Annotated in this window: 58 protein-coding genes, 1 rRNA gene and 2 pseudogenes (1 of these 61 running past the window's edge); 29 read left to right on the top strand and 32 right to left on the bottom strand. The window is 62.8% G+C overall.

The genetic code is table 11. From position 1 onward, the window contains the following. Nucleotides 1-223 carry the final stretch of a phosphoadenosine phosphosulfate reductase domain-containing protein gene (locus ACT9T4_RS08155; protein WP_499116401.1) on the top strand. It extends 398 nt beyond the left edge of the window, so only the last 223 of its 621 coding nucleotides appear in the window; its start codon lies beyond the left edge, outside the window; the stop codon is at nt 221-223. Nucleotides 224-278: 55 nt separating this feature from the next. Here ACT9T4_RS08155 and cysB read toward each other — a convergent pair whose 3' ends face one another. The 3 genes from cysB to ACT9T4_RS08140 all read right to left on the bottom strand — a co-directional run bounded on the left by cysB (nt 279) and on the right by ACT9T4_RS08140 (nt 2,368). Next, a complete protein-coding gene (cysB, locus tag ACT9T4_RS08150) occupies nt 279-1,253 on the bottom strand; it encodes an HTH-type transcriptional regulator CysB (protein WP_042553768.1) in 975 nt (324 codons plus the stop codon). 105 nt (nt 1,254-1,358) lie between these two features. Beyond that, a complete protein-coding gene (locus tag ACT9T4_RS08145; protein ID WP_042553769.1) occupies nt 1,359-1,856 on the bottom strand; it encodes a universal stress protein in 498 nt (165 codons plus the stop codon). A gap of 125 nt (nt 1,857-1,981) precedes the next feature. Next, the gene (locus ACT9T4_RS08140) at nt 1,982-2,368 is read right to left on the bottom strand and encodes a thioredoxin family protein (protein ID WP_499116398.1); all 387 of its coding nucleotides are present in this window, start codon (nt 2,366-2,368) and stop codon (nt 1,982-1,984) included. Here ACT9T4_RS08140 and ACT9T4_RS08135 point away from each other — a divergent pair. Next, complete coding sequence (locus tag ACT9T4_RS08135; RefSeq protein ID WP_179538042.1) at nt 2,367-2,783, top strand: PilZ domain-containing protein; 417 nt, start codon at nt 2,367-2,369, stop codon at nt 2,781-2,783. The two genes, ACT9T4_RS08140 and ACT9T4_RS08135, sit on opposite strands and share 2 nt — an antisense overlap. A 133-nt stretch (nt 2,784-2,916) precedes the next feature. Beyond that, complete coding sequence (locus tag ACT9T4_RS08130) at nt 2,917-3,993, top strand: 3-deoxy-7-phosphoheptulonate synthase (RefSeq protein ID WP_179538041.1); 1,077 nt, start codon at nt 2,917-2,919, stop codon at nt 3,991-3,993. Between the two features lie 61 nt (nt 3,994-4,054). Here the strand turns inward: ACT9T4_RS08130 and ACT9T4_RS08125 are convergent, their stop codons facing one another. Beyond that, a complete protein-coding gene (locus ACT9T4_RS08125; protein WP_042553773.1) occupies nt 4,055-4,336 on the bottom strand; it encodes a GNAT family N-acetyltransferase in 282 nt (93 codons plus the stop codon). A gap of 361 nt (nt 4,337-4,697) precedes the next feature. Between ACT9T4_RS08125 and oprI the strand changes: the two genes are divergently transcribed. Next, entirely contained in the window at nt 4,698-4,949 is a 252-nt protein-coding gene (gene oprI / locus ACT9T4_RS08120) for an outer membrane lipoprotei OprI (RefSeq protein ID WP_042553774.1), read from the top strand. 122 nt (nt 4,950-5,071) lie between these two features. Here the strand turns inward: oprI and ACT9T4_RS08115 are convergent, their stop codons facing one another. The 3 genes from ACT9T4_RS08115 to ACT9T4_RS08105 are packed head-to-tail and all read right to left on the bottom strand — an operon-like array spanning nt 5,072 to nt 7,046. Then, the gene (locus ACT9T4_RS08115; RefSeq protein ID WP_179538040.1) at nt 5,072-6,028 is read right to left on the bottom strand and encodes a L,D-transpeptidase family protein; all 957 of its coding nucleotides are present in this window, start codon (nt 6,026-6,028) and stop codon (nt 5,072-5,074) included. A gap of 60 nt (nt 6,029-6,088) precedes the next feature. After that, complete coding sequence (locus tag ACT9T4_RS08110) at nt 6,089-6,370, bottom strand: hypothetical protein (RefSeq protein WP_042553776.1); 282 nt, start codon at nt 6,368-6,370, stop codon at nt 6,089-6,091. Nucleotides 6,371-6,428: 58 nt separating this feature from the next. Next, entirely contained in the window at nt 6,429-7,046 is a 618-nt protein-coding gene (locus ACT9T4_RS08105) for an arylesterase (RefSeq protein WP_042553777.1), read from the bottom strand. Nucleotides 7,047-7,056: 10 nt separating this feature from the next. Between ACT9T4_RS08105 and ACT9T4_RS08100 the strand changes: the two genes are divergently transcribed. Genes ACT9T4_RS08100 through greB form a run of 3 tightly spaced genes read left to right on the top strand, consistent with a single transcriptional unit; the run spans nt 7,057 to nt 10,775 of the window. Then, entirely contained in the window at nt 7,057-7,740 is a 684-nt protein-coding gene (locus tag ACT9T4_RS08100; protein ID WP_042553778.1) for an ABC transporter ATP-binding protein, read from the top strand. After that, the gene (locus ACT9T4_RS08095; RefSeq protein WP_499116394.1) at nt 7,740-10,244 is read left to right on the top strand and encodes an ABC transporter permease; all 2,505 of its coding nucleotides are present in this window, start codon (nt 7,740-7,742) and stop codon (nt 10,242-10,244) included. The genes ACT9T4_RS08100 and ACT9T4_RS08095 overlap by 1 nt, the downstream gene beginning before the upstream one ends. Before the next feature lie 33 nt (nt 10,245-10,277). Then, nucleotides 10,278-10,775, top strand: coding sequence for a transcription elongation factor GreB (greB, locus tag ACT9T4_RS08090; protein WP_179538037.1), 498 nt, complete (start codon nt 10,278-10,280; stop codon nt 10,773-10,775). On the opposite strand, the gene ACT9T4_RS08085 is transcribed toward greB, so the two are convergent. From ACT9T4_RS08085 to ACT9T4_RS08075, 3 genes are all read right to left on the bottom strand, one after another. Continuing rightward, nucleotides 10,776-11,075 (bottom strand): hypothetical protein, encoded by a 300-nt coding sequence (locus ACT9T4_RS08085; RefSeq protein WP_042553781.1) that lies wholly within the window; start codon nt 11,073-11,075, stop codon nt 10,776-10,778. It abuts the gene before it with no gap. Nucleotides 11,076-11,293: 218 nt separating this feature from the next. After that, on the bottom strand, nt 11,294-11,728 hold the full coding sequence (locus ACT9T4_RS08080) for a DoxX family protein (RefSeq protein ID WP_042553782.1): 435 nt from the start codon (nt 11,726-11,728) through the stop codon (nt 11,294-11,296). 100 nt (nt 11,729-11,828) lie between these two features. Next, on the bottom strand, nt 11,829-13,220 hold the full coding sequence (locus tag ACT9T4_RS08075; protein ID WP_218878591.1) for an MltF family protein: 1,392 nt from the start codon (nt 13,218-13,220) through the stop codon (nt 11,829-11,831). Between the two features lie 233 nt (nt 13,221-13,453). Between ACT9T4_RS08075 and ACT9T4_RS08070 the strand changes: the two genes are divergently transcribed. The 4 genes and pseudogenes from ACT9T4_RS08070 (at nt 13,454) to ACT9T4_RS08055 (ending at nt 16,294) form a co-directional block, all read left to right on the top strand. Next, the gene (locus ACT9T4_RS08070; RefSeq protein WP_042553784.1) at nt 13,454-14,287 is read left to right on the top strand and encodes a TatD family hydrolase; all 834 of its coding nucleotides are present in this window, start codon (nt 13,454-13,456) and stop codon (nt 14,285-14,287) included. A 152-nt stretch (nt 14,288-14,439) separates the two neighbouring features. Next, nucleotides 14,440-15,057 (top strand): annotated as a pseudogene (locus tag ACT9T4_RS08065) (HAMP domain-containing protein); the annotation flags it as partial. A 360-nt stretch (nt 15,058-15,417) separates the two neighbouring features. Further along, nucleotides 15,418-15,924, top strand: a pseudogene (locus ACT9T4_RS08060) (methyl-accepting chemotaxis protein); the annotation flags it as partial. 139 nt (nt 15,925-16,063) lie between these two features. Further along, on the top strand, nt 16,064-16,294 hold the full coding sequence (locus ACT9T4_RS08055; RefSeq protein ID WP_499116390.1) for a hypothetical protein: 231 nt from the start codon (nt 16,064-16,066) through the stop codon (nt 16,292-16,294). On the opposite strand, the gene ACT9T4_RS08050 is transcribed toward ACT9T4_RS08055, so the two are convergent. From ACT9T4_RS08050 to ACT9T4_RS08030, 5 genes are all read right to left on the bottom strand, one after another. Beyond that, complete coding sequence (locus ACT9T4_RS08050) at nt 16,270-17,067, bottom strand: acyl-CoA thioesterase (protein ID WP_499116388.1); 798 nt, start codon at nt 17,065-17,067, stop codon at nt 16,270-16,272. The two genes, ACT9T4_RS08055 and ACT9T4_RS08050, sit on opposite strands and share 25 nt — an antisense overlap. A 104-nt stretch (nt 17,068-17,171) precedes the next feature. Next, nucleotides 17,172-17,933: a CHAD domain-containing protein gene (locus tag ACT9T4_RS08045; RefSeq protein ID WP_042553788.1), complete on the bottom strand. Its 762-nt coding sequence runs from the start codon at nt 17,931-17,933 to the stop codon at nt 17,172-17,174. Between the two features lie 21 nt (nt 17,934-17,954). Then, nucleotides 17,955-19,949, bottom strand: a complete 1,995-nt coding sequence (locus ACT9T4_RS08040; RefSeq protein ID WP_499116386.1) for a transglutaminase TgpA family protein — start codon at nt 19,947-19,949, stop codon at nt 17,955-17,957. Next, complete coding sequence (locus ACT9T4_RS08035; protein ID WP_499116384.1) at nt 19,946-20,902, bottom strand: DUF58 domain-containing protein; 957 nt, start codon at nt 20,900-20,902, stop codon at nt 19,946-19,948. Before ACT9T4_RS08035 ends, ACT9T4_RS08040 begins: the two co-directional genes overlap by 4 nt. Continuing rightward, nucleotides 20,899-21,816 carry an AAA family ATPase gene (locus tag ACT9T4_RS08030; RefSeq protein ID WP_042553791.1) on the bottom strand — a complete coding sequence of 306 codons (918 nt, stop codon included), beginning with the start codon at nt 21,814-21,816 and terminating at the stop codon, nt 20,899-20,901. Before ACT9T4_RS08030 ends, ACT9T4_RS08035 begins: the two co-directional genes overlap by 4 nt. Nucleotides 21,817-22,105: 289 nt before the next feature. Between ACT9T4_RS08030 and ACT9T4_RS08025 the strand changes: the two genes are divergently transcribed. Then, on the top strand, nt 22,106-22,414 hold the full coding sequence (locus tag ACT9T4_RS08025; RefSeq protein WP_499116382.1) for a hypothetical protein: 309 nt from the start codon (nt 22,106-22,108) through the stop codon (nt 22,412-22,414). A gap of 3 nt (nt 22,415-22,417) precedes the next feature. On the opposite strand, the gene ACT9T4_RS08020 is transcribed toward ACT9T4_RS08025, so the two are convergent. Beyond that, on the bottom strand, nt 22,418-23,026 hold the full coding sequence (locus tag ACT9T4_RS08020; RefSeq protein WP_179538032.1) for a flavin reductase family protein: 609 nt from the start codon (nt 23,024-23,026) through the stop codon (nt 22,418-22,420). A gap of 48 nt (nt 23,027-23,074) precedes the next feature. Further along, nucleotides 23,075-23,347, bottom strand: a complete 273-nt coding sequence (locus tag ACT9T4_RS08015) for a hypothetical protein (protein ID WP_042553794.1) — start codon at nt 23,345-23,347, stop codon at nt 23,075-23,077. A 141-nt stretch (nt 23,348-23,488) separates the two neighbouring features. On the opposite strand from ACT9T4_RS08015, the gene ACT9T4_RS08010 reads away from it, so the two are divergent. Beyond that, nucleotides 23,489-24,538, top strand: coding sequence for a patatin-like phospholipase family protein (locus ACT9T4_RS08010; RefSeq protein ID WP_042553795.1), 1,050 nt, complete (start codon nt 23,489-23,491; stop codon nt 24,536-24,538). A 13-nt stretch (nt 24,539-24,551) separates the two neighbouring features. Here the strand turns inward: ACT9T4_RS08010 and ACT9T4_RS08005 are convergent, their stop codons facing one another. The 8 genes from ACT9T4_RS08005 to ACT9T4_RS07970 all read right to left on the bottom strand — a co-directional run bounded on the left by ACT9T4_RS08005 (nt 24,552) and on the right by ACT9T4_RS07970 (nt 30,840). Further along, nucleotides 24,552-25,625 (bottom strand): AI-2E family transporter, encoded by a 1,074-nt coding sequence (locus tag ACT9T4_RS08005; protein ID WP_499116380.1) that lies wholly within the window; start codon nt 25,623-25,625, stop codon nt 24,552-24,554. A 46-nt stretch (nt 25,626-25,671) separates the two neighbouring features. Continuing rightward, nucleotides 25,672-26,472, bottom strand: a complete 801-nt coding sequence (locus ACT9T4_RS08000; RefSeq protein ID WP_179538030.1) for a DUF4892 domain-containing protein — start codon at nt 26,470-26,472, stop codon at nt 25,672-25,674. 159 nt (nt 26,473-26,631) lie between these two features. Next, entirely contained in the window at nt 26,632-27,495 is an 864-nt protein-coding gene (locus ACT9T4_RS07995; RefSeq protein WP_042553798.1) for an alpha/beta hydrolase, read from the bottom strand. Next, nucleotides 27,492-28,295, bottom strand: coding sequence for an alpha/beta fold hydrolase (locus ACT9T4_RS07990; protein ID WP_499116378.1), 804 nt, complete (start codon nt 28,293-28,295; stop codon nt 27,492-27,494). The genes ACT9T4_RS07995 and ACT9T4_RS07990 overlap by 4 nt, the downstream gene beginning before the upstream one ends. Nucleotides 28,296-28,451: 156 nt before the next feature. Beyond that, on the bottom strand, nt 28,452-28,895 hold the full coding sequence (locus tag ACT9T4_RS07985) for a hotdog fold thioesterase (RefSeq protein ID WP_042553800.1): 444 nt from the start codon (nt 28,893-28,895) through the stop codon (nt 28,452-28,454). Nucleotides 28,896-28,992: 97 nt separating this feature from the next. Further along, nucleotides 28,993-29,457, bottom strand: a complete 465-nt coding sequence (gene sixA / locus ACT9T4_RS07980) for a phosphohistidine phosphatase SixA (RefSeq protein ID WP_499116376.1) — start codon at nt 29,455-29,457, stop codon at nt 28,993-28,995. A 10-nt stretch (nt 29,458-29,467) separates the two neighbouring features. Continuing rightward, complete coding sequence (locus ACT9T4_RS07975; RefSeq protein WP_042553802.1) at nt 29,468-29,806, bottom strand: DUF4389 domain-containing protein; 339 nt, start codon at nt 29,804-29,806, stop codon at nt 29,468-29,470. A gap of 11 nt (nt 29,807-29,817) precedes the next feature. Then, entirely contained in the window at nt 29,818-30,840 is a 1,023-nt protein-coding gene (locus ACT9T4_RS07970; RefSeq protein ID WP_499116374.1) for an NAD(P)H-dependent glycerol-3-phosphate dehydrogenase, read from the bottom strand. Between the two features lie 250 nt (nt 30,841-31,090). On the opposite strand from ACT9T4_RS07970, the gene ACT9T4_RS07965 reads away from it, so the two are divergent. The 5 genes from ACT9T4_RS07965 (at nt 31,091) to fabB (ending at nt 37,949) form a co-directional block, all read left to right on the top strand. Further along, nucleotides 31,091-33,136, top strand: a complete 2,046-nt coding sequence (locus tag ACT9T4_RS07965) for a TonB-dependent receptor plug domain-containing protein (protein ID WP_499116507.1) — start codon at nt 31,091-31,093, stop codon at nt 33,134-33,136. Continuing rightward, nucleotides 33,137-34,060 carry an ABC transporter substrate-binding protein gene (locus ACT9T4_RS07960; RefSeq protein WP_499116372.1) on the top strand — a complete coding sequence of 308 codons (924 nt, stop codon included), beginning with the start codon at nt 33,137-33,139 and terminating at the stop codon, nt 34,058-34,060. Beyond that, the gene (locus tag ACT9T4_RS07955) at nt 34,057-35,970 is read left to right on the top strand and encodes an ATP-binding protein (protein ID WP_042553805.1); all 1,914 of its coding nucleotides are present in this window, start codon (nt 34,057-34,059) and stop codon (nt 35,968-35,970) included. The genes ACT9T4_RS07960 and ACT9T4_RS07955 overlap by 4 nt, the downstream gene beginning before the upstream one ends. A gap of 230 nt (nt 35,971-36,200) precedes the next feature. Further along, a complete protein-coding gene (gene fabA / locus ACT9T4_RS07950) occupies nt 36,201-36,716 on the top strand; it encodes a 3-hydroxyacyl-[acyl-carrier-protein] dehydratase FabA (RefSeq protein ID WP_042553806.1) in 516 nt (171 codons plus the stop codon). Nucleotides 36,717-36,728: 12 nt separating this feature from the next. After that, nucleotides 36,729-37,949: a beta-ketoacyl-ACP synthase I gene (gene fabB / locus ACT9T4_RS07945; RefSeq protein WP_042553807.1), complete on the top strand. Its 1,221-nt coding sequence runs from the start codon at nt 36,729-36,731 to the stop codon at nt 37,947-37,949. 91 nt (nt 37,950-38,040) lie between these two features. Here fabB and ACT9T4_RS07940 read toward each other — a convergent pair whose 3' ends face one another. Then, nucleotides 38,041-38,505: a DUF3859 domain-containing protein gene (locus ACT9T4_RS07940; RefSeq protein ID WP_499116368.1), complete on the bottom strand. Its 465-nt coding sequence runs from the start codon at nt 38,503-38,505 to the stop codon at nt 38,041-38,043. A 61-nt stretch (nt 38,506-38,566) separates the two neighbouring features. After that, entirely contained in the window at nt 38,567-39,595 is a 1,029-nt protein-coding gene (locus ACT9T4_RS07935) for an amidohydrolase family protein (protein ID WP_499116366.1), read from the bottom strand. A 182-nt stretch (nt 39,596-39,777) separates the two neighbouring features. Here ACT9T4_RS07935 and ACT9T4_RS07930 point away from each other — a divergent pair, with 182 nt between their 5' ends. The 3 genes from ACT9T4_RS07930 (at nt 39,778) to ACT9T4_RS07920 (ending at nt 41,965) form a co-directional block, all read left to right on the top strand. Next, the gene (locus ACT9T4_RS07930) at nt 39,778-40,326 is read left to right on the top strand and encodes a sigma-70 family RNA polymerase sigma factor (RefSeq protein ID WP_179538023.1); all 549 of its coding nucleotides are present in this window, start codon (nt 39,778-39,780) and stop codon (nt 40,324-40,326) included. Continuing rightward, entirely contained in the window at nt 40,323-41,027 is a 705-nt protein-coding gene (locus ACT9T4_RS07925) for an anti-sigma factor (protein WP_042553811.1), read from the top strand. Before ACT9T4_RS07930 ends, ACT9T4_RS07925 begins: the two co-directional genes overlap by 4 nt. A 152-nt stretch (nt 41,028-41,179) precedes the next feature. Then, a complete protein-coding gene (locus ACT9T4_RS07920) occupies nt 41,180-41,965 on the top strand; it encodes a DUF4394 domain-containing protein (RefSeq protein ID WP_257026827.1) in 786 nt (261 codons plus the stop codon). A gap of 47 nt (nt 41,966-42,012) precedes the next feature. Here the strand turns inward: ACT9T4_RS07920 and ACT9T4_RS07915 are convergent, their stop codons facing one another. Next, nucleotides 42,013-42,792 (bottom strand): dienelactone hydrolase family protein, encoded by a 780-nt coding sequence (locus ACT9T4_RS07915; RefSeq protein WP_042553812.1) that lies wholly within the window; start codon nt 42,790-42,792, stop codon nt 42,013-42,015. 115 nt (nt 42,793-42,907) lie between these two features. Then, entirely contained in the window at nt 42,908-43,516 is a 609-nt protein-coding gene (locus ACT9T4_RS07910; RefSeq protein WP_042553813.1) for an FMN-dependent NADH-azoreductase, read from the bottom strand. A 148-nt stretch (nt 43,517-43,664) separates the two neighbouring features. Between ACT9T4_RS07910 and ACT9T4_RS07905 the strand changes: the two genes are divergently transcribed. The 3 genes from ACT9T4_RS07905 to ACT9T4_RS07895 are packed head-to-tail and all read left to right on the top strand — an operon-like array spanning nt 43,665 to nt 46,193. After that, nucleotides 43,665-44,618: a LysR substrate-binding domain-containing protein gene (locus ACT9T4_RS07905; RefSeq protein ID WP_042553814.1), complete on the top strand. Its 954-nt coding sequence runs from the start codon at nt 43,665-43,667 to the stop codon at nt 44,616-44,618. Nucleotides 44,619-44,643: 25 nt separating this feature from the next. Next, nucleotides 44,644-45,843: an MFS transporter gene (locus ACT9T4_RS07900; protein WP_179538021.1), complete on the top strand. Its 1,200-nt coding sequence runs from the start codon at nt 44,644-44,646 to the stop codon at nt 45,841-45,843. Next, entirely contained in the window at nt 45,840-46,193 is a 354-nt protein-coding gene (locus ACT9T4_RS07895) for an MmcQ/YjbR family DNA-binding protein (RefSeq protein ID WP_042553816.1), read from the top strand. The genes ACT9T4_RS07900 and ACT9T4_RS07895 overlap by 4 nt, the downstream gene beginning before the upstream one ends. On the opposite strand, the gene ACT9T4_RS07890 is transcribed toward ACT9T4_RS07895, so the two are convergent. Together ACT9T4_RS07890 and ACT9T4_RS07885 are read right to left on the bottom strand one after the other, a co-directional pair. Further along, complete coding sequence (locus tag ACT9T4_RS07890) at nt 46,188-46,922, bottom strand: DUF1294 domain-containing protein (protein WP_042553817.1); 735 nt, start codon at nt 46,920-46,922, stop codon at nt 46,188-46,190. The two genes, ACT9T4_RS07895 and ACT9T4_RS07890, sit on opposite strands and share 6 nt — an antisense overlap. 25 nt (nt 46,923-46,947) lie before the next feature. After that, the gene (locus tag ACT9T4_RS07885; RefSeq protein ID WP_499116362.1) at nt 46,948-47,778 is read right to left on the bottom strand and encodes an undecaprenyl-diphosphate phosphatase; all 831 of its coding nucleotides are present in this window, start codon (nt 47,776-47,778) and stop codon (nt 46,948-46,950) included. 244 nt (nt 47,779-48,022) lie between these two features. On the opposite strand from ACT9T4_RS07885, the gene pnuC reads away from it, so the two are divergent. The 5 genes from pnuC (at nt 48,023) to queD (ending at nt 52,762) form a co-directional block, all read left to right on the top strand. Continuing rightward, on the top strand, nt 48,023-48,589 hold the full coding sequence (gene pnuC / locus ACT9T4_RS07880) for a nicotinamide riboside transporter PnuC (protein WP_042553819.1): 567 nt from the start codon (nt 48,023-48,025) through the stop codon (nt 48,587-48,589). Next, nucleotides 48,586-49,116, top strand: coding sequence for an AAA family ATPase (locus ACT9T4_RS07875; protein ID WP_179538018.1), 531 nt, complete (start codon nt 48,586-48,588; stop codon nt 49,114-49,116). The genes pnuC and ACT9T4_RS07875 overlap by 4 nt, the downstream gene beginning before the upstream one ends. A 175-nt stretch (nt 49,117-49,291) precedes the next feature. After that, nucleotides 49,292-51,202, top strand: a complete 1,911-nt coding sequence (locus ACT9T4_RS07870; protein ID WP_499116359.1) for a di-heme-cytochrome C peroxidase — start codon at nt 49,292-49,294, stop codon at nt 51,200-51,202. After that, entirely contained in the window at nt 51,195-52,337 is a 1,143-nt protein-coding gene (locus ACT9T4_RS07865; RefSeq protein ID WP_499116357.1) for a catalase family protein, read from the top strand. The genes ACT9T4_RS07870 and ACT9T4_RS07865 overlap by 8 nt, the downstream gene beginning before the upstream one ends. A 68-nt stretch (nt 52,338-52,405) precedes the next feature. After that, nucleotides 52,406-52,762, top strand: coding sequence for a 6-carboxytetrahydropterin synthase QueD (gene queD / locus ACT9T4_RS07860; RefSeq protein ID WP_082045780.1), 357 nt, complete (start codon nt 52,406-52,408; stop codon nt 52,760-52,762). A 638-nt stretch (nt 52,763-53,400) separates the two neighbouring features. Here queD and rrf read toward each other — a convergent pair. After that, nucleotides 53,401-53,516, bottom strand: a 5S ribosomal RNA gene (gene rrf, locus ACT9T4_RS07855). Nucleotides 53,517-53,651: the final 135 nt, after the last annotated feature.

The raw sequence follows: 53,651 nt of genomic DNA, 5'->3' as shown, positions 1-53,651 counted from the left end.
CTGGTTCACGGCGCTGCGCGCCACCGACACGGCCGTGCGCGCACAGATGCAGCCGGTCAGCATCAACCCGGATGGCCTGATCAAGGTCGCGCCGCTGCTGCACTGGTCGTCCAAGGACCTGTATCAGTACCTTACCGCCCACGGTCTGCCGAACAACTTCGACTACTTCGACCCCACCAAGGGCGAAGACAACCGTGAGTGCGGCCTGCACCTGAGCCACTGATCTCGGCACGCAAGAAAATGGCGCCCACGGGCGCCATTTTCGTTTGCCACAGCGATCAGTGCAGCGGCAGTTCCACGCCCTTGAACAGCTCTTCGAGCTCGACCTTGTTGTGGCACTGCACGGCCTTGGCCAGAACGTCTCGGGTCAGGTGCGGGGCGAACTTCTCGATGAAGTCGCACATGAAGCCACGCAGGAAGGTGCCACGACGGAAGCCGATCTTGGTCACGCTGGACTCGAACAGTTCACTGGCATCGAGCACCACGAGGTCCGGGTCGAGGGTCGAATCGACGGCCATCTTGGCCACGATGCCGACACCGAGGCCAAGGCGTACATAAGTCTTGATCACGTCGGCGTCGGCCGCGGTGAACACCACCTTGGGGGTGAGGCCGCGATGACTGAATGCTTCGTCGAGCTTGGAACGACCGGTGAAACCGAAGGTGTAGGTAACGATCTCGTGCTCGGCCAGTGCCTCCAGGGTCAGCTTGGGCAACTTCGCCAATGGATGCCCCTGAGGCACGATCACGCAGCGATTCCAGCGATAACAAGGCATCATCACCAGATCGTTGAACAGTTCGAGACCTTCGGTGGCGATGGCGAAATCGACGGTGCCGTCGGCGGCCATCTCGGAAATCTGCGTCGGCGTGCCCTGATGCATGTGCAGGGCGACTTCCGGGTACTGCTTGATGAAACTGCTGATCACCGGCGGCAGCGCATAACGTGCCTGGGTGTGAGTGGTCGCGATGGACAGCGTGCCCTTCTTCTCGTTGGAGAACTCCTGGGCGATCTGCTTGATGCTCTCGACCTTGCGCAGGATCTCACCGGCCGTGGTGATGATCCGCTCACCCGCTGGGGTCACGCGCGTCAGGTGCTTGCCGCTGCGGGCGAAGACTTCCACGCCCAACTCGTCCTCGAGCAGACGAATCTGCTTGCTGATACCCGGCTGCGAGGTATAGAGGCTCTGCGCCGTGGCCGAGACGTTGAGGTCATGGTGCGCGACTTCCCAGATGTAGCGCAATTGCTGAAGCTTCATATAAATCCCTCAAAGCGGATAGGCAGCCTGATCGTCGGCTCGATATATAACCATATTAATGGTTGAGACAGTAAATATAGATTTTTTATTCGGTTCGCGCGGCGATCATTCGTAACGAGAGCGGTGTTGCAACATGGGCACCAGATACACCGGCACATCGGACAATTGCAGCAATCTCGACGCCGTCCTGCCCATCGGTACCTCCAGCGCTGCGCCATGGCTGTGACTGCCTACGACCAGCAGATCCACACCGAGTTTCTGCGCCTCCTCGAGAATGGAGATCGGTGGATCGCCCCGCAGCACTCGCACGGAGCCGATCAGGTCGAGGTCATCACGGTTGTCGCCCAGCTCATCGCGAAAGCCCTCGAGCACGCGCAGCTCGATGCTGTTCATCACCGTATCCAGCCCGGTGCTGCGCAATTCCTTGAGACGCGCCTCGTCCACATAGGTTTGCAGGACCGACTCGGCAAACAGCCCCATCGGCTCGACCACGTGCACCACGTAGAGGCGCGCCTTGAAGCTGCGGGCCATGGCCAGCGCGTGCTGCAAGACATAAGGTGCATAAAGGCCGAGATCGGTTGCATAGAGAATCGAGCGAATCATGGGGCCTCCCCGACTGCCGACACGGCGGCGCCTCGCTTGAGCTTAGCAGCAGCTTTCACAAGTGGGTGGCGGGCAGTCGTTTAGTATTAATGACTAGGGGCTATCGCTCGGATGGAGGCCGTAAATCAGGGCAGTTCCTGGGGCTCGCGGCCAAGCGCCTCGTCTATGGCATGGTGCAGCTCGACAGCGGCGAGCCGGCTGTGCAGCGGGCCTTGGAAGCCCCCATCACGAACCAGAAACATGGCTGGCAGATGGAACACGTCATAGCGTTGAACCAGACCGTTGTTGTCACCCGCATCGATCCACGCCAGTCGATCGACAGGCATGGAAAACAACGGCAGCCGCTCACGCGCATAACGGCAGGCGGCACACCCGGGACTGGTGAAGATCACCAGTGAAATCCCCGGCAGGCTCAGTAATCGCTGATCGGCATCAAAATCCGACAGTTCCAATTCAGTGGCTATACTGGTACGGGCACTATCCATTTGCTGGCAGCCAGAGTGGTCTTTCATGCGTCGCTTTCTTCGTCATAACAGTGATCTGCCGGTGGAATTGCGATTACGCAGGCAAGCCCCCAACCCGTGGCAACGCCTCGACAATATCGGCCTCGGTGGCGCGGCCTGCCACTCGACCCGTCCTCTATCGCAAGGAACCGCGGTGGAGCTGCACATCCCGCTGTTGGGTGAGCAGGCATCCTACCCCGGCCTCGTCGCCTGGTGCAGCAAACAGTCCGATGCCTATCTGGTCGGCGTCGCCTTCAGTGGCCACGACACCGGGCTGCGCGCCTACATGGTCGAACAGGTGTGTCGTATCGAACAATACCGCAGGCACCGCGAGCAGCAGGTCGGTCAGGCACTCCCGCTGGAGCTCATCGCCAAGGAATGGCGGGAGCAGCACGCTGCCAGTTTTAGCGCTCCTGCGTCCTAAATTTCATTGTCTAGCCGGGCGCTAACGCGCTAAGGTTCGGCTTCCCCGCTGTGCCCATAATGCTGTGCCCGCTGCACGGGGATCGCTGGCGGCCGGCTCCCGTGACCCGATGACGCAATTGATGAAAAGCACGATGGCTGATTTACCGATTAACGACCTTAACGTCGCCTCCAACGAAACCCTGATCACCCCCGAGCAGATCAAGCTCGAGATTCCGCTGACCGAGAGCGCTCAACGCACGGTTTCCGCCGGCCGCCAGGTAGTGCGCGACATCCTCGACGGCAAGGATCACCGCCTGTTCGTGGTCGTCGGCCCCTGCTCCATCCACGACATCAAGGCGGCTCATGAATACGCCGAGCGCCTGAAGGTTCTGGCCGAAGAGGTTTCCGACACCCTGTATCTGGTGATGCGCGTCTACTTCGAGAAGCCACGCACCACCGTCGGCTGGAAGGGCCTGATCAACGATCCGTACCTCGACGACTCGTTCAAGATCCAGGATGGCCTGCATATCGGTCGCAAACTGCTGCTCGACCTCGCGGAAATGGGCCTGCCCACCGCCACCGAAGCGCTGGACCCGATCTCGCCGCAGTACCTGCAGGATCTGATCAGCTGGTCCGCCATTGGCGCGCGCACCACCGAATCCCAGACACACCGCGAAATGGCTTCGGGCCTGTCGTCGGCCGTCGGCTTCAAGAACGGCACCGACGGCGGCCTGACCGTCGCCATCAACGCCCTGCAATCGGTTTCCAGCCCCCACCGCTTCCTGGGCATCAACCAGCAGGGCGGCGTCTCGATCGTCACCACCAAGGGCAACGCCTACGGTCACGTGGTGCTGCGCGGTGGCAACGGCAAGCCGAACTATGATTCGGTCAGCGTGGCCATCTGCGAACAGGAACTGAACAAGGCCGGCATCCAGCCGAACATCATGGTCGACTGCAGCCACGCCAACTCCAACAAGGACCCGGCCCTGCAGCCTCTGGTGATGGACAACGTCGCCAATCAGATCCTCGAAGGCAACCAGTCGATCGTCGGTCTGATGGTCGAAAGCCATCTGGGCTGGGGCAGCCAGTCGATCCCCAAAGACCTGCAGCAGCTCAAGTACGGTGTTTCGATTACCGACGCCTGCATCGATTGGGAAAGTACCGAGAAGACCCTGCGCAGCATGCACGTCAAACTCAAGGACGTACTGCCCAAGCGCAAGCGCGGCTAACCAGCCGCAGCAATGAAAACGCCGGGCAGATGCCCGGCGTTTTCGTTCGCAGTGCCTGCGTTCAGCGCTGTTCGGTGGAGCCTTCGAGGCGTGCCATGTAACGCTCCACGTAGGAGCAGGACGGAATCACCGTGTAGCCCATGCGCTCGGCATAGTCGAGGGCCGTTTTGGTGAGGGCTGCCGCGATGCCGCGCCCACGCAGCGAGTTGGGAACGAAAGTCCGATAGATATCCAGCGTCTGTTTACCCAGGTCCATGTACGAGAGGTAAGCGCGATCACCATCCACTGTGGTCTCGAACTGGTGACCGGCAAGGTCATGGTGAATGGACAGTGGCTCGCTCATTACTACTCCTCTCGATTGGGTCGGACATCGACATCCGGCCATTGTGGCCTGCGCACATCCGGTAACAATAGGATATAAAGCCATTCTAGATGATAAAGGGCAAGGCGAAATCCGTGCTGGCCGCACCTGGCAAATCGATCAGAGTGATTCGTCCATCGTTCACCTTGCACATTCGTTGAACAAGCGAGCAATGCCGCGAACTCCGTTAATTGCCGGCAAGCGCGGCAGGCGTAAAAAAAACCGGAACCCTTGCTCGTCGTCCGTTTACTTACTAAAAGTTACAGGTAGTATGTACGCCGGTCATTTTCCGGGTTCGGGATGTGGCTTCAACAAGCAAAAAACTTACCCCAAGGGGAACACGATGAACAACGTTCTGAAATTCTCTGCTCTGGCTCTGGCCGCAGTTCTGGCTACCGGTTGCAGCAGCGTTACCAAAGAAACCGAAGCCCGCCTGACTGCAACCGAAGACGCAGCAGCTCGCTCGCAAGCCCGTGCCGACGAAGCCTACCGCAAGGCTGACGAAGCGCTGGCCGCTGCTCAGAAGGCTCAGCAAACTGCTGACGAAGCCAACGAGCGCGCTCTGCGTATGCTGGAAAAAGCCAGCCGCAAGTAATAGCCCCAGGGCTAACGAAAAAACCGGCCCAATGGCCGGTTTTTTCGTTGCTGCAGCACTCGCCGTACTGGCGCCTCTGGAGCAGCCGCTGAACAACAACGGTCGCTCGATGGCTGACCACCTCAGAGAGCCGGTGACTGCGCCTGAATGACGCCATCACGCGGCGCGGCAATCTCGATCGGCAACCCATCCTGTGCAGCCACCACGTCACGCACCACAGCCCAATCCAGATTCTGCGCGTTCAGATCACTGCGCTTGATCAGCGCATTGACCACCGCCGCATGCTGGTCACCGAGCACAGCGCCCTCTTCCGCCTCCAGCGGCGCATGGGCTTCGAGATAGACCTTGCCGTTGCTCACGCCAAACTTGTAGGGCTCGTCGATGATGCGCACCGGCGTGCCAACCGGCACCTTGCCAGCCAGTTCTAGCACGTTGTTGTTGAGCATGCGGAAACAGCCATGGCTGACTCGCATGCCGATACCGAATTTCTTGTTCGAACCATGGATCAGGTAACCCGGCACCGAAAGCGACATTTTGTAGGGCCCCAGCGGATTGTCCGGACCTGGCGGCACGTAACTGGGCAATGGATCACCGTCAGCGGCGTGTTCATCGCGGATCGATTGCGGTGGGTACCAGCCGGGGTTCGGTGTTTTCGCAGTGATGCGCGCGTCGGTAACCGGCGAGCTCCAGCCCTCACGGCCGATTCCCAGCGGGTAGGTGTAGACGACGTTCTGGCCTTTCGGAAAATAGTAAAGACGGTACTCGGCGAGGTTGATGACGATGCCTTCACGCGGCCCCGGCGGCAGGATGAAACGCGTCGGCAGCACGATATCCGTGCCCTCGCCCGGCAACCAGGCATCGACACCGGGGTTGGCGGCGACCATTTCCAGATAACCCAGATCATTGGCGGTACCGATATCGGCGAAGGTGTCTTCGTAGCGCGCCTTGATCACCTGAATCTCGCCCACCACATCCTCGCCAGGCGGCGGCAGCGGCAATTCCATCGCGACAGCAGAACCTGCCAGACAGAAAGCACTCAACGACAGACAGCGAGCGAGAGCTGAAACGCGCGGCGACATGCAGGAAACCCTTGAGGTTGGAAATGATGGTGAGGCGTGAAGTGTATACCGCTGCCCGGCTCAGCGCCCCGGCCAGGCCGGGCGATCTCCGCGCCGTTGCGCCTCGAGCGTCGCCCGGCACGCCGGACACAGCCGCCGATCCTGCAACATCTCCCGCTGCAGATCGCGCCACAGCGGCTGCGCAGGCAGCAGGCCGCCACATAGCGTGCGGTCGGCATAGCCACCGAGCTCCAACTGCCGAGCGACCAGGTGCACCCGAACCTCACGGCAGGCGAACAGATCGAGCTGTTCGTCAGGCTCGATCAGTTGATAGGCGTACAGAGACCAGACGGGTCGCAGCATTGGGGGCTCCAGGGCGGGGGCGCCACATTAGCCGAAACTCCGCCAGTGGAAAAGCCCGTCAGAGCAACGGTTTCAGGGTGGGCCAAACATTCTCCAGCAGCATCGGCTGCGCCTCCACGGCGGGATGCACGCCATCGTCCTGCATCAGCGTGTCGACACCACCCACCCCCTCGAGAAGAAATGGCACCAGTGGCACATCCTTCTCTGCCGCCAGGTCGTCGTACACCTTGGCAAAAGCGCTGGTATAGCGCTCCCCGTAGTTGGGCGGAATGCGCATCCCCAGCAACAGTACCTTGGCGCCAGCCTCGCGGGACGCATCGATCATCGACGCAAGATTCTGTTGCAATTGGCTTGGAGGCAGCCCGCGCAAGCCATCATTGCCCCCCAGCTCCACCACAACCAGATCCGGCTTGTGCTCTGCAAGCAGCGCCGGCAGCCGCGCGGCACCGCCAGCACTGGTGTCGCCGCTGATCGAGGCATTCACCAGTCGATGCTCGAAACCCTCGCTCTGCAGGCGCTCATCGAGCAGATGAACCCAGCCCTGGCGGGTATCCATGCCAAAAGCCGCACTGATACTATCGCCGACGACCAGTACGGTCCCCGCCTGCGCCATCTGTACCGCAATCTGTCCCAACAGCAGCAGGCCGAGAACGGTCCCCTTCCATATCGCACGCATCGGATTCCTCATGAGCTCAAGCATTCTGTCTGCGCGGAACCTTAACAAAGTGGTTTCCAGCGCGGAAGGCGAGTTGACCATCCTGCACGACCTTTCACTGGAATTGGAAAAAGGTGGCAGTCTGGCCATCGTCGGTAGCTCGGGATCTGGCAAATCCACCCTGCTTGGCCTGCTGGCCGGGCTCGACCTGCCAAGCAGCGGGCGCATCCTGCTGGCCGATAACGATCTGGGCAGCCTGGGCGAGGATGAGCGCGCCCGTGTGCGTGCCGAGCACGTCGGCTTCGTGTTCCAGTCCTTTCAGTTGCTCGACAGCCTCAATGCGCTGGAGAACGTCATGCTGCCGCTGGAGCTCGAAGGTCGAAGCGATGCCCGCCAGCGCGCCACGCAACTGCTCGAGCGGGTCGGCCTGGGCGCACGTCTGACCCATACTCCGCGCCAGCTATCTGGTGGTGAACAGCAGCGGGTCGCCATCGCCCGCGCCTTTGCTGCCGATCCGGATGTGCTGTTCGCCGATGAGCCCACCGGCAACCTGGACAGCCACACCGGCGAGCGGATCAGCGACCTGCTGTTCGAGCTCAATCAGGAGCGTGGCGCCACCCTGGTACTGGTCACCCACGATGAACGCCTGGCGGCCCGCTGCCAGCGCCTGATCCGTCTGGAGGGTGGCCACCTCGTGGCACCGGTGAACGCCTGATGAAATCCCTGTCCTTCTTCAGCCTGCTGTCGCTCGCAGGCCGGCAACTGCTGCGCGATGCACGTGCCGGCGAGTTGCGCGTGCTGTTCTTCGCCTTGCTGATCGCCGTCGCGTCGAGTACCGCCATCGGCTATTTCGGCGCTCGCCTGAATGAAGGCATGAGCTTGCGTGCGACCGAGTTCCTCGGTGCCGACCTGATTCTGCGCGGCAGCGCGCCGGCATCTGCCGAGCAGATCGACGCAGGCACGTCACGGGGTCTGCAACACGCCCAGGTGGTCGAGTTCTCCAGCGTGATCGCCAGCGACGAAGGCATCCAGCTGGCCAGCGTCAAAGCTGCCGGCAATGGCTACCCGTTGCGCGGCGAACTGAAGAGCGCTGCCGAGCCCTACGCCGAGGAGGCTGTGAGCCAGGGTCCACGCCCGGGTGAGGTCTGGGCCGAGGCGCGCCTGCTGGCTGCCCTGAATCTGAAAACCGGGGACGACATCGAAGTCGGCGCCAAGACACTGCGCCTGACCCGCGTCCTGACCTACCTGCCGGATGAAGCCGGCGACTTCTACAGCCTGACGCCCCATGTGCTGATGCACCTGGACGACCTGCCCGCCACCCGCGTGGTGCAACCAGGCAGTCGAGTCCGCTACATCGAACAATGGAATGGCTCGAGCGACGCCCTGGCCAGCTACCGCCAGGCCCTCGAACCAGACCTGGCCGCCCACCAGCGCTTCGATGACGCCCGCGATGGCAGCCGCAGCGTCGGCAGTGCCCTCGATCGCGCCGAACGCTATCTGAATCTGGCCAGCCTGGCCGCCGTTCTGCTGGCCGGGGTCGCCGTGGCGTTGTCCGCTGCGCGCTTCGCCAGCCGTCGCTTCGACGCCAGCGCCTTGCTGCGCTGCCTGGGCTTGTCACGTCGCCAGGCACTTGGCCTGTTCAGTCTGCAACTGGCGATTCTCGGCCTGGTCGCCAGCCTCAGCGGTGCCCTGCTCGGCTGGCTCGCCCAACAGTTGCTGTTCCAACTGCTGCAGGGTTTGCTGCCGACACAGATTCCACCCGGCGGCTTGTGGCCGGCGCTGGCCGGCATCGCCACGGGCCTGGTGGCACTGGCCGGTTTCGCCCTGCCGCCTTTGGCCGCTCTCGGCCGTGTGCCGCCACTGCGCGTGCTGCGTCGCGACATGCTGCCGGTGCCGGCCAGCTCCTGGCTGGTGTACGGCACCGCCCTGCTCGCCCTCGGGCTGATCATGTGGCGCCTGAGTCTGGATTTGCCATTGACCCTGGCACTGCTCGGCGGCGGCCTGGTCACTGCGCTACTGCTCGGCGGTCTGTTGCTGCTCGGCTTGCAGAGCCTGCGCCGCCTCTTGGCTCGCGCCTCGCTGCCGTGGCGCCTGGGGCTCGGCCAACTGCTGCGCAGGCCTCTGGCTGCCGCGGGGCAATCCCTGGCCTTCGGCCTGATCCTGCTGGCCATGGCTCTGATCGCTCTGCTGCGCGGCGAACTGCTGGACACCTGGCAGGACCAATTGCCTGCCGATGCCCCCAACCATTTCGCACTGAATGTACTGCCTGCCGAGCGGGACGCGTTCGCCGCACGCCTGCAGCAGCTGTCCCCCCACCCCGCGCCGCTCTACCCGGTGGTGCCGGGCCGATTGGTGATGGTCAACGGCGATCCGGTTCGTCAGTACGTCAGCAAGGACTCCCGTGGCGAGCGCGCGGTACGCCGCGACCTTAGCCTGACCTGGGGCGCCGACCTGCCGGAGGGCAATACCCTCACCGCGGGCCAGTGGTGGACAGGCGACAAGAGCCAGGAACTGCCCGGCGTATCGGTGGAAGACGAGTTGGCGGAAAGCCTGCAGATCAAGCTGGGCGACCGGCTGACGTTCACCGTGGGTGGCGTCAACCGCGATGCGCTGGTGACCAGCCTGCGTGAAGTCGACTGGAACAACTTCCAACCCAACTTCTTCATGATCTTCGAGCCAGGCACCCTGCAGGATCTGCCAGTTACCTATCTGACCAGCTTCTACCTCCCGCCACAGCAGGAGCGGCAACTGGTCGAGCTGTCGCGCGCATTCCCGTCGGTCACCCTGCTGCAGGTAGAGGCGCTGCTCAATCAACTGCGCAGCATCCTCGCCCAGGTCACCATCGCCATCGAGTTCGTCCTGCTGTTCGTCCTGGCGGCTGGCCTGGCCGTGCTGTTCGCCGGGCTGCAATCGACGCTGGATGAACGCATTCACCAGGGCGCCCTGTTACGCGCTCTGGGTGCGGAGCGCAAGCTGCTGATCCAGGCACGCCGCGCCGAGTTCGGCCTGCTCGGTGCAACCAGCGGCCTGCTGGCGGCCCTGGGTTGTGAACTGGTCAGCTTCCTGCTCTACCGCTACGCCTTCCAGATGGCCTGGCAACCGCATCCGTGGCTGCTGTTGCTGCCGCTGATCGGCGCGCTGCTGGTCGCCACCGCAGGCGTTCTCGGCACGCGGCGCTCGCTCGATGCCAGCCCTCTCACCGTTCTGCGCGAGGGTTGATAGACTGCGCATCCGCACCAGACCGAGCCCAGCATGAGCCGATACCGCCCACCCCGCGCCGCCGGAACGCCCCTCATCACCCCCGAAGGTGAGGCGCGTCTGCGCGCAGAGCTGCACGAACTCTGGCACGTACGCCGCCCCGAGGTGACGCGCTCGGTCAGCGAGGCAGCTGCCCAGGGTGACCGCTCCGAGAACGCGGAATACACCTACGGCAAGAAAATGCTGCGGGAAATCGACAGCCGCGTGCGCTTTCTCACCAAGCGCCTGGAAAAGCTCAAGGTGGTCGATACCCGCCCGAGCGACCCGGACAAGGTCTACTTCGGCGCCTGGGTGACCCTGGAAGATGAAGACGGCAACGCCTCGCGCTACCGCATCGTCGGCCCCGACGAACTCGACCTGAAGCTCAACCTGATCAGCATCGACTCACCGCTTGCGCGGGCGCTGATCGGCAAGGGGCTGGACGCCGAAGTGCGCGTGGAAACGCCGACCGGCGACAAGTACTGGTACGTCATCACCATCGACTATCCGTAGTCAGCGCAGGGTGATCAGCCCCTGTCGGGCGATACGCGTCAGTTGGCCCAGCGCCTCGGCACTCGGGCGCTGCAGCACCGCGAAATCGAAGCTGTCGGCGGCGAAGCGTTGCAGCGATTCGCCGTGTTCGGCGAACTGCACGAGAAAGGCGCGACGCCCCTCACGGCGACTCGGCCAGCCATCGAGGTAGCGCAACAGGGTTGGCTGGTGGGTACCACCTAGCAGGATGCGCGGGTTGCGCCGCAGCAGGCCGGAAGTGATGGGTGCGATACGAATCTGGGTGGCCTGTGGGCAGGTCATGGGTGTTTGTCTCCGCCTCGAAAATCCCGCTGGGCAGCGGTGAGAGGCAACACCGAACCAGCGCTTTAGCGGAATTTCGAGAGTCGTTGAAGAGTCTCTGAGGCGCCCCGCAAGTAGCTGTTTAAATCGGCGCAGACGTCAATCCTAGAGAGTTGCGGATCGCCCTGTCAATAACGAAGAAAGCCCGCATCAGCGGGCTTTTCAGCGATTCTCGTCGTTTAACCGGCGATGCGCTTGTCGACAGACAGACGGCCAGCGCCTTCGATCAGCAGTGCCAGCGTAGCGGCCATCAGCGCCAGGGCGAATTCATAGCCGTTGTCGCTCATGAAGAAACCGTTACCGATGTGCACGGAGAAGATGGCCACCAACAGGGTGAAGGTCAGTACCGCCGCCGCGGGGCGCACCAGCAAGCCGATAATCAGCGCCAGACCACCGAAGAACTCGGCACTACCGGCCATCAACGCCATCAGGTAGCCGGGCGCCAGGCCGATGCTTTCCATCCACTGCGCGACACCCGCCAGGCCGTAACCGCCGAACCAGCCGAACAGTTTCTGCGCGCCATGGGCCACGAAGGTGATGCCGACCAGCACCCGCAGGATGGTCAGGCCATAGCCGGCACGAGTGGCTGCCAGGGATTTGATGAGTGCGATCATGGGGCGATTCCTTTGCTATGTGAGTGAGATGGCGCCATATTAATTTAATTATCAAATATGAATACCGAATAAAACCGCTAAAACAAATCGAACCAATCGATCATTTACGCATGCTCACTTCCTGCTTTGCAGCAGGCTCCAGGGAATAGCGCTCCCGCGCATAGGCCAGGTAGTACTTGTTCACCGCATTGACGTAACTGACCACGCCCATGCCCAGCTCTTCCATGGCGACGCGCTCTACCTGGAAGAACCATTGATCCGGATTCAGGCCACGCCTGCGGGCTTCCGCACGCAGGCTCTGCACCCGCTGCGGACCGAGGTTGTAGCCCGCCAGCACGAAGGCCATGCGCTCGCGCTCGTTGAGGCGCGGGCTGTTGAAGAAACCGCGACGAATCTTGGCCAGATACTTGGCGCTGGCCTGCACGTTGTTCTCCACCCGCGTGATATCGCTGACACCGACACTTCGCGCCGCCGCAGGGGTGATCTGCATCAACCCGGTGGCACCGCTGCTGCCCCGCGCACCGGGATTCAGGGTCGACTCCTTGAAAGCCAGAGCGGCCAGCGCCAGCCAATCGAAATCATGCTGTTCGGCATAGCGCTGCAAGACCGGGCGCACGCGCTCGAGGCGTTGCCTTTCGGTGCGTCCCATGGGCGAGTGCACCTTGTAAAGCCGCCGATAGACACGCTGAAAGGCAGCATCCTGATCATCGGGCACCCGGTAGCCTTCCAGAAAGCGATCGACACTGGCGCTGAGCATCGGCGCATCGCGGCGCATGTACCAGCGCATATCGCCCTGATCATCGAGCACCAGATGGCGATCGACCCGCAACTTGGGCATCACCTTGGCCCAACGCTCGGCAATGTGCAGTTCCACGGCAGTGAAGTCGAAGATACCGGCCTGAACCATCTCCAGCACGTCCTCGACGGCGAGCGTCGGATCCACCCACTCGACCACGATGGGCGGCAGCTTGCGCTCCTGGAGTTTCAGGTTGATGCCGTGCAGGGCATCCTTGGCGATGCTCCCCACCGGCAGCGACAGGCTGCGCCCAGCCAGTTGTTCGAGACGCTGATAGCGCCGATTGCCCTGTCGCGCGACGATCACCACCGGCACATCACGGCGAATCGCCTCACTGGCGATGACGCTCGCACCACCCTTGCTGCTGAGCAACTCACCCGGCGCCACCAGGTCACCCTCGCCGCGCTGTAGAGCGGCAAGCAATTGATCCTTGGCTTTGGGAATCATCTTCAGGTGCAGGCTGCGACCATCCCGCGCATTGCGGTTGAGGTACTGCTCCAGGGCACGCAGCCGCTGGTATTCGACACCGATGCTCTGCCCTTTGACCTCACCAGAACTGTTGCGGCTCTGGTTGACCAGTACACGCAGCTCGCCACTCTTGCGAATGCTGGGTAAATCACGAACCGCCGCTGGCTGGGTCACTTCCACCGGGCCGGCAATGCGCGCCACTGCCGAGAGCGGCAGCGAGAGCAACATGCACAGCACAAGAAGGACACGCAATATCGACGCTCCGGAGGCGAAAAACCGGCCGACGGCCAGTGGCGGTCAGCCGAAAGCTGGGCGCGGAGAGTCGCACAGCCGGAGTTCTGACGCCAATAATTGTTGGTTTCACATTACAAAGAACGCACAACTCTTTGTAATCGATAGCTTTTTAGATGCCAAGAAAAGCTCTGTTATGCTGCGGCCTTCAGGTTTCACAGGGTCACACCATGCAACTCATCGACATCGGCGTCAATCTGACCCATGCAAGCTTCAATGACCAGCGCCAGGCCTTGCTCGAAAGAGCCTTCGAGGCGGGCGTCTGCCAACTGGTGTTGACCGGCACCAGTCTGGAGGAAAGCGAGCATGCCCTGGCGCTTTGCCGACAACTGGATGAGAGCGGTGACCGCCTGTTCAGTACTGCTGGTCTGCACCCGCACAACGCGCGGGACTGGAGCAGCGACCACTCGCGAAGCCTGCGTGCCCTGCTGGCCGAGCCTCAGGTACGAGCCGTGGGCGAATGCGGTCTGGATTTCAACCGAGACTTCTCGCCACGCCCGCAGCAGGAAAAAGCCCTGGAAGAGCAGCTCAGCCTGGCGGTGGAGTTGCAGATGCCGGTGTTTCTGCACGAGCGTGACGCTCATCCACGCTTCGCGCAGATCCTGCGTGATTACCGCGATCGCCTGCCAGCCGCAGTCGTGCACTGTTTCACCGGCGAGCGGCGCGCGCTGTTCGATTACCTGGATCTGGATCTGCACATCGGTATCACCGGTTGGATCTGCGACGAGCGTCGCGGCGCCCACCTGCACCCGCTGGTCAGGGAAATTCCCGCTGGCCGCCTGATGCTGGAAAGTGACGCCCCTTACTTGCTCCCCCGCAGCCTCAGACCCAAGCCGAAAAACGGGCGTAACGAACCTGCCTACCTAAGTGAGGTATTGCGCGAGGTGGCCCTGCATCGCCAGGAATCCGTGGCCGAAGTGGCACGACACACCACCGCCTGTGCCCGCGCCTTTTTTGCGCTGCCACCGATCGTCGAGCGGGCTGACGACGAAGAAAATGGATGACCAGCCAACGCGCCCGAGCGACCACCGCCGTTGATCCGGATGCAACCGCACAGCTTTCGAGTCATTGACTCACATCAAGGGATGGACATTTTGCCCGTGGAAGAATGATGGCGCCTTGCTAGCAACCTCATTCATGTCGAGAGCAGAAAAACATGCCCGTCTGGATTCGCGATGTATCCCTGAAACACAAGTTCTGGGCGGTCAACGCCGTCGCCTTCTTCACCACCCTGCTGCTCGTTCTGTTCGCCATGCATCAGGAACAGGACACCTTCGCCCAGGCAGCCCGCGAAGGGGCGCAAAGGCAGGCACGCCTGATCGCCGCTTGGCCGGCCGAGGGCGAACTGCCTGGCAGCGCTGATCTGATCCCGTACACCAGCGGCGAGACACCACGCCTGCCCGGTAACACGGACGCCGGCGCACTGCGCAACACCCACGGTTGGGTCGAGCTCCCCCACGATGGCGTGTTCGGCAGTGATCCGCTGATCGGTGTGCTGATCAGCGCGCGCGGCGGCGATGAACGGGTGGCGATACCGGCATATGGTCGTAGCCTGGCGCAAGTATTCGCCGAGCGTGCCGGCAGCTATGCGCTGGCGGTAGCCCTGCTGATGCTCGCGCTGCTCGGCGCCTCGCAGGTGCTGATCCGCTTTCTGCTCAGCCACCTCAACACCCTCAAGGACGTCATGCTGCACGTGGAGAGGAGCGGCGACCTGTCGGCACGCGTTCCCCTGCAGAGCCGCGACGAAGTCGGGCAGATGGCAGGTGCCTTCAACGCCATGCAGGATGGCTACCAGCGCGTCGTCGACACGGTCATCCAGGCAGCCTCGCGGCTGGATGACGGCACTGCGCGCCTGGCACGGAGCATGAAAGACGTCCGCCAGGGCATGCTCGGTCAACAGAGCGAAACCGACCAGGCCGCAACGGCCATCAACGAGATGTCGACCACCGTGCACCACATCGCCGAGCATGCGGCGACCACGCGCGACCAGTCCCAGACCGCCGACCAGCTCGCGGGCGCCGGCCAGGCCGTGGTCAGTCGCGTCGTACACTCCATCACCGGGCTATCCAGCGGTGTCCAGCAGACGGCCACGATGATTCAGCAGGTCGCGGGCGACAGCCAGAAGATCAGCAGTGTGGTGAACGTCATTCATGGCATCGCCGAACAGACCAACCTGCTGGCACTCAACGCGGCCATCGAAGCGGCCCGCGCTGGCGAGATGGGCCGTGGCTTTGCCGTGGTGGCCGACGAAGTACGCAACCTGGCCAAGCGCGTGCAGGACTCCACCGACGAGATCACCAGCATGATCGGCACCCTGCAGGCAGGCACCCGGGATGCCGTGGAGTTCATGCAGGAAAGTACGCTGAAAGCCGACGATTGCGTACAGGCCGCCCATGAAGCCGGCGTGGCGCTGGCTGCGATTACCAGTGCAGTGGCGCAGATGCGTGAGAGCAATACGCAGATTGCCGTGGCCGCCGAGCAGCAGAGTCAGGTGGCCGAGGAGATGACCCGCTCGGTAGTCGGCATTCGCGACGTCACCGAACAAACCGTCGAGCAGACTCAGGAGTCGGCCACGACCAGCAGTGAACTGGCAGAACTGGCGGGCGAGCTATCGCGTGCCATCCGCCAACTCAAGCCCTAGGGCATGCTGCCTGATGGCCGTGAGGCGCTAGCGAGGTTTGGGCAGATAGTACAAAAGCTATCTGCCACATAGGAGGGATCAATTCGCTGCCGGGCCGGCTGCCCCATAGACTGGCTCCATCTGATGCAGGAGACCTTTCATGAGCACGCAAAACGCTACCCTCGCCCACTCGGCCAGCACCGAATCGATCGACATGCCATCGCTGGCCATCGCCCTGCCACTGCTGCTGGTGTCGCTCGCTCTTGCCGGCAGTGGGTCAGGCCCGCTGGCGCTGGTCTTGTCGGGGCTGGGAGCGATTGCAGCCTACGCCCTGGCACGGCAGGCGCTGTTGCCTGCTGCCGTGGCTCAGCCGAACACGGTAACCGTCTGACGACTGATCGCCAGCAGTTCACCGCTGGCGGTCCAGAGTGCCGCAGCGACGTGTCCATAGCCATCACGGGCGTGTTCGATTTGCGCACGATACAGGCACCACTGATCCGAGGTCACCGAGACCAGCGGCTGGATGAACTCGATGGTCCAGGTCAGCGAACTACCTGGCGCAGGCCCCTTGAGCAGAGAAAGCACAGCCGGTGGCCAGGCATCGACCAGTCCCAGCAGATGCGCTTCACCAAGGGTTTCGACACGCTCCTGATCACGGAAGCGTACCCAGCCACCCATCTCCTGCGACTGGCTGCCACTGAATGGCAAGCCACCCAGCCCCCAACGCATTGCCAGATGGCGGGTGAATTCCGGGGTGACCTGGGGGATGTAAGGCAGCTCCTGGCTACCTTCCACGGCCTCGAGTACAGGCGCTGGCTGCGCCTCGACGCTGACCGAAGAAGGACGAGGCGCGCCAAAGCTGCCTTGCACCAGAGCCACGACCTCGCCGTTCTGTAGCGCGCGCCCCAACACCTGGCTGACGGCCTTGCCCTCGCGCAGCACCTCGGCCTCGAAACAGGTCGCGGTATCAGGCGCGACCGGCGCGACGAAGGTAATCGCCAGCGAACGGGGTGGCCGATCCGCCGCCACCTTGTTGCGCATCACGTCGTACACCAATGCCGCCACCAACCCCCCGAAACTGGCGCGCCCCTGGCCCCAGTCAGCGGGAATCGACAGCGACTCGGGCGTGCGCCGTACCTGTTCCAGCAATGCAGAGAAATTCATGCTCACCTCCCATGGACGTCACCACGATAGTAAGAGACTCGCTGCCCGGCGGCGAGGCGGCGGCAGGCGCCAGTTCGGTCATTTGTAAGGAAATAGCGGCGTGCCTACTCCAGCGCCGCAAGCAGACGCGCCTGAATCACTTCCGAGGCCCGTTCGGCCTCCTGCATCGAGCGGCGCCATGGCTGTTCGAAGACCTGCAGGTCCGTCTCCGTTTCGGCCCTCGCCAGCCACTGCAGGTGGTCGTGCCAGTCGCCAAGTACCGCCTGCCCCTTCTTGAGCAGGCGAACCTGGGCTGCGGATAGCGGCGACAGTTGCGGATACGCCTCCGTCGTGTAGCGCACCCGCTTGATCAGCAGACGGACTCGATGGCGGTCATGCTCAGCATCAGCCAACGCCTCGACCAGGCGGGCACGCTGCTTGCGCAGGTAGCGGCGAACCTTCTTGTGCAGGTCATCGAGCTCACCGCTGGCCTGCTGTCGGGCCAGCTCCTGGGGCCATTCGTCCAGCGCCCGAAACAGTGCCGGCAGCGAACGGCTGGCGAGCAACATCGCGTCGCCTCTGGCCCGCTCGGCCACACGCCGGTCGGCAGCAACATGCTCGCCATGCTGCCTCAAGGTGTCGATCAACACCTCGAGGTCGCGCAGCGGACCACTCAGACGCCCGATCTCGGCCGCACGCTGCTGCAACGGGTCGCTGCCGGCAGCCCCCTTGAGGGGCTTGAGCAGGCTGCGCAGTCTGCGCAGGCACACCCGCAGATCATGCAGCGCCTCACCATCGGTCTGTGCCTGCAGACGCTCGCGGCAGGCGTAGAGCGCTACCTGCAAACGCAGCACTTCACTGCGCAAATTGCTGACGAAACCACTCATCGCGGGTACTCCTGAAACCGGTCAATGGGGTCGACTCCAACGCCACGGTAGCTGACGGCGAAGCGCATTCAGCTGTTGGAGTAGTGCTCGGGGGGATACGTTCTGCCCTGCATAACGCTGCGCCTCATAGGCCCGTACGAACGCAGCGATGGCCTCGGCCTGCCCGGGCAGTGCCTGAGCGGCACGGGCAGCGAACGCCCGAGGGCCCTCGCCGGTATCTCGCCGCACGCCATGCTGCGCCAGCAGGCGTTCGAAGCGCACGAACACCCGTAGCAGGGAGTCCCGCTCGACGCGCCAGGGCTTGAACAGCCATAACGACAACAGCCCCAGCAGCAAGCCGCCGCCCCCCACCAATGCGAGTATCAGGCGACCGCTGTCGACCTGACCGAACCAGCGCTGCAGCAATTCGAACTGCTGGGCGCCCTGATAACCGAGAACCCAGCGCTGCCAGCCGTAATTGAGGTCATCCCAGGCCAGGCGGATCTCGTTCAACCAGGTCAGGTTGCGATAGCGCAAGGGCGAGAAAGGCGAATCGGCGAGGAAGCTCTGCTCACCTGCCAGGGCCTGCTCCAGACCTTGTTCGATGCGCTCGGGGGCAACCTGGAAGGTGGGGTCCACGCTTGTCCAGCCCTTCCCCGCTTGCCAGTATTCGACCCAGGCATGGGCATCGAACTGGCGTACCTGAACATAACGACCGTTGCCGCTCAGCTCCCCCCCCTGATAACCGGCGACAACCCGGCTGGGGATCCCCGCCGCACGCAGCACGAACGTCATGGCACCCGCATAGTGGGCGCAGAAGCCACTGCGCGTATCGAACAGGAACTCGTCGATGGAGTCGGCGCCCAGCGGCGTCGGTGTCAGGGTGTAGACGTAAGGCTGGCGGTTGAAGTGGCTGAGCAGCGCGGCGACCAGTTGCTCGTCTTGTGGGTGCTGCTGACGCAGTTCCTGCGCCCACACGCGGCTGCGTGCGTCCCCCTGCTGAGGCAGGCGTAGCCAGGTCTGCATGCCATTGCGGCGCTCCTGCGGTTCGCGAATCGCCTGGGGCCAGGAACTGACGTCATAGAGCAGCGCACGGTCCACCGGCCGGTTGCGCTGCAGACGGAAATCGCCCATCTGCCGGGTGCCTTGCAAGTCGGTCTGGGCGACGTCGAGGGCGAACAGCCAAGGCCGAGTGGTGGGCTGCATGACGATGCTGTAGCGCAACGGTTCACCACGCGGCTGCCATTGCGGCGGTGGCGAGAACTGCGCGACCGGTGATTGCGACCAGCGCCGCCCATCGAAATGATCGAGGGTCAGCGCCCGCCAGTACAGCTCGCTGCGCGGCGGCATCTCGCCCTCGAAACTGGCGCGAAAGGCCAGCTCGCCAGAACGGGTCAGCTCGGCGATGTCTCCGGGAGCCATGCTGTCGGCAAGGCCGGTGACAGCGCCCCGTTCATTGGGTACAGGCAGCGACCAGAGCGGCCCCAGGCGCGGGAAGAACAGGAACAGCAACAGCATCAGCGGCATCGCTTGCAGCAGCAGGCTGGCGGACAACCGAAGCGTGCGCCAGGGGCGGGTCGCCGTACCGCTCTGCTGCAGACCGATCAGCGCCGCCAGCAGGGCACAGACCGGCAACAGGCTGAATAGGGCGACGAGGATGCTGTCATCGAACAGGTACGCGGTCACCACCACGAAGAAGCCGAGGAAGATCAGCACCAGCGCATCACGGCGGGTACGCATCTCCAGCAATTTGAGGATGAAGGCGGCGATCAGCAGCACCACGCCGCCATCCAGCCCGACCAGCGTTCCGCGAGAAAGGAATACCCCTAACCCGGCCAGAACGATCAGACCGATACGCAGCACACGCGTGGGATAACCGGCACGCATGCGGAAAATCTGTACCCGCCAGAAGGCGCAGCCCAGCCACAGGCCGATCACCCACAGCGGCAGGTGCCCCAGATGCGGCACGATCACCAGCGCCTGCGCCACCAGCAGCCAGGTCAGGCTGATCCGTGGAATGCCCTGAATGGCGCTCATACGCGGGCTCCGTGCAACGCCAGGGCACGCAGACACTGCTCACGGTGGCGCTCGCCGATATCCGCTGCGAACAGGCTGCCAGGCAGACGCAGGGCAAATGGCTGCTGCCGTTCGGAGAGCACCAGCACCCAGTGGCAGAGCAGCGATAGCCGGCTTTCCAGGTCACCGCTCAGCACGTCGAAATCCAGCAGCAGGTCGCGACCGCTCTGGGCGGCGAAGTCCTTGACCAGCAGGCCCTGGCCACGCGAATAAGCCTTCCAGTGCAGACGCTTGCGTGAGTCGCCTGGCTGATAGGTTCGCAGCCCCTGGAAGTCATCGCTCCCCTGCCCCATGCTCAGATGCCCCTGCTCCTGATCGTCCTCACTGCCACCGGCAGCCTGCGGCAACTCGCCTTCCAGTGGCCGCGGATAGACCAGCACCGCCTGATCCAGGTCGATCAGGCTCCACGCCACCAGCATGCCCAGAGGAAAACGGCTCTCTACCCTCAGCCTGCCGGGGTGCAGCCAGCCACGACGCTGGGTCGGCAGGCTCAGTTCACACTCGGTAGCGCCGCCGGCAGCGACGTCCTGCTGCAGCGTATCGGCAGGCGGCCAGCCCAGTGCCACGGCTTCATGAACCCGCCCGCGGCTTTCCAGGCGTACCCGCAGACGTGCCTGCTCGCCGGCGAACACGGCACCGGCACCACCGCCATGCAGCACCAGCCCGGCCAGGTTGCGGTAGGTATGCAGGATGGTCACCACGAATACCGAGCCCAACAGGAAGGTCAGCGCATAGGCCAGACTGCTCTGGTAGTTGATTGCCGCCAGCAACATCACCAGCAGCGCAAACAGAAACGCCACGCCGACTCGCGTTGGCAGGATGAAGATCCGCCGCTGACTGAGCTGAATGCTGGCGGCCGCCGGAATGCGCTTGTCCAGCCAGCGACTCCAGCGCTGCTTCAGGGCACTCGTCAAAGTGCAGGCACCTCGCGCAGCAGCCACTGCACCAATGCCCCGCCACCATGCCCGGCGGGGTCGGCCTGGTCGCGCAGCCGGTGACCGGCAACCGACGGCAGCACGGCCTGTACATCCTCGGGGATCACATAATCTCGCTGAGCCAGCAGCGCCCACGCACGCGCCGCCGCCAGCAGCGCCAGGCTGCCACGCGGTGACAGCCCCCAGGCGAACTGCGGCTGGGTGCGCGTGGCCTCGACCAGGCGTAGCACATAATCGACCAGTGCATCGCTGACCCGCACCTTGGGCACCTCGGCCTGCAACTTCGCCAGCTCGGCGTGGTTGAGCACCGCATCCAGGGTCGGCAGCACCGAACGACGTGACTCGCCCAGTAGCAGCGCCTTCTCCGCCGCCCGGGCCGGATAACCGAGCGACAGGCGCATCAGGAAGCGATCCAGTTGCGATTCCGGCAAAGCGAAAGTGCCGCTCTGGCTGATCGGGTTCTGCGTGGCGATCACGAAGAACGGATCCGGCAATGGCCGCGTGGCGCCCTCGATGGTCACCTGACCCTCTTCCATGGCCTCGAGCAGGGCGCTCTGGCTCTTGGGTGTGGCCCGGTTGATTTCGTCAGCCAGGACCAGCTCAGCGAAGATGGGCCCGGGATGGAACAGAAACTGCCCGGTATCCTTGTCGAATACCGACGTTCCGAGGATATCGCCAGGTAGCAGATCGGACGTGAACTGAACGCGCTGAAAACTCAGGCCCAGGACCTTGGCGAGGGCGTGGCTGAGGGTGGTCTTGCCCATGCCGGGCAGATCTTCGATCAACAGGTGACCCCGTGCCAAAAGGCAGGTCAGTGCCAGGCGCACCTGCGCCTCCTTGCCGAGCAGCACCTGGTTGACGGTATCAAGGCAGGCATCCAGTTTCGTGTGCATCGTCCACTCCTCATGCAAGTGGCTCGATGCTACTGGCCCCGTGGCATCGGGCAAAGCGCTACGTAACCTTTGCTGACGAATAGGTAACCTTTGCTGACAAAACTGTGCACCAGGCCCAAGATCGAGCGGCGCCATGGGTTGCCGAAGCGTCTTCGTGTGAGCGGATCTCGGAGCGAAGATGGCAAGGGCGAGCGACGGACGGCCGCAATAGCACCTCGCCAGCATCCAGAATCCATTGCTAGAATCGGCTCGCCTACTGAGCCGACAGAGCGTCGGCAGGACACCGACCATGCCCAGCACCTCGCGCAACAACCTCCACCCTTCGATCCTGCTGCTGGGCGCTCTGCTGACCAGCGGCCAGGCTTTCGCCGAGATGGCTGGCGGTGAGGTGGGCATCCGCCTGGCTGTGCACAGCGCCTGTCAGGTCGACAGCCTTGCCGAGAGCCAGGGGCTGCTGCTGACCAACCACGATTGCCGGGACGGTTACCGCATTCGCTATCAGAATGCCGACACGCGCATCGATCGCGAAGCGCTGGCACAGACCGTCACACGGCTGGACGAGCGCTCGCCACGCTCACGCATCGAACTCTACTGGTAGAACTCAGCTCGGTCGTTGCAAATCGAAGGTGTCGCGGGTTCTGCTGTAAGCGGTACCGCCCAGGCGCCCGACCAGATCGAGACGATGCGGGTCGATACGGCCTTTTTCGTTGAGCACGCCATCGTCCACATGGGCGAGCAGCACCTCGGCGAAGATCAGGTGATGATTGGGCTGCTGCTGCGGGTAGCCGATGATTTCCGCCACCCGGCATTCGAATGCCACGGCTGCTCCAGCCACGCGGGGCGGAGCGACCCGAGTGCTGGGAATCGATGCGATCGCGCAATGTTCGAATTCGCTGCTGCTGCGCGGCAGGATCGCGGCGCTGGCATTCATCGCCTCGACCTGCGCGAACGACACCAGATGGATCACCAGCTCACCGGTTTCCTGAGCGTTGCGCAGGGTGTCCTTGAGGGCGCCGTCATCACGGGTGCCGACGTTGACCATCAGGGTCGCCGGCTCGTCGCTTATTACCTGGAAAAAACTGAAGGGCGCCAGGTTGGCGACGCCCTCCCCTGAGAGACTCGACACCCAGGCGATTGGCCTGGGCGTGACGGTTGCAGCGAGCCAGCGGTAACGGTCCAGCGGGGTCAGATTGGCGAAGTCGAGCAGCATCCCATTCTCCAGCGAGTCGAGTGGCTGCCAGCTTACTCCAGTCAGGCGTCAGCGGCCCGCCCGAGACTCACGGATATAGAACCGAGCTTTCTCCGACTTGTTGGTGCAGCCGCGGAAAGCTTCGAACTGTTGCTGAGTTTTCGCCGCCGTCATCAGCGATGCCGCCTTGGAGTAACTGACGGTTCCGGCAAAGCCCTCGGCCTTGGCCAGGTCGAGTTCCTGCCACGCGGCATCCAGCTGGGTCGCACAGCTGTCGCGGTAGGAAGTGGTCGCTGAGCAGCCCGCCAACAGCGCAATCGGTAAGAGAATCCAGGCTTTCATGTCGCATACTCCAGAGGTTGTCCGGCAATCATGTTGCCGGTGCTGATTATGACGGCGCGCCGAAGAAAAAGTGCCACTATCACAGGCACTGCCATGGCACAGGATTGGCAGTAACCAGAGTGGACCTTCAGGGGGAGCAGGATGAGCAAGAAAGTGGCCCTGGTATTGGGCTCCGGCGGTGCACGGGGTTACGCGCATATTGGCGTGATCGAGGAACTGGAAGCACGCGGCTACGAGATAGGCTGCGTCGCTGGCTGCTCCATGGGCGCCGTGGTCGGCGGCATCTATGCGGCCGGCAAGCTGAAGGATTACAGCGACTGGACACAGAGCCTCGATTACCTGGATGTGCTGCGTCTGCTCGACGTGAGCTTTCGTCTGGGCGCCATTCGTGGCGAAAAGGTCTTCGGGCGGATTCGCGACATCGTCGGCGAAATCAATATCGAAGCGCTGAACATCCCTTTCACGGCCGTGGCCACCGACCTTACCAACCAGCAGGAAATCTGGTTCCAGGAAGGTTGCCTGCATCAGGCGATGCGCGCCTCGGCGGCGATTCCCAGCCTGTTCACACCCGTCATCCAGGGCAAGCGCATGCTGGTCGATGGTGGCCTGCTCAACCCCTTGCCAATCGTGCCGGTGGTGTCCAGCCATTGCGATCTGATCATCGCCGTCAACCTCAACTCGGCACAACAACAGCACTATCAGTTGCCGGTGATCGAACGCACGCCGGCGCTCAAAGGCCGCTTCGATCAACTGATGGCATCACTGGGTTCGCGGCTGCCGTCGTTGCGCCGCAAGGGTGGCGAGGACGATCAGCTTCTGCTGCTGGAAAACCGTGTTCAACCAACGACTCCGCTGCAGCCCGATCTGTGGCTGCAGGACCCGGTCGATCCTCACGCCCAGCAGCCCGCGGCAGCACCACAGAGTGGCGCCGCACCGAAATCGGCAAGTGGCTCGCGGGTCGCCAACATGGTCGGGCCGGCGTCGCTGCTGGAGCTGATCAACCAGAGCTTCGAGGTCATGCAGACATCGCTGTCGCAGTACAAGATCGCTGGCTATCCGCCGGACATCCTGATCAACGTGCCCAAGCGGGTGTGTCGTTTCTTCGAGTTCTACAAGGCGCCGGAGCTGATCATGCTGGGTCGGCAGATTGCCAGGGACACACTCGACAAATACGAACGCGGCGACCACTGAAGGGCGCCGCCATTCAGCCTGGAGGCGTACGCTCTTCGCGCGGCGGTAGCCCGGCTGGTGCCTTGTGTGCGACCCAGTCGCTGAGGAGGCTGTAGGCAACCGCCAGCAGGGTCGGCCCGAGGAACAGGCCCATGAAGCCGAACGCCAGAATGCCGCCGAACACGCCGAGCAGCACCACCACCAGCGGCAGGTTGCCGCCGCGGCTGATGAGGTACGGTTTGAGGATGTTGTCCACGCCGCTGATGATGAAGAAGCCCCAGATACCGAGGAAGATCGCCATGCCGATCTCGCCTTGCCAGACCAGCCAGGCCACCGCCGGCCCCCAGATCAGTGGCGGCACCATGATCAGGCTGCAGGCGAAGGTGAGCAGGCCCAGCAACAGGGCGCCTGGAATGCCAGCGATCATGAAGCCGATGTAGGCGAGAATCGCCTGCGCGACCGCAGTGCCCAGCACGCCGTTCACCACCCGCTGCACGGTTCCGGCCACCAGCTCGAGGTAATGCTCGGCGCGGTCGCCGATCAGCCGCTCGAGCAGGCTTTCGACGAACGCCGCCAGCCGAGGGCCATCTCGATAGAAGAAGAACACCAGAATCAGGCTCAGCGCCAGCTCGAGAATGCCTCCACCGATCTTGGCACTGCGCACCAGCAGGAAGTTGCCGACCTGGCCGAGATAAGGCTGCACCGTGGCAAACAGCGCCGAGCCCTGCTGATCGAGGGTTTCCCAGATGCCGACCAGGCGCGCACCGACCAGAGGGACCGAGTGCAACCAGGTCGGCGGGGGTGGCAGGCCTTCGACCTGAACCCCCTTGATCACGGCGGTGGCATCGCGAATGTGATCGGCCAGATTGACGCCAAGCATGACCAGAGGCACCGCGACCAGCACGATCCAGACGCCGGTCAGCAGCCCGGCAGCGACGGACTGTCGCCCCTTGAGCAGGCGCGTCAGCCAGCGCATCACCGGCCAACTGGCGAAGGACAGCACGGCGGCCCAGAACAGCGCCGACCAGAACGGCGCCAGCACCCAGAGGCTGGCGCCCAGCAACCCCAGTAGCAGGATCTGCACCAGCAAACGGTCGTTATTCGGCATTTTTCAGTGTTTCCAGAAAACCAGACTCAGGCCCTGATGGGCGCGTTCAACGTAGCACGTCGATGCGCAAACCGTCGCCGTCGCTCTCACCGAGTTCCAGGCGAGCCGCCCTCACCCGCTGCTCGATCAGCGCTTCTCGCCAGGCTTCGGCATGCGCACCGGACAAGCTGACACGCAAGGTACTGTCCTGATTGAGGCTACGCGCCAGGAGCTCCGTCCATTCTTCCTGAGGTTCTTCCTGCCCGGGCAGCCGCAGGTCGCCGGTGCTTTTCAGCTGACGCAGCAGAGTGGCAGGCGTGGGCAGCACTTTCGCCAATGGCTGGCTGGCTGCCAGCAACTCGGCATGCAGGTAGGCACGGCGGTTGCCACGGGTGATGCTGTACAGCGCTACGAGGCTGTCCTGATTGGGTTCGGCCAGACGCAGCAAAGCATAGGCCTGCTGATCATCGGAACCGTACAGGGTCGAATTGCCGAACACCGCGTTGGCCCACAGGCTGCTGGACCCACACTCGCGGCCCTCGCACCAGTAAAGGATGTGGGCGTCCTTATCCTGCAGCGCTTCGCGCGCGGCGGAAAACACTTCATTGGCATTATGGGTGCGTGGCAGCTCATAGGTGATGGCGGTGAGCTGCCCGGTGGCGAGTACCTCGCGCTCGTAACGCAGGCGCCCGCTGATACGGCGGATGGTGCCTTGCGGATAGAGCCGCTCCTGATCGGCCTGCTCCTTGAACGTGACGATTTCACTGCCGGGAAAGCGCGGCAATACATCGAGATCGCGGCTGCCCGCTACATCAGCAGTGGCAGCGGCGCTGACCAGCATCAGGGGAAACAGGTAACTCAGACGCATGAAGCCCCTCGTTGCTCAGTCGGGTCGAGGGTCTGCGAGGCAGGTGGCAGAGCGTTAACAGCATCAGACGGGAGCAGCGCTTCCAGCGCGACGGTATACATGTCGGTCATGCGGGTCTCCATTGCAATGCCGACACCTTTCCCCAGTTGCAGCAGGCCGTCAAGGCGCGTTCAGGAAAGGATTGAAACAGTCTGCTACGAGTTGCGCCCCGCGCTCGTCGTCCAGATGCAGATGATGCCCTCCTGGCAGCCGTTCGACGCTGATCGCCGTCGCCGCCAGCAAGCCTTGCAGGCCCTCACGCTGCGCCAGCAGGCCATGCTCGGCCAATACCAGGCTGGTTGGGCAGCGCAGCGCCGCCACGAAGGCCTGTACATGGGCGCGGGTCAGGCGCAAGGGCGTCGGTAACGTCAGGCGGTTGTCGGTACGCCAGGTGTAGCCACCAGGCACGGGCATCAGCCCACGCTGCGCGAGCAGCTCGGCGGCCTCGAAACTGACCAGCCCCACGCCGCGCTGGCGCACCTGGGCGGCACGCTCCAGGCTCGGGTAAACCGGCTTGCGCTTGGCCGACAGGGCCAGTTGCGCACGCAGCGAGTCGCCCAGGTTGGCCACCGCAGCATCGGCCTCGGTGGTCGGCGGAACCAGGCCATCGATCAATGCCAGACGCTGCACACGCTCGGCGAAAGTGGCGGCCAGCACGAGCGAGACGATCGCGCCCATCGAATGGCCGAGCAGGCTGAAGCGCTGCCAGCCGAACTGCTCGGCGACCAGCAGTACGTCGTGCACGTAATCCCAGAGTGCATAGCCGGCGCCAGGCGGACGATGGTCCGAATGGCCATGACCCGCGAAATCCAGGGCCACGATGCGCAGCCCTGAAAGCTTCGGGGCCAGCCGGGCGAAGCTCGCGGCATTGTCGAGCCAGCCATGCAGGGCGATTACCGGGATACCGTCTTCCGGACCATGTAGCTGGGCAGCCAGCTCGATATGCGGCAGCCGGAGCCGCACCTCTTCGAACCCGAGACTCATGGAATGGCCTCTACAGGTTGCTGCCAGCGCGCGAACAGCACGCGAATCAGTTGCGCCGTCTCGTTCGGGTGCTCGAGAGGAAACATGTGGCCGCCAGGCAACGTGAGGAACTCGCCACGCGGTGCACGGCGCGCCATGCGGCCATGATGGGCCAGTACCACACGGCTCTGGGCGCCTTTGACCAGCGCCAGCGGCACCTGCAACTGCTGTGGCAGCCCGGGGCTGGTGTGCGGGACACTGCGGTAGATGCTGATTTCGGTAGCGGCCTCGAAACGCAACCTCATGCCATTCTGGTGGAGGTGCAGACCATGCTCGACATAGGCATCCAGGCAATCGGGATCGAAGCGACTGAACAGCGCCCGCTCGGCGAAGTATTGGCGCGCCTCCAGGGCATCGGCAAACGCCTCGCGGCGTCCCAGGGTGCGCCTGGCTGGGGTCAGACGGTCGATGAAACCAAACCGTTTGGCAGCGTGAATCACCATCTGATCGGCACGGCTCAGCACAGGCGAGTCGAGCATCACCACACCGCGGTAAAGATCGGGCCTGCGCAACGCCGCATGGTAGTGCAGCACACCACCCAGCGAATGGCCCACACCCCACACCGGCCCGGCGCAAAGCTGCAGATGATGCAACAGCTCATCGACCAGATTGCTCCAGTTGTCATTCACCGGGAAGCGCGGGTCGTGCGCGTGCTGTGCCAGATGCTGTACCCGGTACTCCGGTGCGAGCGCGGCGAACAGCTTGCCGTAGGTCCCCGATGGGAAGCCGTTGGCGTGGGCGAAGAAGATGAGCTGGGACATGGTCGTCGCGCTGGTGGCAGGCAATGCGGGGATTGTCAGCCAGCCCCCAGCCCACGGCAATGACCGTAACGGTCAGGAAGGACGACGCTCCGGCCAAATTCCGCCCCCAGGGCTATCGATCTCGGCGCACAGCACCGGCCGAAAAGCCAGCAGCGCCTAACGCTCGGGCGGCGGGCTGCCGTGGGGCACGATGGCCATGGTAAGCCGCGAGATGCAACTGGTCTTGCCATCCTCGCCGCTGAGGCGGATATCCCATACATGGGTGGTACGGCCCAGATGCACCGGTTTGGCCACTGCGGTGACACGCCCCGAGCGCAGGCCCCGCAAATGGTTGGCATTGACCTCCAGGCCCACGCAGAAAAACCGCTGCGTATCGATGCACAGGTAACTGGCCGTGGAACCCAGGCTTTCCGCCAGCACCACCGACGCGCCGCCATGCAGCAGGCCGTAGGGCTGATGGGTACGCGCATCGACCACCATGCTGGCGGTGATTGACTCGTCATCGAAGGACTCGAAGCGAATGTCCAGCAACTCGCCGATGGTGTTGCGCTGGGCAGCATTGATTTCATCGAGGTTTGGGGGCTGTCGCCAAAGGCTCATGGTCGATCCTTGTCATTAGCGGTGGACTCTACCGGCTCGCCTGCGATGGCGAGCACAGCAGGATCGTGACACAGCGCCCACGCCTTGCGCAGCCGTATCAGCGCAGGTCGGGATGGGCCAGCAGCTCGAGCGACATCAGCCCGGCAATCAGCTCTTCACCTTCGAGCATCGCCAGGCTGGCGGTATGCATGGAAAGCGGCTGCTGCCGATGACCATGTACCAGCAGCCCGCCGAGCGCGCCGATGAAGGGCTGATGGGAAACCAGCAGAAGCTCCTGGCCCGAGAGGCGCTGAAGCTTGCCCAGGCTGTCACGGGGATCGCTTTCCGGGGTCAGCCAGGGAACCGTGTGCAGTTCGGCGCCCGACGCCAGGGCATCACGCACCAGCGCGGCTGTCTGCTGAGCCCGCACATAGGGGCTGACGAATATCGCGTCCAGCGAACGGCCACGCAGGAGCTCGAGGGACTGGTGCACTTCGTCACGACCGTAGTCCGTCAGCTCCCGCTGGGCATCGGTGCGTGCTTCAGGGTGGGCCTGGCCATGGCGCAACAACCAGATTCTCATGGCTGATGACTCACAGTTTCGGCTCCTCGTCCCTGGCCGGCGGCACGTCCGGCTGCACGCTGTGCGCAAATTCGCCCTGCGCTGGGCGCGGCGTGGGCCAGTCGGCGAACGGCCAGGGCTTGGACTCGCTGTTGAACGTGCCGAAACGGCCGATCTGAGCCAGATACTGGCTGAGGCTGTCGCCGAAACCCAGCAAACCGGCATTTGGCGCGCCGTATACCAGGCGACAGATCAGTTGCAGCAGAACCACACCGGCCAGCAGCAGCTCGGCCACTTGCCAGACCAGCAGGAACAGCAGCATCCAGACGATGCGCAACCCGATGGGCTCGCCTTTTTGGTGCTCACTCATATACGAATCCCTCAGAAGCCAGTGGCTGGAATGAAATCGACATCGGTCTTGGGCTCTGCGCGCATCAGCGCCTCGATCACCTGATCCAGGGTGCGCCCCTCGAACAGGATCGCATGCAGCCCGGCGACCAGCGGCATATAGACTTGCAACTCGTCGGACTTGGCCTTGAGTACCCTGATGGTGTTGACCCCTTCGGCAACCTCACCGAGGCGCTGGACGGCATCTTCCAGGCTCAGGCCCTCGCCGAGCGCAAAGCCGACCTGATAATTGCGGCTTTTCGGCGACGAGCAGGTAACGATCAGATCACCGACCCCGGCAAGACCGAGGAAAGTCATGGGATTGGCCCCCAGATGCACGGCGAAACGGGTCATTTCAGCCAGTGCCCGGGTGATCAGCATGCTCTTGGTGTTTTCGCCCATGCCAAGCGCCGCCGCCATGCCGGCGATGATCGCGTAGACATTCTTCAGCGCACCGCCAAGCTCGACGCCAAAGCGGTCGGTGCTGGCGTAGACGCGGAAGGTGCGTCCGTGCAGAACCGCCTGAACCTCACGGCACAGGGCCTCGTTTTCACTGGCGACGACCGTGGCGGTCAGCGTATGCGCAGCGATTTCCTTCGCCAGGTTCGGCCCGGAAAGCACGCCGATACGCGCCTCGGGGGCAACCTCCTCGAGGATCTGGCTCATCAGCTTGAACGTCTGCGCCTCGATGCCCTTGGTGGTGCTGACCAGCATCTTGCCGGCCAGCAGCGCCGACACGGGTTGCAGCACCTGACGCAATGCGCTGGACGGCAAGGCCACGAACGCCAGTGCGCAGCTGTTCAGCGCAGCCGACAGATCGGTGGTCGGCTCGACACCGTCGAGTACCTTGACGCCCTTGAGATAGCGGGGATTTTCGCGGTTGACCCGAATGGCCTCGGCCTGCACGGGGTCGCGCATCCAGTGCAGAACCCGATGACCATTCTGCGCCAGCAGGTTGGCGATGGCGGTGCCGAAGCTGCCGCCGCCAAGCACCGCGATAGGTTGCTGTTGAGTCATGACCGATCCGTAGTGAGCCCTGTGGTAATAACGGCATTATACGGGTCACTCGCGCCAGGACCAGCCTTGCCACTGCAGGCCCCGGTAGATCGACCCTTGAACTAAAATCGGTGTTTTACCGACACATGGCTGGCAACGCCGCGCCGCTCGGTTAACATGCACCACACTGCGCGAACAGGGTCGTTGCGTGATCAAAGCCTCCCCTCCTCTCAAACTTCTGCTGCTGGCGCTCCTGGCCAATGGCGACGCCATGGCCGATGACCTGTTCAGCGGCGGCCGGGCGGTTCCCGAAGTATTGACCGCCACGCGCCTGAAACAGGCGCCCGCTGCGGTGCCTGGTAGCGTGACGGTGCTCGACGGCGCCCTGATCAGGGCCAGCGGAGCACGCGATATCGCCGAGTTGCTGCGCCTGGTGCCGGGCATGATGGTCGGCTACCGCAACGGCAATCAGCCGACACTCAACTACCACGGCTCCAGCGCCTCGGAAGCACGCCGCCTGCAGGTGATGGTCGACGGCCGTTCGGTGTATCACCCAGGCTTGGCGACCGTCGACTGGTCGGACATTCCAGTGGCCCTGGAAGACATCGAGCGTATCGAGGTATTTCGCGGCCCCAATACCGTGAGCTATGGCGCCAATGCGCTGATGGGGGTCGTCAACATCTTCACCCGCCGCCCGGGAGACAGTCACGGCACTCGCCTCAAGGTCAGCCGCGGGCAACGCGGCATCGCCGATTACTACGCCAGCCAGGGCAGCAACTGGGACACGGGGGCGATGCGCCTGTCGATCAGCGGCCAGCAGGACGACGGCTTCGACCACGATGAATTTGATGCGCCCTACCGTGACAGCCGCCGCCTCGAGCGCATCAACCTGTCGGTCAGCCATCAGCTCGATGAACGCCAGAGCCTGGACTGGCAACTTGCCGCGAAGGAAGGCAGCAATCAGCGCCCCTACCTCTATGAGCCTCTGTTTCCAGGTATCGGTCTGGGCGATACCGACTCTGACATCAAGGCGCGAGACTACGCCGGCTCGCTGCGCTGGAGCTTCGACCAGACGGCCAACCACAGCCTGTCGCTACAGAGTTCCGTCCAGCACTGGGAGCGCCTGGAAAACTGGCGAGCGTGCGAAGCGGAAATCGCCTTCAGCCCTCAGCTCGCCGAGCTATGGTCGCTCAATCCCGGGTACGTGACGCGCTTCACCCGCAATCCATTCGGCAGCGTGCCTGCGGGTACCACCCAGGAACGCGCGCTGGCGACGCAAATTCAGCAGCAACTGGCGTCGGGGGCGACTCGCGAGGTCTGCGGCACGGCCAACCAGAACATCCGCGAAACCCGTTACGACCTCGAACTGCAAGACACCCTCAGCCTTGCCGATAACCTGCGGCTGCTCAGCGGCCTGGGTTATCGCTACGACCAGGCGGACTCGGAGACTTTTTTCAGCGGCCGTCTCAGCAACCAGATATGGCGCCTGTTCGGCCACCTCGAATGGCAGGTGGACGACCACTGGCTGCTGCAAGGCGGCGCCATGCTCGAGGACGATCGGCTCACCGGGTCGTCGCTGACCCCACGCCTCGCCGTCAACTACCTGATCACCCCGCGACACGGCCTGCGCGCTGTCTACTCGGAGGCGCTGCGTTCGCCCGACATGTACGAGAACAACGTCGACTGGCGCTACCGAATTCGCGGCCTGCAGCCACAGCCATTCGGTCAGCGCGATGCCTACTACTTCATCAATGCGAAGGGACCGCGCGATCTCGAGCAGGAAGTCATACGGTCCCACGAGCTGGGTTACAACGGCCTGTTCGCCGAAGCGGGTGTCAGCGTCGACGTGAAGCTGTTCTACGACGAAATCCACAACATGATCAGCGAACCGCTGCGCGTCGATCGCTTCGCGCCCAACAACACCCATCGCATGCGTTTCAGCGGCGCGGAAACCCAGCTGGACTGGAATCTCGGCGTGCACGACCGCCTGCGTCTGACCTACGCCTACGTCGACCACAGCGCCACCAGCAAGACCGACCAGCGCCTAACCGCCCGCAACAGCGGCTCTGCCGGCTGGTTGCGTGACTGGGGGCTGGGCTGGTCGAGCGGCTTGTTCTACTACGCTGCGGATCGCCTCAACGAGCGCCGCTTCGAGCGCATGGACCTGCGCCTGGCCAAACGCACGCCCATAGGCCGCAGCCAACTGGAAGTGGCAGGCGTGCTGCAGTGGCGTCTGGATGACGAAGCCCTGACCTGGCGCGAGAACAACTACGACGAGCCCCGCCTGTTCTACCTTAGCGCCGAGCTCGAATTCTAGATGGCTGCCAACCGCTCGATGGCATGGCCAGGCAACCGCACGTGGGTGCGCCGCGCGCTGCTCGTGCTGTGTCTGCTGCAATCCCCGTCACAGGCTGCCGAGCTGCTGCTGAGCAGCGCTGGGGACACCAGCGTTCTGCACGGCTTCGGCACCGCGCTGGCGGCGGCGCGCCCCCAGGATCGCGTGCGTATCGTGCCCCTCAACGAAATGCCGCCGCTCAACGAACTGCCAGCCGATACCCGCCTCATTCTCTTTGGCCAGCCAGCTCTGGCCTGGCGCGTCAGCTCGCAAGACGGCCCGGCGACGCTGGTGCTGCAGGTCAACAGGACCCAGGCCCGGGCGACCCTTGGCGAACGCACCCCGGCCAACCTCAGCGTGCTCTGGCAGGATGCTGCACCGCTGCGCCAGCTGCGTCTGGCCAAACGTCTGCTGCCGCATATCGACAGGGTCGGCGTGCTGCATGACCAGCACAGTGCGTTTCTGCTCGACGAGATTCAGCAAGCGGCCAGCAGCCTGGGCCTGAAGATCGTTTCGCAGGGCTGGCCGAATACCCGCGACAACCGCCCCCTGCTGAGCCTGCTGCGCGACAGCGACATACTGCTTGGCGTTGCCGACGATGATCTGTACAACCCGCAAACCGCCAAGAACCTGCTGCTGACCAGCTATGGACAGCAGCACGCGCTGATCGGCCCCAGCGCCGGCTTCGTCCGCGCCGGTAGCCTGGCCAGTACCTACAGCGACCAGAACGATTGGCTGAACACCCTTGGCCAGTTGCTCGATCAGCCGCCGCAAAGCTGGCCTCATGGCACCTACTCGAACACATTCAAAGTACTTGGCAATCCTCAGGTAGCCCGCGCCCTCGCCGTGGACCTACCCAGTGACGAGGATCTCGCCAGGCATCTGTCAGAAGGAGAAACGCCATGAAACTGTGGCGCGGCTGGAACATCCACATCCGCACCCAGCTCATCAGTGTCGGCCCTGCCCTGCTGCTGACGCTTCTGCTGACCGGGTTTCTGACCTTCAATCGCCTGCAGGACCTGCGGGTCGAGATCAACCACACCGGACAGCTGATCGCCAGCCAACTCGCTCCGGCCACGGAATATGGGGTGATCTCGGGCAACGGCAAGGTGCTGGAGTCACTGCTGCAGGCCACCCTGAAAACACCTCACGTACGCTTCGTGGAAGTACGCGACCGCGACGACAACATCCTGGTCTACCTCGAGCAGCAGTCCGAACACCTGCAGGCCGGTCACGGCCATATCGAGATATTCCAGTCGCCCATCCAGCAGCAGCAGGTCGATCTGGGCTCGGATTTCATCCAGGAAAATGCCAACGCCTCCTCGCCACTCACCGGCGACTACCTGGGCCGCGTCGTCGTCGGCATGTCCGGTGAAGCCTTCAACACGCGCCAGCAGGAGATTCTCTTCAAGGTCGCGATGCTGGTGCTGTTTGCGCTGTTGCTGACCTTCCTGCTCGCCCGGCGCCTCGCCAGCCGCCTGTCGCGGCCGTTGAGCGCGATGAGCGATGCGGTGACGGCGATCCAGAGCGGCAACTATCAGACGACGCTCCCGGAAGTGGGCGGCCGCGAACTGGTTACCCTGGCGCGGCACATAAACAACCTCGCCAGCGGTCTCAACAACGCGGCCCTGGAGCAACAGCAGGCCATGACTCTGCTGATCAAGGCCCGGGAGGAGTCCGAACTGGCCAACCGCGCCAAATCGGACTTCCTGGCGATGATGAGCCACGAACTGCGTACTCCCATGAACGGCGTGCTGGGTATGCTGCAATTGCTGGAAACCACCGACATGAACCAGGAGCAGAGTGAGTATGCCGCCCTGGCGACCGAGTCGACCGAACACCTGCTCAAGGTGATCAACGACATCCTGGATTTCTCGCGGATCGAACGCGGGGCGCTGGAACTCGAACTGATCAGTTTCAATCTGTCGGTGCTGCTGAAAACCGCGCTGCAAGCCTTCCAGCACAGCGCTCAGCAGCGCGGCCTGGCGCTGCGTCTGGAGCTTGGCGAGGCCCTGCCATCACTGCAGGTGCAGGGCGACCCCACCCGTCTGCGCCAGATTCTGGTCAACCTGATCGGCAACGCCCTGAAATTCACCGAGCGTGGCGAGGTACGGGTCGAGGCCCACTGGCAGGCTCTGGACAATCAGGTGCTGTGGTTCACCTGCAGCGTCCACGACACCGGTATCGGTATCAGCAGCGAACGCCTGGAAACCATGTTCGACGCCTTCCAGCAGGCCGACAATTCGATTTCCCGCCGCTATGGCGGTACCGGCCTGGGCCTGCCTATCGCCCGTACGCTGGCGGAACGCATGGGCGGCACCCTGAGGGCACAGAGCGAGCCGGGCCATGGTTCCTGCTTCACTCTGGAGATTCCTTTGCCGTTTTCGGCGCAACAGCCGCAATCGCTACCCGAAACCTCGATTTCCGAGCCTGCATTACAGGAAGCCCACTCGGTGCTGCTGGTGGAGGATAATGCGGTCAATCAGACGGTGATCGAGGCCATGCTGCGCAGCCTGGGCTATCAGGTCACCCTGGTCGTCGACGGAGTGCAAGCCGTATCGGCGGTCAGCCAGGGCCATTTCGCGGCGGTGCTGATGGACTGCCGCCTGCCGATCATGGACGGTTACGAGGCTACCCGGCGCATCCGCGAGCTGGGCACGCGGGGCAAGCTGCCGATCATCGCCCTGACCGCCAATGCCCTGCAGGGCGACCGTGAGGCCTGCTTGCAGGCTGGAATGAACGATTACCTCGCCAAACCGTTCAAACGCATGGAACTGCAGGAATTGCTCGATCGCTGGCTGTCACCCAACCATTAGATGACTAGTCATATCGACGGAAATGTTGCACGCTTGCTGGTTGAAGTGGGCGTCAAAGGGGCATTTGTGACACCATTGGCCGCAGCAGAGTACAACTGTACTCACCACACTGTGACTTTCACCACAACGCAACAGTCTATGACTAGGCTGCTGGCAGGCGCATCAACGATGCGCAGCCGGCCAGGACGATTTACCCAGCCGAGGCGCGTGGGGATTATTGAGGAGCTCGCATGACCAAACAAAACGCCTTCACCCAGGAAGATCTGTTGCGCTGCAGCCGCGGCGAACTGTTCGGCCCGGGTAATGCGCAACTGCCCGCCCCCAACATGTTGATGATCGATCGCATCGTCCACATCAGCGAAACGGGCGGCAAGTACGGCAAGGGCGAAATTGTCGCAGAGCTCGATATCAATCCTGATCTGTGGTTCTTCGGCTGCCACTTCGAAGGTGATCCGGTGATGCCGGGCTGCCTGGGCCTCGATGCCATGTGGCAGCTGGTTGGCTTCTTCCTCGGCTGGCAGGGCAACCCTGGCCGCGGCCGTGCGCTGGGTTCGGGCGAAGTCAAATTCTTCGGCCAGGTTCTACCTACCGCCAAGAAAGTCACCTACAACATCCATATCAAACGCACCATCACCCGTTCGCTGATCCTGGCAATCGCCGATGGCAGCGTGAGTGTCGATGGTCGCGAGATCTACAGTGCCGAAAGCCTGCGCGTCGGCCTGTTCACTTCCACCGACAGTTTCTAAAGGATCCTTTCCATGCGTCGCGTCGTTATTACCGGTCTAGGCATCGTTTCCTGCCTGGGCAATGACAAAGAAACCGTCTCCGCCAACCTTCGCGCTGGCCGCCCCGGTATCCGCTTCAATCCGGAATACGCCGAAAAGGGTCTGCGCAGCCATGTATCGGGCTCCGTTGACCTGAACCTGGAAGAATTGATCGACCGCAAGCTGTTCCGCTTCATGGGTGATGCCGCGGCCTACGCCTACCTGGCGATGGATCAGGCGATCAAGGATTCCGGTCTCAGCGAAGATCAGGTCTCGAACCCACGCACGGGCCTGATCGCTGGTTCCGGTGGCGCGTCCACGCTGAACCAGATGGAAGCCATCGACACTCTGCGCGAGAAAGGCGTCAAGCGCGTTGGCCCGTACCGCGTGACCCGCACCATGGGCAGCACCGTTTCCGCCTGTCTGGCGACCCCGTTCAAGATCAAGGGCGTCAACTTCTCCATTTCCTCGGCTTGCGCCACCAGCGCGCATTGCATCGGCCAGGCCATGGAGCAGATCCAGCTCGGCAAGCAGGACGTCGTCTTCGCCGGCGGTGGTGAGGAAGAACACTGGAGCCAGAGCTGCCTGTTCGACGCCATGGGCGCCCTCTCCACCCAGTACAACGACACCCCGGAAAAGGCCTCCCGCGCTTACGACGCCCAACGTGACGGTTTCGTCATCGCTGGTGGCGGCGGCATGGTGGTCGTCGAGGAGCTGGAGCACGCACTGGCCCGCGGTGCCAAGATCTACGCCGAAATCGTCGGCTATGGTGCCACGTCCGATGGTTACGACATGGTTGCCCCGAGCGGCGAAGGCGCGGTGCGCTGCATGCAGCAGGCGCTGGCCACCGTCGACACCCCGATCGACTACCTGAACACCCACGGCACCTCGACTCCGGTCGGTGACGTTGCGGAAATGAAGGGTGTACGCGAAGTGTTCGGCGCCAAGGCTCCAGCCATCAGCTCCACCAAGAGCCTCTCCGGCCACAGCCTGGGCGCAGCCGGTGTACACGAGGCGATCTACTGCCTGCTGATGATGGAAGGCAACTTCATCACCGCCTCGGCCAACATCGAGGAGCTGGACCCGGCTGTCGCTGATCTGCCGATCCTGCGTGAGACCCGCGAAGATGCCAAGCTGGACACCATCATGTCCAACAGCTTCGGCTTCGGTGGCACCAACGCCACCCTGGTACTGAAGCGCTGGGCCGGCAACTGATAACTGCCTGATACGAAAAACGGCGCCTTTGGGCGCCGTTTTTTATGCTCCGGGTTTATCACTACAAGCCCGGGTAGTGTATTTCGGCGCTTCAGCGCACCTCGAAGCGCTGCTCGGCCAACTTGCGGTCACCCTGGAAAAGCAGGAAATGCCACTCGCCGGGCACCACTTCGTTATTCTCGGAGAACTCGAATGCCATGACGTCCTGCGAGGCGTCGGGCACCAGTTTCTGTGTGACCACGAACTTGTCGCGGCGCTGGCCATCGCTACCGGTCACGCCCGGAGTGAGGTACAGCAGCGTCAGCGGCTCGCCGTCGACGGTCTTGCCGGTCAGCGTGTAGCGCATGCCGAACTTGGTGCCCAGCTTGGCCGGCACCACGCGGGTCTGCTCGATCTCCTGACTGGATCGGGTAAGCACGCGCTCGCCCGGCTGGAAATCCTTGTGCTGACTGATGAAGACACCGTACTCGACCGGCCCCTGTACGCGAACTTCAGCCTGAGCCAGACCTGCTGCCAGCAGCAGCGCCGTCACTGTTGCGAATCTGATGTGTTGCATCTCACGCTCCTTCTTTGGAATGGCGCGAGGCTATGACGCGGCGATGACAGGCTGATGACAATCAGCGTGGCGCAGGCTGCGCCTCGCGGACATTGCGCGGCAGGATGGCGAGAAAGTTGTCTCTGGCCACCTTGTGGGCGACCTCCTCGGGCAACGCATCGAGGAAGCGATCGAAGCCCTGCATGTACTCGCCCATGCTGTCGAAGCGACCGACTACATCGGAGCCGATCATGAAACGTTCCGGGTAGCGGCCGACCAGCTCTACCCACTTAGGGTCCGGCTTGCCATTTTCGTCGGTAAGGTACGGCCTGAGCATCGTCCAGGACAGATCGACGTACAGATTGGGGTAGCTTTCCAGCATCCGCGCGAGGGTGTCGAAGAGAAAGTCCAGCTTCTCCTGATGACGATGGATCTCCATGCTGGTGCCCGCGTGGGCCCAGATGAAACGCACGTGGGGATGATTGCGCAGCGGCTCTTCGATCTCCTGCAGATAGAGCGGATTACGCTCGCGCTTGGAGGTGATGTTGGAATGCACCATCACCGGCAGATCGTATTCTGCCGCCAGATGATAGACCCGCGTCATGGCCTCGTTGTTGGCCCGCGGGGTACTGCCCTCGATCAGCGAGGTCAGGTCGTCGTGGCGCGTGAACACTTCTCCGATGCCCTGCCAAAGCCCCGGATCGAGCTCCAGCATGCGACGGATATGGGCATCCGAATTCTTGTCGTTGGGGTTAAAACCAGACAGGAACGGGTGAAAACGATGGCGCTGCGCCTCCGGCACCTGCTTGTAGGCGTGGGCGATAAGTACGTCGGTGGCGCTGTACCAGTAGGCCGCGGCATCGTCACCGGCGTAATAGCGCGGGCGCTTGGGCTCGTCTTCGTGCCATTTCTTGGCGACCGGTATGCCCGAGAACATCACGTGATCGACCTTCGCCTCGTCCATGCGCTGCAGCAGTGTGTCCATGCCTGCGCTTTCCTGGAAGAAATCGACGTAGTGCAAATGGGCGTCGCTGTAACGATATTCACGCGCCTCGACAAGACCGGCCAGCAGCCCTGCAGACAATAAAAAACCCAGACGAATCAGATGCATGCAGGCGTCCTCCTGACGTTGAGCAGCATAGACTGTGAGCGCTCGTACCAAGTTCAGCCAATATGGCGGATCGGCGAAGGCTCAGGCGAGACTATTTGTTTCATTGCCGGGGCATCCGTAACCCCTTGTCTCGGGTATAACCCTTGTCACATTCAGGACGCAGCCCATGACAGGACGACGGCATGTCTGACCCGATGTTCGACTACGAAAAAACCCTGGAAGCCTGCGCCCGCAGTGACGAGCGCGCCTTCCAGGCACTGTATCGCCAGGAAGCCTCGCAAATGCTCGGTCTGGCAATCAGCCTGCTGGGCCAACGCGACTCGGCCGAGGACTGCCTGCACGATGCCTTCGTGCAGATCTGGCGCAATGCCGGGCGCTTCCAGCGTTCGCTGGGCAGCGGCCGGGCATGGATCTACAGCATCCTGCGCTACCGCGCGCTGAACCAGCTGCGCCAGCGCGGCCGCACCGTGGCCTTGGCGGACGACATCGCCGATCACCTGATCGACGACAGTCCCTCGGCCGCTCAGCAACACGAACAACAGTCGGACAAGCGTCATCTGCGCGCCTGCCTGCAGAAGCTCGAGCGCCCACGGCGTCATCCGGTTCTGCTGGCGTTCTACCGCGGCCTGACCCATGAGCAGATTGCAGAGCGCCTGACCACCCCACTGGGCACCATCAAAGGGCGCATTCGCAGCGGTCTGCGCGCACTGCAGGAGTGTTTGCAACGATGATAAGCACCGACCCCGCAGAACGCCGTGCGCTCATCGGCGAGTACGTTCTGGGCCTGCTCGAGCAGGATCAGGCCCGTGAAGTCTCCGAGCTGATAGAGCACGATCCCCAAGCTGCCGCCATGGCGTTGGAATGGGAGCAGCACTTTCTCGAACTGAGCGACAGGCTCGAGCCCAGCACGCCCTCGCCGGGCCTGTGGCCGCGCCTGCAGCAAACGCTGAATCTGGGGCAGCGGGCCAGCAATTGGCAGGCCTGGTGGTCGAGCCTCAACACCTGGCGCCTGACCAGCGCGGCCCTGGCGATGGCGCTGATCATCGCCCTGCTGCCGATGCCGTGGCGCAGTGACGTGCTGCCGCCCTCCTACACCGCCGTGTTGCAGCCGCCTGGCGAAGCGGCAGCACCGGGCTGGGTGGTGCATATCGATGCCACGGGCACCTTGCTGCTTGAGCCACTGCGTGAAGACCAGGTCGCCGCAGACCGCTCGGTGCAGTTCTGGACGCTGGTCGATCCGAAGGACGGCCCGCGCTCGCTCGGTCTGGTCGAGCCGGGCGAACGCCTGACCCTGTCCGCCGAGCAGATCGGGGCAGTACGTGCCGGCCAGCTGTTCGAATTGACCCTGGAGCCGTCCGGTGGCTCGCCACTGAACAGACCGACGGGCGAGGTGCTGTACATCGGCCGCGCTGTGGTGGCGGCGCTGGACTGAGCGGATGCACATGAAAGATCGGCAGATGTAAGCAAACATTTCCACCGACATCTGCCGCTTCATCTCATGGGTATAGGTATCAGGTGCTTCATCACGGTGCCTGGATGCGAGCGCGAAGAGACCTTCGCGCCTTACCCATAGAGAGGACGCTCATGAACATTTCCAAGAAAATGCTCGGTATCGCCATCACCACCGCTGCTCTGGGTTGTGCCACTGCCAACGCCGACAATCTGTTGGCGCTGAGTGCGGACGGCAAACTGCTGCACATCGACACCAAGACCCTCACCGTCGCTTCCGACGTGAAACTCAGCGGCGTATCAAGCCTGCGCGGCCTCGATGTACGCCCGTCCAACGGTTGGATCTATGGCCTGGATGACGCTGGCCAGCTCTACACCGTCGACGCCAAAACTGGCGCGGCCAGCAAGGCTGCCAAACTAAGCCAGGCGTTGCCAGGCAACGGCCAGGCCGTGGTGGACTTCAACCCGGTAGCCGATCGTCTGCGCCTGCTGGCTGCCGACGGCACCAGCCTGCGCGTCAACGTCGAGAGCGGTGAAGTCGTGGTAGACGGCAAGGTCGCCTATGCCAAAGACGGTCCGTACGCGGGCAAGACCGCCAAGGTAGTCGCGGGTGCCTACACCAATTCTTACAAGGGCACCGAGAAAACCGCGCTGTACACCGTCGACCTGGCTACCGGCAACCTGATGCTGCAGAACCCGCCAAATGACGGTATTCAGCAAGTCGTGGGCAAGATCGCCGATGGCCTTAAAAGTGCGGCTCTGGACATCAAAAGTGACGGTAAAGGCGGAAACACCGCTTACCTGCTGACCGGCACCACGCTGCACCAGGTGAATCTGGAAACCGGCAAGGCCAGCGCGCTGGGCGAGATCAAGAATCTGCCTGCCGACATCATCGACATCACTGTCCTGCCAGCCAAGTAAACACCAGCAGGGGAAGGCCGAGCGGCCTTCCCCTGTATCGGTTCGCGTTACTCGAACACCTCATCAAGCAGATTGTTCATCGCCTTGAAGGCACGCGCCGCGACAAGCGGGTGGTATTGATTGCTACCCGGCGTATTGGCCTTCGGATTGGTGAACGAATGCACCGCACCACCGTAGCTCACCAGCTGCCAGTCCACCTTGGTGGCCTTCATTTCCGCCACGAAACCGTCGACCTGCGCCTGCGGAACTGCCGGATCATCCGCGCCGTGGAGCACCAGTACCGGTGCCTTGATGTTATTCGCGTCAGCCGGGTTGGGCGTATCCAGATTGCCGTGGAAGGACACGAAAGCCTTCAGCGGAGCCCCCGAACGGGCCAGTTCCAGAACCGTTCCGCCACCGAAGCAGAAACCGATCGCACCCAGTTTGGAGGTATCCAGAGCGACCTGAGTGGTCTGCGCCTTGAGGACTTCGACCGCAGCCTGGGCGCGCTTGCGCATCAATGCCCGGTCACTGCGCACGGCGGTGGCCGCTTCCTTGGCTTCGTCGGCATTGCTGGGGCGGATGGCCTTGCCATACATGTCGGCCATGAACACCACGTACTTGTCTCCGGCCGCACGCGCCGCTTTCTGGGCAGACGCATCGTTGACGCCCATCCAGTTGGGCACCATCAGCAAGCCTGGACGCGGGTCGGTAACGGCATCGTCATAGATCAGCAGGCCTTCGAACGGCTCACCATCGATTTCGTAGGGGACGTTCTTAACCACCACACCCGCTTCGGCCAACCCCGCCAGCCCCAGCAACGCTACCGACAACAGTGATTTCTTCATTGTTTGACTCCCATCGTGCATGTGCCCACTCGATACAGCCGAAGCTGCGCCAGAGCCACAAGGAAGCACATTTGCGGCGTCAGGGAAACCCATGACGCCGCAGCCGGGAGTGGATTCAGGCGCTGGCGAACAGCGCGTCGATCTGCTCCTGAGCCCCGCGCAGGGCATTGGCTTTCGGCTCTTCGCCATAGGCCAGGCCTTCGGCACGCACCACCTGGATATCGGTGATACCAAGGAAACGCAGCACGAAAATCAGGTAATCCTCGTGAGCCTGGCCACTGGCTTGCCCCGCATGCAGACCACCAGCGGTCGAGGCGATGATCACTTTCTTGCCACCTGCCAACCCCTTGGGGCCGTTTTCGTCATAGGCAAACGTCTTGCCGGCCACGGAAACACGGTCGATCCAGGCCTTGAGCTGGCTCGGAATGGAGAAGTTGTACATCGGTGCGCCAATCACGATGGCGTCAGCGGCGAGGAACTCTTCCAGCGTGGCGTCGGCCAGCGCCACTTCATGAGCCTGGGCGGCATCGCGCAGCTCGGCGGGGGTACCACCGGCAACCAGGCTGGCAGCCGAGAAGTGGCTCAGGGCATCGCTGGCCAGGTCGCGGTAAGTGACCTGCAGATCGGCCTGACCGCTCTTCCAGGCGTCGACCACAGCGGCACTGAGCTGACGGGAAGCGGACGCATTGCCGAGAATGCTGGAATCGAGATGGAGAAGTTTCATGGTGGCTCCTTGAACGTTCAGGTTCATCAGTAGATGTTCGATGGATTAATCCTACCGGTGAAGCCAATCGCTGATTAGTCAGTAAAAATGCGATGATGCGTTCTACTGATAGAACAAACCCCGTATTTGTCCTGAGCTGGAGCCTGTGATGCAGGATCTCAACGACCTGATGTACTTCGCCAAGGTGATCGAGCACGGCGGATTCAGTGCTGCCGGGCAACAACTGGGCATTCCCAAATCCCGCCTGTCGCGGCGAGTGGCCGAACTCGAGGCACGCCTGGGCGTGCGTCTGCTGCAACGCACCACGCGCAAGCTGGCGCTGACCGAGACCGGTGAACGCTACCTGCGCCATTGCCAGGCGATGCTGCTGGAGGCCGAGCAGGCGCAGGAGGCAGTGGCTTCGCTGAGCAGCGAACCGCGCGGAAGGATTCGCATGTCCTGCCCCAGTGAACTGGCCCGCGCCGGGCTGCATCAGGTGATCAGCAGCTTCCTGCTGAAGTACCCGCTGGTTCAGCTCGACGTGGTACTCACCAATCGCCGGGTTGATCTGCTCCAGGAGGGTGTCGACGTCGCTCTGCGGGTACGCGATCAAGGTGATGAGGATCCCTCGCTGATCGCCCGCCAGCTGGCGCCTGCATCGGCCTTTCTGGTGGCCTCCCCGCCCCTGCTACAAGGGCTGAGCATTCAGACCCCGGACGATCTGCAGCAGCTTCCCGCACTCGGCGCGGTGGGAAGTGACCGGCGCATTCACCATGTTTTCAAAAGTCAGTCGGGAATGCGCCGTGAGGTGACTTTCGAGGCACGTCTGAGCATCGAAGACTTCGATATACGTCGGGAAGCGGCACTTCAGGGTCTGGGCTTCACCATGCTGCCGCATACCAAGTGCCTGGCCGATATCGAGGCTGGCCGCCTGATTCGTCTGCTGCCGGACTGGGAACTGCCCGGCGGCCATCTGCAAGCCGTCTATCCTCATCGTCAGGGCATGCTGCCGGCAGTGAGGGCTTGGATCGAACACATGATCCAGGCCAGCGCCGATGGCTGGCTCATGCCTGGAACGGACACGCGCCTTGCCCTGTCAGATCCGCCTGATGACTCTCAATAGCCTTTTCTATCAAACAGGATGCCCGATGACCGCCCGCAAGCCCCACGTTCCCGGTCAGACCGCCCGAATTCTTGCTGTGGTTTTCTTCACCTTCATCGGTTTCCTGTGTGTCGGCCTGCCTCTGGCAGTGCTGCCTGGCTTCGTGCTCAACGATCTGGGCTATGGCTCGGTGATGGCTGGCCTGGTGATCAGCCTGCAGTACCTCGTCACTCTGGTTTCACGCCCCATCACAGGTGTGCTGATCGACCGTATCGGGCCAAAGCGCGCAGTGGTTTACGGCCTCGCCGGTGCCGCGGGCAGCGGCGTGCTGACCCTTGCGGCTACCAGCCTGCATGGTCTGTCCAGTGAGGTGGGTCTGGGCTTGCTGCTCGCTGGGCGGGTAGCGCTGGGCATCTCCCAGGCGCTGATCGGTACCGGCTCGATCACCTGGGGCATCGGCCGGGTCGGCGCGGAGAACACCGCGCGGGTGATTTCCTGGAATGGCATCGCGTCTTATGGCGCCATCGCCGTAGGTGCTCCGCTCGGCGTCCTGATGGCCTCCGCCCTGGGCCTCTGGAGCATCGGCCTGGCGATCACCCTGCTAAGCCTTGGTGCCCTCTGGGTAGCACGCGACAAACCCGCCATTCCGATCATCCAAGGCAAGCGCCTGCCGTTCCATCACGTATTCCTGACCATTGCCCCCAATGGGGTCGCACTCGCGCTGGGCTCCATCGGTTTCGGCACCCTGGCAACCTTCGTCACCCTGTATTACGCCAGCCTCGGCTGGGAGCACGCGGCTTATTGCCTGAGCGCCTTTGGCGTGGCCTTCATCGTCGCCCGTCTGCTGTTCGCCGGCACGATCGAGCGGCGCGGCGGCTACCGGGTCGCGACCATTTGCCTGGCGATCGAAACCCTCGGGCTGTTGCTGCTCTGGCTTGCCCCAATACCGGCGCTGGCGCTTTGTGGCGCCGCGCTGACTGGCTTCGGACTGTCGCTGGTCTACCCCGCACTGGGTGTGGAGGCAATCGGCAATATACCCGCAGCCAGCCGCAGCTCGGCCTTGGGCGCCTACGCGCTGTTCTTCGACCTGGCACTGGGCATCGCCGGCCCGCTGATGGGCCTGATCGCCAGCGCCTATGACTACGGTGCCGTGTTCCTCGCCTCCGGCCTGCTCTCGCTGCTTGGCCTTGGGCTGAGCCTACTGCTGCTGCGCCGTGCGGAACGCCCGAAGGAAGTGCAGCCATGACCCGCGAAGAGCTCGTTGCTTTCTGCCTGCACCTGCCAGGGGCTCGTGTCGACTACAAATGGGGCAGCAACCAGGTGTTTTCCGTGGCGCACAACAAGATGTTCGCCATCGTCGATTTTCTCGGGGACAACCTGGCCTTCAAGGTGGATGACGCACTGTTTCTCGGTTTAACCGACCGCCCGGGCGTTCGCCCGGCGCCCTACCTGGCCCGTGCTCACTGGATCAGCATGAACGGTAGCAAGCCGCCCATCGGTGACGAAGAGCTACGTGAGCTGCTGACCCGCTCTCACCAACTGGTCGTGCGGCGGCTGCCCCGGAAACATCAGGTCGGCTTGCTGCTCGACCTATAGCAAACCGCCCAGCCGGCCGCCGGTGTAAGCCCCGGCCATGAATACCTGGTCAGCCCAGAACAGCTGGTGCAACACCACGATGATCCAGAACAGCCCCTGATAGGAAAGTTTGCGCGTCTTGTGCCTGAACGCTTGCTGCGCCAGCAAGGCGCCCGGCCAGCCGCCTGCCAGCTCGACCAGATGCAGGGTGTTTTCCGCAATGCGCTGACGGCCACGCTGGGCACTGCTCTTGTCGCGCCAGTAGAGAATGAAGCACAGCACGCTGGCCAGCGGGTAAAGCAGCAGCGGCCAGATGCTCTGCCCCTCGGATAGCCAGCGCAGCGCGCCAAACGCCGGCAAACTACACAGCGCCGCGAAGATCATCAGCTTGGCAGCTGGATTGCGCAGTGCGCTCGATGTCCGGCGGGCATCGCGCGCATGTGGCTTGGCTGCGCGCCCTGCCGCGGGCGGCGATGTACGGGACGGTGCGGCAGCCCGCGGCTTGACACGAATCTGCGGCTGATCGACGGCCAGCTCACCCGCCAGGCGCAGGTGCTCGGCACGCAAGCGCCCTTTCTCGTCACGGCCAGCGACGAACAGCACCTGATCGCCGGCATTGGGTCTGCGATCACCGCGCATCGCCGAGATATGCGCGAAGACTTCGGCACCGCCCGCAGCGGGCTGAATGAAGCCGAAGCCCTTGTCGTCATTCCAGCTCTTGATTCGGCCGGCCTGTTCCTTGGTCTGCATAGGTCTTCACTGTCTGGCGAGGCAATCAGCCCTCTGCCGTGCTCCAGTCGATCCAGCCGAATTGCCAGGTCGCCAGGATCACCAGGCCAAAGGCGATCCGGTACCAGGCGAACACCGCGTAGCTGTGGTTGGCGATGAACACCAGCAGTGCGCGTACCGTCAGCATGGCAACGATGAACGTGGTGACGAAACCGATGGCGAACATCGGCAGATCGCTCCACTGCAGGATTTCACGATACTTGTAGAGCGAGTAGACGGTGGCCGCGACCATGGTCGGCATGGCCAGAAAGAACGAGAACTCGGTGGCCGCCTTGCGTGACAGGCCGAACAGCAGGCCGCCGATTATCGTCGAGCCGGAGCGCGATGTACCCGGGATGAGTGCCAGGCACTGTGCGCAGCCAACCTTGAGGGCCAGTTTCCAATCCATGTCATCGACCGACTCGGCGACGATGCGGTGCTGGCGCTTCTCCGCCCAGATCATCACCACACCACCGACGATCAAAGCAGCGCTGACGGTGATGGGATTGAACAGCCAGTGCTCGATGATATCCGCGAACAGCAGGCCGAGAATCACCGCAGGAATGAAGGCGACCAGGACGTTGACCGTGAAGCGCCGCGCCATCGGATCGCTGCCCAGGCCGGTCACCACCGAAGTGATGCGCTGACGAAACTCCCACATCACCGCCAGGATCGCGCCGAGCTGGATGATGATCTTGAAGGCCGTGGCGCGTTCACCATTGAACGACAGCAGATCGCCAACCACGATCAGGTGCCCGGTGCTGGAAATGGGCAGAAATTCGGTGAGGCCTTCAACGATACCCAGGATCAGCGCCTGAAATGCGAGCCAACTGTCCATCAGAACTCCTACGGATGTGCCAGACAGGCTGGCTGGAAAGGGGATGATTCTCGGACTGGAGCGGCTGGTGTAGGTTCCAGCAAGGCCGAAAAAAGCGGCAGTTATAAAGCAGTTGTTTTCAATTTCAAACAGCTATCAATGCAATCTCTCGAATTGCCGCCCTAACGCAACGTGCTGTGGCAAGACGCCCCGAGTGGCACGGGATAGAATGCGCCCCCTACACCACCACGCATTCAGGGGTTCCATGTCACCGCTCGAAGCCTGCGCCTCCCTGCTCGGCCTGCTCGCCGTATGGCTGACCGTGCGCCAGAATCCCTGGTGCTGGCCCGTCGGCCTGGTCATGGTGGTGCTCTATGCCTGGGTATTCTTCGAGGCTCGGCTGTATTCCAACGTGCTGCTGCAATTCGTCTACGCCGCCCTGCAGCTCTACGGGTGGTGGCACTGGACTCGGGGCGACCGCCCCGACGAGCGCCTCCACGTGTCACGCCTGAACCTGCGCCAGACAACCACGGGACTGGCACTTGGCCTACTGGGCTCGATCATGCTGGGCGTGCTGATGACCACCTACACCGATGCCAACGCCCCCTGGCAGGATGCCACGCTGTGCGCCTTCAGCCTGGTCGCGCAGGTGTGGATGGCCAAGAAGCGCCTGCAATGCTGGGCGCTGTGGATCGTCCTCGACCTGCTGTTCGTCGCGCTGTTCATCGACCAGGCGCTCTATTCAACCGCCGCCCTGTACGGCCTGTTCACCCTGCTGGCCTGCCACGGTTGGCTGACCTGGCGCCGCGAACTGGCGGTGCGTGCACCATGAAAGTTCTGGTACTGACGGGTCCGGAGTCCAGCGGCAAGAGCTGGCTGGCCAATGGGTTGCAGCAGCGCTTCGGGGGAATCATCGTTGGTGAGTACGTGCGCCACTTCATCGACAGCGAGCAACGCGATACCTGCTACGCCGACATACCCGCCATCGCCAGGGGCCAGTTGGCCTGGGAAGACGCCGCACGGGAGAAGCTCCCTCACCTGCTGATTCTCGATACCCACCTGCTGAGCAATATCCTCTGGAGCCATGAACTGTTCGGTGACTGCCCCGACTGGATGGAACAGGCCCTGCTCGAGCGCCAATACCATCTGCATCTATTGCTCGACCCTCGCGGGGTCGAATGGGTCAGTGACGGCCAGCGTTGCCAGCCGGAGCTCGCACAACGGATCGCGTTTCATCAAGCCTGCGCTGCGTGGCTGACAGCCCATGGGCAGACCGTGGTGGAAATTGCAGGGACCTGGAGCGAGCGTCAGAACGAAGTGATTGGCCTGGTTGAAACCTGGCTGGCAACTGGCGAATAAAAATCTCCGGGAGAAATCCTGATGCCCCTACGGCGATCCGCAGTTTGGTCGCTGGGGGTCGCAGACCAACAAAAACCCTACGAATTTCACGGGATGCATGCGTGGCATCTTGCCATTATCCGCCAGCATGGGCATAAAGGAGCACGACTAGAAGAACGCCACAAGGACGTCACCGATGCGCCTGATTCGCCGCACCTTGCAGATCATGCTTCTGTTGTTGCTCATCGCATTACTGATTGTCGTCTACTTCATCGCCAACCCCAATCTTCCCGACTACAAGCCGGCAGATAAGGTGCATTACCTTGGGCAATGGAGCGAGCAGGAACGTCAGTTCTACTACTACACCCCCCAGGGAACGCGGGTGAAGGGTCTGCAGTACGCATGGTTCTCGGCGCTGGAGCTGCCCTTCGGCAAGGCCAAGTTCGCCGACCCCGACTACCTGGCACGTTTCGGCTTTCTCACCCAGCCCGGGCAAAAGGCCACGCCACTCAATCCTGGCAACCTGCCGGTGGGCTTCGCACGCCATCAGGATGACGAAAGCGGCGTTGAGTACCTGGACATCACCTGCGCCGCCTGCCACACCGGCGAGCTGCGCTTCAAGGGCCAGGCGGTGCGTATCGACGGCGGCGCAGCCTTGCACTCCCTGGCCTCCACCGTGCCGACCCTAAAGGGGGGCAGCTTTGGCCAGTCCCTCGGCATGAGCATGGCGTTCACCTACTACAACCCGCTGAAGTTCCGCCGCTTCGCCCGGGAGGTATTGGGCGAGCGCTACGAGCGCGAGTACGACACCCTGCGGGTAGAATTCAAGCAAGTCCTCGATCGGCTGCTGAGTACCGCTTACAACGACTGGCACAGAGGCCTGTACCCGACCGAAGAAGGCTTCGGCCGTACCGATGCTTTCGGGCGCATCGCCAATACCGTGTTCGGTGACAGCATCGACGCGGCCAATTACCGGATTGCCGATGCACCGGTCAGCTATCCGCACCTCTGGGATATCTGGAAATTCGACTGGGTGCAGTGGAACGGCTCGGCCATGCAGCCCATGGCACGCAACGTCGGCGAAGCGCTCGGCGTTGGCGCGACGCTGCATCTGCTCGACGAGAACGGCCAGGCTGTCGCGGAAAATCAGCGCTATGCCTCCAGCGTCCGCATCCATGATCTCTATGAACTGGAAGAGACGCTCAAGCGCCTGCAGCCACCGGCGTGGCCGGAAAAGATCTTTGGCAAGGTGGATATCGCCCTGGCCAGCCGAGGGCGTGCCCTGTTCCAGGAAAACTGCGCCCACTGTCATGCGCCACAGGTCGTTCCGCCAGACAAGCGCATGGCCCCGGAGCGCGACCCCGAGTGGTACCTGCGGGTCATTCCAACGTCCATAGTCGGTACCGACTCCACCACCGCTGACAATATCGCGGACCATCGTTTCGACGTCAGCAAACTGGGCTGGACGAAAGCCAAGCTCGCGAAACTCGACGTCAAACTGTTCAGCAACAGCCTCGACAACGTCGACTTGCGCGCCATCTCCACCGCCGAAGCGCTGGCCTACATCACAGCCTATGTCGAAGAGCGGGCCTATCGCGACAACGGCATCACGCCGGAGCAGCGCAAACGCATGAACGGCTATGGCCTGAAAATCGGCGTACAGGAGATCCGCGGCTACAAGGCACGCCCTCTGGACAGCATCTGGGCCACCCCGCCCTTCCTGCACAATGGCTCGGTACCCACGCTCTTTCATCTGCTGTCGCCGGTCTCGGAGCGTCCCAGCCAATTCTGGGTAGGCAACTTCGAATTCGATCCCCAACATGTCGGCTTCGTAAGCGACAAGTTCCCCGGCGGCTTCCTTCTCGATACCCGTATCAAAGGCAACGGCAACAACGGTCACGAGTTCCGCGACGGTTGCCGCAACGACGGCGCCATCGGCCGAGGCCTGCAGCCGGAGGAGCGTTGGGCGCTGGTCGAGTACCTGAAAGTGCTGGGTAATGCGCAGTTGGAAAACCAATTGAGCGAAATGCCGAGCAAACCATGGAGTCCCGGCCCGTTCTGCCAGGGCAGCGTGACGGCCAACGATGAGGAGTCCAACGATGCTTAAACGATTCTGGCTTTGGCTTGGCAGGCTTCTGGGTAAAACGCTTTTTGTGCTGCTGGTCGTCGGCCTCGGTGGCTGGGCAATAGGCACCGCCTACTACAGCTGGAAGTTTTCCGGGCCGGTTTCCAGCGAGGAACAGATTCCTGCCAACGAGGCAGCCTATACCGAGGGCATCATCGAGGACGCCATTCGTGTGGTCGAGCAGCACCGCGACAACACTCGCGTGCTGCGCGACGCCCATGCCAAGGCTCACGGCTGTGTGAAAGCCGAAGTGACGGTGCGTGCCGAGCTCGATGAAACCCTGCGCCATGGCGTACTCAGTGAGCCGGGCAAGACCTGGCAGGCCTGGATGCGCCTGTCCAACGGAAACGCTTACCCGCAGTTCGACCGTGCTCGCGATGCCAGAGGGATGGCCATCAAGCTGCTCGACGTACCAGGCAACAAGCTGATGGCCAATCCACGCCATGCCGACGAGCAGGATTTCGTGATGTTCAATCATCCGGCATTCTTCGTGCGTGACGTCGCAGAGTACCGCAGCAACTTCGCCGCCCAGGCGGATGGCAAGAAGGCGCTGGCCTTCTTCCCCAGCTGGGATCCCCGCACCTGGGAGATCCGCCACCTGATCATTGCCTTGAAGACGCTTTCGCCGGCGCCGAGCAGCCCGGTCGAGACGACCTACAACTCGATCGCCCCCTTCAAGCTTGGGCCACACAACATCAAGTATCGGGTCGTCCCCAGCCCCGAAAGCTGTCCGACCTACGCGATCCCCAAGCCCAACACCGACCTGCCCAACTTCCTGCGCAGCGCGCTTTATCAGCAGCTGTCACTGGACCGCATGCCGGCCTGCTTCGCCCTGCAGGTGCAGCGGCAGAATCCGAGCCATTACATGCCGATCGAGGATCCCAGCGTGGAATGGGACGAGCGAATTTCTCCATTCGAAACGGTCGCCGACATTCGCCTTCCAGCCCAGGATTTCGACAGCTCGGAGCAAAACCTGTTTTGCGACAACCTGTCGTTCAATCCCTGGCACGCCTTACCGGAGCATCGCCCAATCGGCGGTATCAATCGCCTGCGCAAGGCAGTCTACGAAGCGGTAAGCGTCTATCGCCACGAACGTAACGCCGCCCAGCCCCAGTGAAGGCCCTACAATGTGCAGCAGGCTGCTAGAATCGCAGCCTGTTCGCACTGTAGACAAAGAGACTGGCCTTGGAACTGTTCAAAGAATTCATCTTCGAAGCCGCCCACCGGCTCCCCCACGTGCCTGAAGGCCATAAATGCGGGCGCCTGCACGGCCACTCCTTCCGCATCGCGGTCTATATCGAGGGAGAGGTCGACCCGCATACCGGATGGATCCGCGACTTTTCGGAGATAAAGGCCATCTTCAAGCCGATCTACGAACAGCTCGACCACAACTACCTCAACGACATACCTGGCCTGGAAAACCCGACCAGCGAAGTACTTGCCAAGTGGGTGTGGCAGCAACTCAAACCGCTGCTCCCTGAACTGTCGCGCATTCGTATTCACGAGACCTGCAGCAGCGGCTGCGAATACCGCGGCGACTGACCCCTCCCACACCTCGTGGAAAGACCAAAGCCCGCCTTGTGCGGGTTTTGTTTTTTCATTCGAGCGACCCAGCGAACCGCACGCCGCCCCAGGTTACGCCTTCGGCCGCCCAGGCTACAAAGCCTGCCGCTTCACCCTTCCACCACTGCCCCACGCGCAGGACGACCTGCTGCAGGAGCCGGCTTGCCGCGATGCTCTTGACCGCAGCTCGCCAGCAAGCTGGCTCCTACACGTGGCCCGCAGCCTGGGCTGGCGACGCGAAACCTGGGGCGCGATCCGTAGGGCAGAAGACGCCGCCCCCTTCCACCACGCGCCGCGCGCAGGACGACCTGTTGTAGGAGCCGGCTTGCCGGCGATGCTCTTGATCGCGGCTCGCCAGCAAGCTGGCTCCTACACGTGCTCCGTAGCCTGGGCTGGCGACGCGAAACCTGGCGCGCTATCCGTAGGGTGGAAGACGCTTCACCCTTCCACCACTGCCCCACGAGCAGGACAGCCTGCTGTAGGAGCCAGCTTGCTGGCGATGCTCTTAACCGCGGCTCGCCAGCAAGCTTGCGCCTACGTGCGGCCCCCCCAGACTTTTCTGGCGCCGAAAAGACGAAACCCCAGACCTCTGTCGAGATCTGGGGTTTCTGGTAGAAGCTTGACGATGACCTACTCTCACATGGGGAGACCCCACACTACCATCGGCGATGCATCGTTTCACTACTGAGTTCGGGATGGGATCAGGTGGTTCCAACGCTCTATGGTCGTCAAGCAATCCGGTTGGGGAGTCGATGTTTAGGTCGCTTCCCCGAATTGGGTATGTGATATCAGTTGGTATTGCGTGTTCTTGCAAATTTTCGGCATTACTGTCGACTTCTACCGTCTAACAGCCAAATTGTTTGGGTGT

Source organism: Pseudomonas sp. SZ40, from assembly GCF_052958135.1.
This window is presented reverse-complemented; position numbering and strand designations above follow the sequence as displayed.

Bases quoted from the DNA above. Each gene is read 5' to 3' on its own strand.
- cysB (WP_042553768.1), bottom strand. From the start codon at position 1,253: ATGAAGCTTCAGCAATTGCGCTACATCTGGGAAGTCGCGCACCATGAC.
- ACT9T4_RS08145 (WP_042553769.1), bottom strand. From the start codon at position 1,856: ATGATTCGCTCGATTCTCTATGCAACCGATCTCGGCCTTTATGCACCT.
- ACT9T4_RS08135 (WP_179538042.1), top strand. From the start codon at position 2,367: ATGCGTCGCTTTCTTCGTCATAACAGTGATCTGCCGGTGGAATTGCGA.
- ACT9T4_RS08140 (WP_499116398.1), bottom strand. From the start codon at position 2,368: ATGAAAGACCACTCTGGCTGCCAGCAAATGGATAGTGCCCGTACCAGT.
- ACT9T4_RS08130 (WP_179538041.1), top strand. From the start codon at position 2,917: ATGGCTGATTTACCGATTAACGACCTTAACGTCGCCTCCAACGAAACC.
- ACT9T4_RS08125 (WP_042553773.1), bottom strand. From the start codon at position 4,336: ATGAGCGAGCCACTGTCCATTCACCATGACCTTGCCGGTCACCAGTTC.
- oprI (WP_042553774.1), top strand. From the start codon at position 4,698: ATGAACAACGTTCTGAAATTCTCTGCTCTGGCTCTGGCCGCAGTTCTG.
- ACT9T4_RS08115 (WP_179538040.1), bottom strand. From the start codon at position 6,028: ATGTCGCCGCGCGTTTCAGCTCTCGCTCGCTGTCTGTCGTTGAGTGCT.
- ACT9T4_RS08110 (WP_042553776.1), bottom strand. From the start codon at position 6,370: ATGCTGCGACCCGTCTGGTCTCTGTACGCCTATCAACTGATCGAGCCT.
- ACT9T4_RS08105 (WP_042553777.1), bottom strand. From the start codon at position 7,046: ATGCGTGCGATATGGAAGGGGACCGTTCTCGGCCTGCTGCTGTTGGGA.
- ACT9T4_RS08100 (WP_042553778.1), top strand. From the start codon at position 7,057: ATGAGCTCAAGCATTCTGTCTGCGCGGAACCTTAACAAAGTGGTTTCC.
- ACT9T4_RS08095 (WP_499116394.1), top strand. From the start codon at position 7,740: ATGAAATCCCTGTCCTTCTTCAGCCTGCTGTCGCTCGCAGGCCGGCAA.
- greB (WP_179538037.1), top strand. From the start codon at position 10,278: ATGAGCCGATACCGCCCACCCCGCGCCGCCGGAACGCCCCTCATCACC.
- ACT9T4_RS08085 (WP_042553781.1), bottom strand. From the start codon at position 11,075: ATGACCTGCCCACAGGCCACCCAGATTCGTATCGCACCCATCACTTCC.
- ACT9T4_RS08080 (WP_042553782.1), bottom strand. From the start codon at position 11,728: ATGATCGCACTCATCAAATCCCTGGCAGCCACTCGTGCCGGCTATGGC.
- ACT9T4_RS08075 (WP_218878591.1), bottom strand. From the start codon at position 13,220: ATGTTGCTCTCGCTGCCGCTCTCGGCAGTGGCGCGCATTGCCGGCCCG.
- ACT9T4_RS08070 (WP_042553784.1), top strand. From the start codon at position 13,454: ATGCAACTCATCGACATCGGCGTCAATCTGACCCATGCAAGCTTCAAT.
- ACT9T4_RS08055 (WP_499116390.1), top strand. From the start codon at position 16,064: ATGAGCACGCAAAACGCTACCCTCGCCCACTCGGCCAGCACCGAATCG.
- ACT9T4_RS08050 (WP_499116388.1), bottom strand. From the start codon at position 17,067: ATGAATTTCTCTGCATTGCTGGAACAGGTACGGCGCACGCCCGAGTCG.
- ACT9T4_RS08045 (WP_042553788.1), bottom strand. From the start codon at position 17,933: ATGAGTGGTTTCGTCAGCAATTTGCGCAGTGAAGTGCTGCGTTTGCAG.
- ACT9T4_RS08040 (WP_499116386.1), bottom strand. From the start codon at position 19,949: ATGAGCGCCATTCAGGGCATTCCACGGATCAGCCTGACCTGGCTGCTG.
- ACT9T4_RS08030 (WP_042553791.1), bottom strand. From the start codon at position 21,816: ATGCACACGAAACTGGATGCCTGCCTTGATACCGTCAACCAGGTGCTG.
- ACT9T4_RS08025 (WP_499116382.1), top strand. From the start codon at position 22,106: ATGCCCAGCACCTCGCGCAACAACCTCCACCCTTCGATCCTGCTGCTG.
- ACT9T4_RS08020 (WP_179538032.1), bottom strand. From the start codon at position 23,026: ATGCTGCTCGACTTCGCCAATCTGACCCCGCTGGACCGTTACCGCTGG.
- ACT9T4_RS08015 (WP_042553794.1), bottom strand. From the start codon at position 23,347: ATGAAAGCCTGGATTCTCTTACCGATTGCGCTGTTGGCGGGCTGCTCA.
- ACT9T4_RS08010 (WP_042553795.1), top strand. From the start codon at position 23,489: ATGAGCAAGAAAGTGGCCCTGGTATTGGGCTCCGGCGGTGCACGGGGT.
- ACT9T4_RS08005 (WP_499116380.1), bottom strand. From the start codon at position 25,625: ATGCCGAATAACGACCGTTTGCTGGTGCAGATCCTGCTACTGGGGTTG.
- ACT9T4_RS08000 (WP_179538030.1), bottom strand. From the start codon at position 26,472: ATGCGTCTGAGTTACCTGTTTCCCCTGATGCTGGTCAGCGCCGCTGCC.
- ACT9T4_RS07995 (WP_042553798.1), bottom strand. From the start codon at position 27,495: ATGAGTCTCGGGTTCGAAGAGGTGCGGCTCCGGCTGCCGCATATCGAG.
- ACT9T4_RS07990 (WP_499116378.1), bottom strand. From the start codon at position 28,295: ATGTCCCAGCTCATCTTCTTCGCCCACGCCAACGGCTTCCCATCGGGG.
- ACT9T4_RS07985 (WP_042553800.1), bottom strand. From the start codon at position 28,895: ATGAGCCTTTGGCGACAGCCCCCAAACCTCGATGAAATCAATGCTGCC.
- sixA (WP_499116376.1), bottom strand. From the start codon at position 29,457: ATGAGAATCTGGTTGTTGCGCCATGGCCAGGCCCACCCTGAAGCACGC.
- ACT9T4_RS07975 (WP_042553802.1), bottom strand. From the start codon at position 29,806: ATGAGTGAGCACCAAAAAGGCGAGCCCATCGGGTTGCGCATCGTCTGG.
- ACT9T4_RS07970 (WP_499116374.1), bottom strand. From the start codon at position 30,840: ATGACTCAACAGCAACCTATCGCGGTGCTTGGCGGCGGCAGCTTCGGC.
- ACT9T4_RS07965 (WP_499116507.1), top strand. From the start codon at position 31,091: ATGGCCGATGACCTGTTCAGCGGCGGCCGGGCGGTTCCCGAAGTATTG.
- ACT9T4_RS07960 (WP_499116372.1), top strand. From the start codon at position 33,137: ATGGCTGCCAACCGCTCGATGGCATGGCCAGGCAACCGCACGTGGGTG.
- ACT9T4_RS07955 (WP_042553805.1), top strand. From the start codon at position 34,057: ATGAAACTGTGGCGCGGCTGGAACATCCACATCCGCACCCAGCTCATC.
- fabA (WP_042553806.1), top strand. From the start codon at position 36,201: ATGACCAAACAAAACGCCTTCACCCAGGAAGATCTGTTGCGCTGCAGC.
- fabB (WP_042553807.1), top strand. From the start codon at position 36,729: ATGCGTCGCGTCGTTATTACCGGTCTAGGCATCGTTTCCTGCCTGGGC.
- ACT9T4_RS07940 (WP_499116368.1), bottom strand. From the start codon at position 38,505: ATGCAACACATCAGATTCGCAACAGTGACGGCGCTGCTGCTGGCAGCA.
- ACT9T4_RS07935 (WP_499116366.1), bottom strand. From the start codon at position 39,595: ATGCATCTGATTCGTCTGGGTTTTTTATTGTCTGCAGGGCTGCTGGCC.
- ACT9T4_RS07930 (WP_179538023.1), top strand. From the start codon at position 39,778: ATGTCTGACCCGATGTTCGACTACGAAAAAACCCTGGAAGCCTGCGCC.
- ACT9T4_RS07925 (WP_042553811.1), top strand. From the start codon at position 40,323: ATGATAAGCACCGACCCCGCAGAACGCCGTGCGCTCATCGGCGAGTAC.
- ACT9T4_RS07920 (WP_257026827.1), top strand. From the start codon at position 41,180: ATGAACATTTCCAAGAAAATGCTCGGTATCGCCATCACCACCGCTGCT.
- ACT9T4_RS07915 (WP_042553812.1), bottom strand. From the start codon at position 42,792: ATGAAGAAATCACTGTTGTCGGTAGCGTTGCTGGGGCTGGCGGGGTTG.
- ACT9T4_RS07910 (WP_042553813.1), bottom strand. From the start codon at position 43,516: ATGAAACTTCTCCATCTCGATTCCAGCATTCTCGGCAATGCGTCCGCT.
- ACT9T4_RS07905 (WP_042553814.1), top strand. From the start codon at position 43,665: ATGCAGGATCTCAACGACCTGATGTACTTCGCCAAGGTGATCGAGCAC.
- ACT9T4_RS07900 (WP_179538021.1), top strand. From the start codon at position 44,644: ATGACCGCCCGCAAGCCCCACGTTCCCGGTCAGACCGCCCGAATTCTT.
- ACT9T4_RS07895 (WP_042553816.1), top strand. From the start codon at position 45,840: ATGACCCGCGAAGAGCTCGTTGCTTTCTGCCTGCACCTGCCAGGGGCT.
- ACT9T4_RS07890 (WP_042553817.1), bottom strand. From the start codon at position 46,922: ATGCAGACCAAGGAACAGGCCGGCCGAATCAAGAGCTGGAATGACGAC.
- ACT9T4_RS07885 (WP_499116362.1), bottom strand. From the start codon at position 47,778: ATGGACAGTTGGCTCGCATTTCAGGCGCTGATCCTGGGTATCGTTGAA.
- pnuC (WP_042553819.1), top strand. From the start codon at position 48,023: ATGTCACCGCTCGAAGCCTGCGCCTCCCTGCTCGGCCTGCTCGCCGTA.
- ACT9T4_RS07875 (WP_179538018.1), top strand. From the start codon at position 48,586: ATGAAAGTTCTGGTACTGACGGGTCCGGAGTCCAGCGGCAAGAGCTGG.
- ACT9T4_RS07870 (WP_499116359.1), top strand. From the start codon at position 49,292: ATGCGCCTGATTCGCCGCACCTTGCAGATCATGCTTCTGTTGTTGCTC.
- ACT9T4_RS07865 (WP_499116357.1), top strand. From the start codon at position 51,195: ATGCTTAAACGATTCTGGCTTTGGCTTGGCAGGCTTCTGGGTAAAACG.